This window comes from Rhodococcus sp. Leaf247, from assembly GCF_001426185.1.
In the GTDB taxonomy this organism is placed as follows: domain Bacteria; phylum Actinomycetota; class Actinomycetes; order Mycobacteriales; family Mycobacteriaceae; genus Rhodococcoides.
On sequence record NZ_LMRP01000002.1, the window covers coordinates 1,094,222 to 1,151,892 of the forward strand.

At 67.0% G+C, this 57,671-nt stretch carries 53 protein-coding genes (2 of these 53 running past the window's edge); 34 read left to right on the forward strand and 19 right to left on the reverse strand.

The window, feature by feature from the left end; genetic code table 11:
- From ASG64_RS14510 to ASG64_RS14520, 3 genes are all read left to right on the forward strand, one after another.
- Window positions 1-426, forward strand: partial view of a DUF1707 SHOCT-like domain-containing protein gene (locus ASG64_RS14510; RefSeq protein ID WP_056074190.1) — the 3' portion only. 387 nt of this gene lie to the left of the window's left edge; 426 of the gene's 813 nt are visible here — the last part of the coding sequence; its start codon lies off the left edge, out of view; its stop codon occupies window positions 424-426.
- Window positions 427-559: 133 nt separating this feature from the next.
- Window positions 560-1,198: a PadR family transcriptional regulator gene (locus ASG64_RS14515; protein ID WP_056074191.1), complete on the forward strand. Its 639-nt coding sequence runs from the start codon at window positions 560-562 to the stop codon at window positions 1,196-1,198.
- The gene (locus ASG64_RS14520; protein ID WP_042573429.1) at window positions 1,191-2,282 is read left to right on the forward strand and encodes an inositol-3-phosphate synthase; all 1,092 of its coding nucleotides are present in this window, start codon (window positions 1,191-1,193) and stop codon (window positions 2,280-2,282) included. Before ASG64_RS14515 ends, ASG64_RS14520 begins: the two co-directional genes overlap by 8 nt.
- Before the next feature lie 75 nt (window positions 2,283-2,357).
- On the opposite strand, the gene ASG64_RS14525 is transcribed toward ASG64_RS14520, so the two are convergent.
- Window positions 2,358-2,882 carry a hypothetical protein gene (locus ASG64_RS14525; RefSeq protein WP_042573430.1) on the reverse strand — a complete coding sequence of 175 codons (525 nt, stop codon included), beginning with the start codon at window positions 2,880-2,882 and terminating at the stop codon, window positions 2,358-2,360.
- Window positions 2,883-3,008: 126 nt separating this feature from the next.
- Here ASG64_RS14525 and ASG64_RS14530 point away from each other — a divergent pair, with 126 nt between their 5' ends.
- From ASG64_RS14530 to ASG64_RS14550, 5 genes are all read left to right on the forward strand, one after another.
- The gene (locus ASG64_RS14530) at window positions 3,009-6,452 is read left to right on the forward strand and encodes an ATP-binding protein (RefSeq protein ID WP_056074192.1); all 3,444 of its coding nucleotides are present in this window, start codon (window positions 3,009-3,011) and stop codon (window positions 6,450-6,452) included.
- The gene (locus ASG64_RS14535; protein ID WP_056074193.1) at window positions 6,449-7,264 is read left to right on the forward strand and encodes a DUF2786 domain-containing protein; all 816 of its coding nucleotides are present in this window, start codon (window positions 6,449-6,451) and stop codon (window positions 7,262-7,264) included. Before ASG64_RS14530 ends, ASG64_RS14535 begins: the two co-directional genes overlap by 4 nt.
- Complete coding sequence (locus ASG64_RS14540; RefSeq protein WP_056074194.1) at window positions 7,261-7,779, forward strand: TIGR04338 family metallohydrolase; 519 nt, start codon at window positions 7,261-7,263, stop codon at window positions 7,777-7,779. Before ASG64_RS14535 ends, ASG64_RS14540 begins: the two co-directional genes overlap by 4 nt.
- A gap of 47 nt (window positions 7,780-7,826) precedes the next feature.
- The gene (locus ASG64_RS14545; protein WP_056074195.1) at window positions 7,827-8,711 is read left to right on the forward strand and encodes a LysR family transcriptional regulator; all 885 of its coding nucleotides are present in this window, start codon (window positions 7,827-7,829) and stop codon (window positions 8,709-8,711) included.
- A 66-nt stretch (window positions 8,712-8,777) separates the two neighbouring features.
- Complete coding sequence (locus ASG64_RS14550; protein ID WP_042573551.1) at window positions 8,778-9,545, forward strand: LLM class F420-dependent oxidoreductase; 768 nt, start codon at window positions 8,778-8,780, stop codon at window positions 9,543-9,545.
- 3 nt (window positions 9,546-9,548) lie between these two features.
- Here the strand turns inward: ASG64_RS14550 and ASG64_RS14555 are convergent, their stop codons facing one another.
- Complete coding sequence (locus ASG64_RS14555; RefSeq protein ID WP_056074196.1) at window positions 9,549-10,886, reverse strand: ammonium transporter; 1,338 nt, start codon at window positions 10,884-10,886, stop codon at window positions 9,549-9,551.
- 201 nt (window positions 10,887-11,087) lie between these two features.
- On the opposite strand from ASG64_RS14555, the gene ASG64_RS14560 reads away from it, so the two are divergent.
- From ASG64_RS14560 to ASG64_RS14575, 4 genes are all read left to right on the forward strand, one after another.
- On the forward strand, window positions 11,088-12,902 hold the full coding sequence (locus ASG64_RS14560; RefSeq protein ID WP_056074197.1) for an ABC transporter substrate-binding protein/permease: 1,815 nt from the start codon (window positions 11,088-11,090) through the stop codon (window positions 12,900-12,902).
- Between the two features lie 3 nt (window positions 12,903-12,905).
- Window positions 12,906-13,661, forward strand: coding sequence for an amino acid ABC transporter ATP-binding protein (locus tag ASG64_RS14565; RefSeq protein WP_056074198.1), 756 nt, complete (start codon window positions 12,906-12,908; stop codon window positions 13,659-13,661).
- A gap of 112 nt (window positions 13,662-13,773) precedes the next feature.
- The gene (gene fdhA, locus ASG64_RS14570; RefSeq protein ID WP_027505994.1) at window positions 13,774-14,994 is read left to right on the forward strand and encodes a formaldehyde dehydrogenase, glutathione-independent; all 1,221 of its coding nucleotides are present in this window, start codon (window positions 13,774-13,776) and stop codon (window positions 14,992-14,994) included.
- A 137-nt stretch (window positions 14,995-15,131) separates the two neighbouring features.
- A complete protein-coding gene (locus ASG64_RS14575) occupies window positions 15,132-17,177 on the forward strand; it encodes a PhoX family protein (RefSeq protein WP_442971153.1) in 2,046 nt (681 codons plus the stop codon).
- 3 nt (window positions 17,178-17,180) lie between these two features.
- On the opposite strand, the gene ggh is transcribed toward ASG64_RS14575, so the two are convergent.
- Both ggh and ASG64_RS14585 read right to left on the reverse strand, forming a co-directional pair.
- Window positions 17,181-18,518: a glucosylglycerate hydrolase gene (gene ggh, locus ASG64_RS14580; RefSeq protein WP_042573439.1), complete on the reverse strand. Its 1,338-nt coding sequence runs from the start codon at window positions 18,516-18,518 to the stop codon at window positions 17,181-17,183.
- Between the two features lie 67 nt (window positions 18,519-18,585).
- A complete protein-coding gene (locus ASG64_RS14585; protein WP_056074200.1) occupies window positions 18,586-19,170 on the reverse strand; it encodes a TetR/AcrR family transcriptional regulator in 585 nt (194 codons plus the stop codon).
- 101 nt (window positions 19,171-19,271) lie between these two features.
- Between ASG64_RS14585 and ASG64_RS14590 the strand changes: the two genes are divergently transcribed.
- From ASG64_RS14590 to ASG64_RS14600, 3 genes are all read left to right on the forward strand, one after another.
- On the forward strand, window positions 19,272-19,892 hold the full coding sequence (locus ASG64_RS14590) for an NAD(P)H-dependent oxidoreductase (RefSeq protein ID WP_042573441.1): 621 nt from the start codon (window positions 19,272-19,274) through the stop codon (window positions 19,890-19,892).
- Between the two features lie 80 nt (window positions 19,893-19,972).
- Complete coding sequence (locus ASG64_RS14595) at window positions 19,973-20,911, forward strand: universal stress protein (protein WP_156388382.1); 939 nt, start codon at window positions 19,973-19,975, stop codon at window positions 20,909-20,911.
- A 22-nt stretch (window positions 20,912-20,933) separates the two neighbouring features.
- Complete coding sequence (locus tag ASG64_RS14600) at window positions 20,934-22,349, forward strand: amino acid permease (RefSeq protein ID WP_056074202.1); 1,416 nt, start codon at window positions 20,934-20,936, stop codon at window positions 22,347-22,349.
- Here the strand turns inward: ASG64_RS14600 and ASG64_RS14605 are convergent, their stop codons facing one another.
- The 3 genes from ASG64_RS14605 to ASG64_RS14615 are packed head-to-tail and all read right to left on the reverse strand — an operon-like array spanning window position 22,350 to window position 24,311.
- Window positions 22,350-23,132 (reverse strand): pirin family protein, encoded by a 783-nt coding sequence (locus tag ASG64_RS14605; RefSeq protein WP_056074203.1) that lies wholly within the window; start codon window positions 23,130-23,132, stop codon window positions 22,350-22,352.
- Between the two features lie 30 nt (window positions 23,133-23,162).
- Window positions 23,163-23,762 (reverse strand): NAD(P)H:quinone oxidoreductase, encoded by a 600-nt coding sequence (wrbA, locus tag ASG64_RS14610; RefSeq protein WP_042573444.1) that lies wholly within the window; start codon window positions 23,760-23,762, stop codon window positions 23,163-23,165.
- 36 nt (window positions 23,763-23,798) lie between these two features.
- Window positions 23,799-24,311, reverse strand: coding sequence for a VOC family protein (locus ASG64_RS14615; RefSeq protein ID WP_042573445.1), 513 nt, complete (start codon window positions 24,309-24,311; stop codon window positions 23,799-23,801).
- A 96-nt stretch (window positions 24,312-24,407) separates the two neighbouring features.
- Here ASG64_RS14615 and ASG64_RS14620 point away from each other — a divergent pair, with 96 nt between their 5' ends.
- Window positions 24,408-24,869, forward strand: a complete 462-nt coding sequence (locus ASG64_RS14620; protein WP_056074204.1) for a MarR family winged helix-turn-helix transcriptional regulator — start codon at window positions 24,408-24,410, stop codon at window positions 24,867-24,869.
- A 9-nt stretch (window positions 24,870-24,878) separates the two neighbouring features.
- A complete protein-coding gene (locus ASG64_RS14625) occupies window positions 24,879-25,550 on the forward strand; it encodes an SDR family oxidoreductase (RefSeq protein ID WP_056074205.1) in 672 nt (223 codons plus the stop codon).
- A 24-nt stretch (window positions 25,551-25,574) separates the two neighbouring features.
- Here the strand turns inward: ASG64_RS14625 and ASG64_RS14630 are convergent, their stop codons facing one another.
- The gene (locus ASG64_RS14630; RefSeq protein ID WP_042573553.1) at window positions 25,575-25,961 is read right to left on the reverse strand and encodes a universal stress protein; all 387 of its coding nucleotides are present in this window, start codon (window positions 25,959-25,961) and stop codon (window positions 25,575-25,577) included.
- Between the two features lie 176 nt (window positions 25,962-26,137).
- Between ASG64_RS14630 and ASG64_RS14635 the strand changes: the two genes are divergently transcribed.
- The 4 genes from ASG64_RS14635 (at window position 26,138) to ASG64_RS14650 (ending at window position 30,107) form a co-directional block, all read left to right on the forward strand.
- Window positions 26,138-27,121 (forward strand): Bug family tripartite tricarboxylate transporter substrate binding protein, encoded by a 984-nt coding sequence (locus ASG64_RS14635; protein WP_056074206.1) that lies wholly within the window; start codon window positions 26,138-26,140, stop codon window positions 27,119-27,121.
- Window positions 27,118-27,666, forward strand: a complete 549-nt coding sequence (locus tag ASG64_RS14640; RefSeq protein WP_056074207.1) for a tripartite tricarboxylate transporter TctB family protein — start codon at window positions 27,118-27,120, stop codon at window positions 27,664-27,666. Before ASG64_RS14635 ends, ASG64_RS14640 begins: the two co-directional genes overlap by 4 nt.
- Window positions 27,666-29,171, forward strand: coding sequence for a tripartite tricarboxylate transporter permease (locus ASG64_RS14645; protein WP_042573450.1), 1,506 nt, complete (start codon window positions 27,666-27,668; stop codon window positions 29,169-29,171). The genes ASG64_RS14640 and ASG64_RS14645 overlap by 1 nt, the downstream gene beginning before the upstream one ends.
- Before the next feature lie 141 nt (window positions 29,172-29,312).
- A complete protein-coding gene (locus ASG64_RS14650) occupies window positions 29,313-30,107 on the forward strand; it encodes a DNA/RNA non-specific endonuclease (protein ID WP_056074208.1) in 795 nt (264 codons plus the stop codon).
- A 105-nt stretch (window positions 30,108-30,212) separates the two neighbouring features.
- On the opposite strand, the gene leuS is transcribed toward ASG64_RS14650, so the two are convergent.
- The gene (gene leuS / locus ASG64_RS14655) at window positions 30,213-33,062 is read right to left on the reverse strand and encodes a leucine--tRNA ligase (protein WP_200933476.1); all 2,850 of its coding nucleotides are present in this window, start codon (window positions 33,060-33,062) and stop codon (window positions 30,213-30,215) included.
- A gap of 66 nt (window positions 33,063-33,128) precedes the next feature.
- Between leuS and ASG64_RS14660 the strand changes: the two genes are divergently transcribed.
- Both ASG64_RS14660 and ASG64_RS14665 read left to right on the forward strand, forming a co-directional pair.
- Window positions 33,129-33,542, forward strand: a complete 414-nt coding sequence (locus tag ASG64_RS14660; RefSeq protein WP_042573554.1) for an SdpI family protein — start codon at window positions 33,129-33,131, stop codon at window positions 33,540-33,542.
- A 1-nt stretch (window position 33,543) separates the two neighbouring features.
- On the forward strand, window positions 33,544-34,545 hold the full coding sequence (locus ASG64_RS14665; protein WP_231568601.1) for a bile acid:sodium symporter family protein: 1,002 nt from the start codon (window positions 33,544-33,546) through the stop codon (window positions 34,543-34,545).
- On the opposite strand, the gene ASG64_RS14670 is transcribed toward ASG64_RS14665, so the two are convergent.
- The gene (locus ASG64_RS14670) at window positions 34,517-34,921 is read right to left on the reverse strand and encodes a hypothetical protein (RefSeq protein WP_042573453.1); all 405 of its coding nucleotides are present in this window, start codon (window positions 34,919-34,921) and stop codon (window positions 34,517-34,519) included. The two genes, ASG64_RS14665 and ASG64_RS14670, sit on opposite strands and share 29 nt — an antisense overlap.
- An 82-nt stretch (window positions 34,922-35,003) precedes the next feature.
- On the reverse strand, window positions 35,004-35,897 hold the full coding sequence (locus tag ASG64_RS14675) for a glucose 1-dehydrogenase (RefSeq protein ID WP_056074417.1): 894 nt from the start codon (window positions 35,895-35,897) through the stop codon (window positions 35,004-35,006).
- 82 nt (window positions 35,898-35,979) lie between these two features.
- On the opposite strand from ASG64_RS14675, the gene ASG64_RS14680 reads away from it, so the two are divergent.
- On the forward strand, window positions 35,980-36,609 hold the full coding sequence (locus tag ASG64_RS14680) for a UdgX family uracil-DNA binding protein (protein WP_442971142.1): 630 nt from the start codon (window positions 35,980-35,982) through the stop codon (window positions 36,607-36,609).
- Window positions 36,610-36,656: 47 nt separating this feature from the next.
- On the forward strand, window positions 36,657-38,033 hold the full coding sequence (locus tag ASG64_RS14685) for a glutamate decarboxylase (RefSeq protein ID WP_056074210.1): 1,377 nt from the start codon (window positions 36,657-36,659) through the stop codon (window positions 38,031-38,033).
- 9 nt (window positions 38,034-38,042) lie between these two features.
- Here the strand turns inward: ASG64_RS14685 and ASG64_RS14690 are convergent, their stop codons facing one another.
- Window positions 38,043-38,648, reverse strand: a complete 606-nt coding sequence (locus tag ASG64_RS14690; protein ID WP_056074211.1) for a YqgE/AlgH family protein — start codon at window positions 38,646-38,648, stop codon at window positions 38,043-38,045.
- 82 nt (window positions 38,649-38,730) lie between these two features.
- Here ASG64_RS14690 and ASG64_RS14695 point away from each other — a divergent pair, with 82 nt between their 5' ends.
- Window positions 38,731-40,056, forward strand: coding sequence for an MFS transporter (locus tag ASG64_RS14695; protein ID WP_056074212.1), 1,326 nt, complete (start codon window positions 38,731-38,733; stop codon window positions 40,054-40,056).
- Here ASG64_RS14695 and ASG64_RS14700 read toward each other — a convergent pair.
- Window positions 40,004-41,452 (reverse strand): CCA tRNA nucleotidyltransferase, encoded by a 1,449-nt coding sequence (locus tag ASG64_RS14700; RefSeq protein ID WP_056074213.1) that lies wholly within the window; start codon window positions 41,450-41,452, stop codon window positions 40,004-40,006. The two genes, ASG64_RS14695 and ASG64_RS14700, sit on opposite strands and share 53 nt — an antisense overlap.
- Before the next feature lie 79 nt (window positions 41,453-41,531).
- Here ASG64_RS14700 and ASG64_RS14705 point away from each other — a divergent pair, with 79 nt between their 5' ends.
- The 8 genes from ASG64_RS14705 (at window position 41,532) to ASG64_RS14740 (ending at window position 52,575) form a co-directional block, all read left to right on the forward strand.
- Complete coding sequence (locus tag ASG64_RS14705) at window positions 41,532-42,131, forward strand: NUDIX hydrolase (RefSeq protein WP_056074214.1); 600 nt, start codon at window positions 41,532-41,534, stop codon at window positions 42,129-42,131.
- Window positions 42,128-44,521: a DUF6049 family protein gene (locus tag ASG64_RS14710; protein ID WP_056074215.1), complete on the forward strand. Its 2,394-nt coding sequence runs from the start codon at window positions 42,128-42,130 to the stop codon at window positions 44,519-44,521. The genes ASG64_RS14705 and ASG64_RS14710 overlap by 4 nt, the downstream gene beginning before the upstream one ends.
- A gap of 87 nt (window positions 44,522-44,608) precedes the next feature.
- On the forward strand, window positions 44,609-48,376 hold the full coding sequence (gene murJ / locus ASG64_RS14715; RefSeq protein WP_442971154.1) for a murein biosynthesis integral membrane protein MurJ: 3,768 nt from the start codon (window positions 44,609-44,611) through the stop codon (window positions 48,374-48,376).
- Window positions 48,377-48,452: 76 nt separating this feature from the next.
- Window positions 48,453-49,031 (forward strand): RNA polymerase sigma factor SigM, encoded by a 579-nt coding sequence (sigM, locus tag ASG64_RS14720; RefSeq protein ID WP_042573461.1) that lies wholly within the window; start codon window positions 48,453-48,455, stop codon window positions 49,029-49,031.
- A 95-nt stretch (window positions 49,032-49,126) separates the two neighbouring features.
- Entirely contained in the window at window positions 49,127-49,753 is a 627-nt protein-coding gene (locus ASG64_RS14725) for a hypothetical protein (RefSeq protein ID WP_156388383.1), read from the forward strand.
- A 115-nt stretch (window positions 49,754-49,868) separates the two neighbouring features.
- On the forward strand, window positions 49,869-50,858 hold the full coding sequence (trxB, locus tag ASG64_RS14730) for a thioredoxin-disulfide reductase (RefSeq protein ID WP_056074217.1): 990 nt from the start codon (window positions 49,869-49,871) through the stop codon (window positions 50,856-50,858).
- A gap of 37 nt (window positions 50,859-50,895) precedes the next feature.
- On the forward strand, window positions 50,896-51,228 hold the full coding sequence (gene trxA, locus ASG64_RS14735; protein ID WP_042573463.1) for a thioredoxin: 333 nt from the start codon (window positions 50,896-50,898) through the stop codon (window positions 51,226-51,228).
- Between the two features lie 156 nt (window positions 51,229-51,384).
- Window positions 51,385-52,575 carry an N-acetylmuramoyl-L-alanine amidase gene (locus tag ASG64_RS14740; protein ID WP_056074218.1) on the forward strand — a complete coding sequence of 397 codons (1,191 nt, stop codon included), beginning with the start codon at window positions 51,385-51,387 and terminating at the stop codon, window positions 52,573-52,575.
- Between the two features lie 12 nt (window positions 52,576-52,587).
- On the opposite strand, the gene ASG64_RS14745 is transcribed toward ASG64_RS14740, so the two are convergent.
- From ASG64_RS14745 to yidC, 6 genes are all read right to left on the reverse strand, one after another.
- Window positions 52,588-53,298 carry a hypothetical protein gene (locus tag ASG64_RS14745; RefSeq protein ID WP_042573465.1) on the reverse strand — a complete coding sequence of 237 codons (711 nt, stop codon included), beginning with the start codon at window positions 53,296-53,298 and terminating at the stop codon, window positions 52,588-52,590.
- Between the two features lie 213 nt (window positions 53,299-53,511).
- Window positions 53,512-54,504 carry a ParB/RepB/Spo0J family partition protein gene (locus ASG64_RS14750; protein WP_056074219.1) on the reverse strand — a complete coding sequence of 331 codons (993 nt, stop codon included), beginning with the start codon at window positions 54,502-54,504 and terminating at the stop codon, window positions 53,512-53,514.
- Entirely contained in the window at window positions 54,501-55,397 is an 897-nt protein-coding gene (locus ASG64_RS14755; protein WP_231568602.1) for a ParA family protein, read from the reverse strand. Before ASG64_RS14755 ends, ASG64_RS14750 begins: the two co-directional genes overlap by 4 nt.
- A 142-nt stretch (window positions 55,398-55,539) precedes the next feature.
- Complete coding sequence (gene rsmG, locus ASG64_RS14760) at window positions 55,540-56,241, reverse strand: 16S rRNA (guanine(527)-N(7))-methyltransferase RsmG (protein WP_042573468.1); 702 nt, start codon at window positions 56,239-56,241, stop codon at window positions 55,540-55,542.
- Between the two features lie 167 nt (window positions 56,242-56,408).
- Window positions 56,409-57,011, reverse strand: a complete 603-nt coding sequence (locus ASG64_RS14765; RefSeq protein ID WP_056074220.1) for a Jag family protein — start codon at window positions 57,009-57,011, stop codon at window positions 56,409-56,411.
- 60 nt (window positions 57,012-57,071) lie between these two features.
- Window positions 57,072-57,671, reverse strand: the 3' portion of a protein-coding gene (yidC, locus tag ASG64_RS14770; protein ID WP_042573470.1) for a membrane protein insertase YidC. It continues 495 nt past the right edge of the window; only the last 600 of its 1,095 coding nucleotides appear in the window; its start codon lies beyond the right edge, outside the window; it ends in the stop codon at window positions 57,072-57,074.

The following is a 57,671-nucleotide window of genomic DNA, read 5'->3' on the forward strand; positions in this document are numbered from 1 at the left end:
TTCACGACGGCGGGCGGGCTGGCCGACTTCCGTGACCGCTACCTCGCGCGCTTCGCCGACCCGATGATCACCGATCTGACCATGTTCCCGGCGGAGGGACGTGCGAGCCTGACCCGCGTCGAGGACGGCCGTACCCGCGATGTGAGCGTCGACGGCGGATTCGCGGTGTCCGCGGACACCGATCCGCTGGAAGCCGGGTACCTGCCGTTCGACTTCTCCCTCGTCGATACCGCGCGACTCGCCGAGTCCATGGCCACCGCCGCGGCGGCGGTCGAGCGACCTGGCGCCTCGGTGACACACGTTCTCGCCCGCAACACGGGGACCCCGGAACTGCTGATCTACGCCGCCGACGCCGACGGCCGCGGCGGATATCTGCAGACCGGTCTGGAGGGCGACGTGATCCGGACCGTGCCCTACCGCCCCTGACTCGTCTCGAGGCCGTGTGACTGTGCTCGCGGGTTACGTGTACCCCCATATATCGCGCCGATACATGTGGCGGTTATAGTCGACGAGCGTCATCGTGACGCGGACCAGGGACGGACAGGTAAGGAGGACGCACATGCTCGAACTCGCGATCCTCGGCCTGCTTCTGGAAACACCCATGCACGGCTACGAGCTCCGTAAACGCCTCACCGGCCTTCTCGGTGCCTTCCGGGCCTTCTCGTACGGTTCGCTCTACCCCACCTTGCGTCGTATGCAGGCGGACGGGCTGATCGTGGAGAACCCCGGTGACCAGGGCACCGTCAAACGTCGGGCGCGTCGCGTCTACGAACTCACGCCTGCCGGCCGGACTCGGTTCTCCGAGCTCGTGGTCGACACCGGTCCGCAGAACTACACAGATGATGGATTCGGCGTACACCTGGCCTTTTTCGGGCGCACCCCCGCTGAGGCGCGGATGCGGATTCTCGAAGGCAGGCGACGTCAAGTCGAGGAGCGCCGTGAGGGGCTCCGAGACGCCATCGGCCGAGCAAGTGGGTCGCTGGACAGGTACACGCGCGGATTGCATCAGCTCGGCCTCGAGTCGAGCGAGCGCGAAGTGCGGTGGCTCAACGAACTGATCGCTGCCGAGGCAATGGCGGTCACTTCGGAGAGTCCTCCGCCCGCAACCACGACCGACACCTCGGTCGTGGATCGCCCGGACAGCACGACTGCTCGGGCCACCCGATACGGAAAAGAAGGAGAACCCGACCATGAGTGACAACAGCACTGCGGTGCGCGTGGCCATTGTGGGCGTGGGTAACTGCGCATCGTCCCTGGTTCAGGGCGTGCAGTACTACAAGGACGCCGACGAGAACGTGTCCGTTCCCGGCCTCATGCACGTGAAGTTCGGCAAGTACCACGTCCGCGACGTCGAGTTCGTCGCCGCGTTCGACGTGGACGCCAAGAAGGTCGGCTTCGACCTGTCGGAGGCCATCTTCGCCAGTGAGAACAACACCATCAAGATCGCCGACGTCCCCCCGAGCACCGTCAGCGTGCAGCGCGGACCGACCCTCGACGGCATCGGCAAGTACTACTCGGAGACCATCGAGATCTCCGACGCCGAGCCGGTCGACGTGGCCCAGGCCCTGCGCGACGCGAAGGTCGACGTCCTGGTCTCGTACCTCCCCGTCGGATCGGAAGAAGCCGACAAGTTCTACGCCCAGGCATGCCTCGACGCGAAGGTCGCGTTCGTCAACGCGCTTCCCGTCTTCATCGCCTCGGACCCCGTGTGGGCGAAGAAGTTCACCGATGCCGGTGTCCCGATCGTCGGCGACGACATCAAGAGCCAGGTCGGCGCCACCATCACGCACCGCGTGATGGCGAAGCTGTTCGAGGACCGCGGCGTGCAGCTCGACCGCACGATGCAGCTCAACGTCGGTGGCAACATGGACTTCCTCAACATGCTCGAGCGCACCCGGCTCGAGTCGAAGAAGATCTCCAAGACCCAGGCCGTCACGTCGAACCTGCAGCGCGAGTTCAACGCGAAGGACGTCCACATCGGACCGTCGGACCACGTCGGCTGGCTGGACGACCGCAAGTGGGCGTACGTCCGACTCGAAGGCCGCGCCTTCGGTGACGTGCCGCTGAACCTCGAGTACAAGCTCGAGGTCTGGGACTCGCCCAACTCGGCCGGAGTCATCATCGACGCCGTCCGCGCCGCCAAGATCGCACAGGATCGCGGAATCGGTGGACCCGTGGTCCCCGCGTCGGCGTACCTGATGAAGAGCCCGCCGAAGCAGCTCCCGGACGATGTCGCCCGTCAGCAGCTCGAGGCGTTCATCGTCGGAGCCGACGAGAACTAGCAGGTCTGCACTACTGCCGAAGGGCACCGATCCGGTCGACGGACGGTGCCCTTCGGCATGTGCGGAGCGCGTCGATCACCAGATCAGCGGCGCATCGGACACCCCCAGGACGTACGACGTCCGTTCGCTCACTCCGTCGGAGACGAAGACCTCGAAGGTCTCGTTACTCGGGTCGGCCCCGAACCGGGCGGTGACCCGGTGCCGGCCGTTCAGCGAGCGCAAGTTTCCTGACGGCGGCCGCCGACGCGGAGCCGATGCAGCCACGCGGTCATAGACGTCGGCGGCTCCACCGACGACCACGACGCGCACCGAGGTGATGGGCATCCTGGCGCTCGTCGACAGGAGTGGCCGCACCACGATCTCGGCGAGATCGCGACCGTCGGCCCGGACGACGACGCTGAACTCGTCGGACCCGAACGATGCCGGGTCATCGGCCCACCGGTCGGTCGTCGCGGTGCGCGAATAGGTGAACATGCCGTCGAAGGCGACGTCCACCGAACCGTGCGCGGGGGAGGTCCCCACACGGTAGGTCGATCCCGCGAAGGTCCGGGACGCGACGGAACCGGCCAGAAGACAGACGGTGGTGGAGGTGAATGCCATGTGCGAACTCCCGAGCTCTCGCCGCCGACCGGTCGGTCGGTTGTCGTCTACTCGCTCGAGTGTGTTCGAGGCGTGCACAGGAAGTGCAAAAGTCGCTGACCCGGGCCGTGCGAATAGACTCGAACGGTGACGAACGACCTCCCTGCGACCATTCGCCTGGTCGGGCAGATCAGCGTCGCACGAGGTACCCGCGTGGTGGATCCGCGTATCGTCGGCGGCCCTCGATGCGTCGAGGTCCTCGCATACCTGACAGTCAATCGACACCGGGACGTTCCGCTCGACGAACTCGCACTTCTCCTGTGGCCGGACGCTCGTCCCCGCACGTGGAAATCCGTCCTCCGCGGCGTCATCTCCAAGGTGCGCGACGTTCTCGACGCGGCCGACATCGCCGGAAACTCCGTCACCTCCCGGTCGGGCATGGTGCGTCTCGTCCTCCCCCCCGACACCGACGTGGACCTGGAGACGGCCCGCGCCGCCTGCCACCGCAACGACGCGTCGCCGTCACAGCAGGCTCACGACGCACGTCGCGCCTTGCACATACTCAACGAGCCCGTCCTGGTGGGAGCGACCGGCAACTGGGCCGACGGCATCCGCACCGAATTCGACGTCCTTCGCCTCACCGCGCTCGAACTCGACGCGTCGGCCTCCCTCGAACTCGGCGAGTTCGACAACGCCGTCTCGTCCGCGGAGTCGCTTCTGGCCGCGGATCCGCTGCGCGAGAGCGTGTACCGGGTGGCGATGCGCGGCTACATGGGGCTCGGTGATCGCGCCCAGGCACTCGGTGCGGCCTCCCGGTGTCGAACGGTGTTGGCCGAGCAACTGGGAGTCGATCCGTCCCCCGCCACCCGAGAGCTGTTCCTCGAGGCACTCGACGACGACGCGGCGACCGCTCAGCCCGTCGAGCAGCGCGCGGTCGGTCGGGAATTCGTCGGTCGTGAGCGTGAGATGACCGAGATCGGCTCTGCGTTGGAGTCGGCGGCAGCGGGTCACGGGCGGTTCGTCGTCGTGTCCGGGCCGGCCGGCGTCGGAAAGACGTCTCTGATGCGCGCGGCGAGAGACCTCGGCCGTCGACGCGGGATGAACGTGGTCGCGGGCCGGTGCGGTGAACATGCCGTCATCCCGTACGAGCCGTTCGTCGACGCCGTGAGCCGGGATCTCGATGCGCGAGGCGTCGCCGGAGCGCGAGAGTGGTTGCGGGAGAACGGAACGAGCATCCTCAGCATCGTCCCCGGCGCCGCCCGGCGCTTCGGCGATCTCATTCCCGCTCACGGGCACGACGACCGGGCCGGGGCCGCGGAGGCCGTGACGGAATGGCTCGTCGGACCGGCTCGCCGCGGGGCCACCCTGCTCGTCATCGACGATGTCCAGTGGGCCTCGGGCGCTACCTCCACGCTGATCCGCCACCTGGCGCGCGAGACCGCGGGCACGCGTCTGTGCATCATGGTGGGGGTCCGCGACGAGAACCACAGATCCCCCGAACTGCAGTCGACCCTCGCCGCCGCGCGCCGCACCGAGGGCTACCGCGAGATCAGGCTGGGCGGACTCTCCGTCGCAGCCGTGCGGGACCTCGTACGAGGGCGACAGTCTCCGTTCGACGCCGATGCCCTGGTGGAGCGCACCGGCGGGTCCGCCCTTCTCATCGCCGCCGTGCTGGCGGCTCACGAGCGGGAGCCGGGCGGATCGATACCCGACACCGTCGCCGACGCGGTCAGGATCGCCAGAAGCACGCTCAGCTGCGACGCGGTGACACTGCTGGAACTGTGCTCCGTCCTCGGATCGACCATTCCGCGGCCGGTCCTGCGCGCCGCATCGACGATCCCCGACGACATCCGATTCGCCGAGACCCTGGACGAACTCGCGCGAGTCAACTTCGTCATCGCCGGCGAGACGGACGACGACCTGACGATGCGGCATGCACTGGTACAGAAGGACGTCCACGATTCCATTCCGGGCGCACGACGCGCACAGCTGCACTCCGACGTGGCGCGCGCGCTGATCGCGCTCGGCGCCGACACCACCGCCGACGAGCTGGGACGCATCGCGTATCACTTCGGCCGGTCCCTCGATTCCGACCGATCCGAGGCAGCGCACTATGCACGGCGCGCAGGGGACAGCGCCTACGCGGTCTCCGCCTACGAGGACGCCGTGTCGGGCTACCGGATCGCGCTGCGCAGGATGGTCCCACGCGGGGATTCTGAGGAGCGTTGCCGGTTGCTCGTCGATCTCGGTCGGGCACAACGCAAATGCCTCGATCGCTCGTATCGTTCGACCTTGTTCGACGCCATCGCCATGGCGCGCCGTCTGGGCCTGCACGATCTCCAGATCGACGCGACCCTCGCCGACACCATGGACGGTGCGACGCTGTTCCAGATCTTCGAGCCGCTGCCCGAGCGAGTGCACAGCCTGCAGGAGGCGTTGCACCTTCTCGAGGACACCGGCCGTCAGGACGGTCCCGAGGCCTCGAGGCTGTTGACGCAGTTGGCGACGGAGCTGAGTTGGAACGACGACTGGAAGGAGCGGCGGCGTCTGCTCGAGCGGGCCGCGGCGATCGCGCACTCGGTCGGCGACGGTGCGGCCCTCGAAGGTGCACTCGTCGCGATGCTGCGGTCCCTGCTCGTGCCGCAGTGTTGGGACCTCCGACACGAAGCGCTGACACGGCTCGACGACTTGCGCGCGACGTCGCCCTTGCGTCGTCGGGACCCGTCCGTGGCCGCGGTCCAGGCTCGGTCCCAGGTGGACTTCGGATATCTGGACGGAGCGGCGTCGACACTCGCGGCGGTCACGTCGGCGGACATCGCCGCCGACGACGAGATGTCCTGGGTCATGGCGTGTTCGCGCTTCGGGCTCGACGTCACGGCAGGGCGTCTGGTGCGGGCGGAAGCCGTGCTGGACCGTATCCGGACACCACCCGATGCGCCCGTCGGCAGCCATACCTACGGCCGTGACGGCACGTCGATCCTCGCGCTACGCATGTTCCGCGGCGATCTGTCCTACTTCGTCGGCGTTCGCGACGAGATGGCGACGATGTTCGACCTGATCGCAGCATTCCGCCCGGCGGTGGCCATGGCGCACCTGGACGTAGGGGAGTTGGAGGAGGCCCGACGGTTGACGGACTGGTACGACGCGCAGCGCATCGCCGCCGTTCCCGAGGGTCTCCTGTGGTTGATGACCATGGCCTTCATCGGGCGCGCCGCGGCCGGTACCGGCAACGTCGAGGTCTGCGAGGACGTCCACGCCCGGTTGCTGCCGTTCGCCGAACTGACGGTGTCGATGTCTCCCGCCACGTTCGGCGTCGTCCACCACCATCTCGCCGACATGTCCCTCACTGCCGGCCATCTCGAGCGTGCAGGACGCCACCTCCACGCGGCGCGGCGCCTCCACCTCCAGCGGGGTTACTCAGCCTGGAGTGCGGAGGACGCCTACCTGGGTCTTCGTATCGACCATGCCCGCACCGGCAGGGTGTCCGATCGGGCCGTACGGTCGGCGCGCGAGCGTGCGGATGCGATCGGCGCGACATCGGTGCGCCGACGGATCGACGCGTTCTGCGCATCGGCGGAGGGGCACCGGTGAGTTCGGACAAGATGGTGGCCCGCATCGGAGGACTTCTGCGACAAGCGGAGTCGACGGACAACCCCCATGAGGCCGAAGCGTTCATGGAGGCGGCGCAGCGCCTGGCCACCGCCGCATCGATCGATCTCGCCGTCGCACGCTCGCATACCGCGTCCCGAGAGAAGCGTGCGACGCCGGTACAGCGGATCGTTCCCATCGGTGAGCCCGGCAAGAAGGGACTGCGCACCTACGTTCTGCTGTTCGTGGCCATCGCCCGCGCCAACGACGTCCAGTGCGACGTCGCCCAGTCGTCCACGCAGGTGTTCGCGTACGGGTTCGACACCGACATCGATACCTGCCAGGCTCTGTACGCCAGCCTCCTCGTGCAGATGGTGCGCGCGAGCGACGCCTACATCTCGTCGGGTGCGCATCGCGACGCCACCGTCGACCGAGAAGTGATCGTGGTGCGAGGGCGTCGCCGGTATCGCACCGTCGAGCGCAAGCCCCTGGCCGGTGTCACGGCGCGGCTCGAGTTCCAGACAGCGTTCGCGCACCGCGTCGGAGAACGCCTGGCCGCGGTGCGGAAGGAAGCCGAGGCGGAGGTGGTGGCTCTGGAGGCTCCCGAGGCCGGTACCGCGATGGTGCTGCGCGACAAAGAGATCGAGCTACGCGACTTCTACGCCGCGGAATCCACCGCCAGGGGAACCTGGCGGGGGAGCGCGAGCAACTCGTACTCCGCCGAGGCCCGTCGTGCGGGCGATCACGCCGGCAGGCGCGCCCGGTTGGGGAATCAACCCGAGATCGGCGGCGCCCGAGGGCGTTTGGAGCGATGACCCGGGACGCCCAACGTTCCCGCGTCTACGACGCCGAGCAGCAGGTGCGGACCATGTTCGACCGAGCGGACCAGCGAGGACTGCGGACGATCGAGATCCACGGTTCGACGGTCACCCTTCCCGTCGAACGACGGTTCGCCTCGCTCGACTCCGTCCAGGCGTACGTCGACGCCGTGTGCGCGTTGTCATGGGTCCGGCGCGAATGGCCGCGAGCATCGATTCCCGTTCGCGTTCGGGCTCGTTCCGGAACAGGGGCCGCTCACTACGAGGCCGACTCCGCGACCATCGCCGTGCCCCTGCACGTGCGCGGTCGAGCGTGGGCGCTCCGCGAGATGGTGCTGCTGCACGAGATCGCGCATCATTTCGAACCGGGCGATCCGGACGATCGGCGCGAACCCGCGCACGGTGGCGCCTTCGTCGAGCGCTACCTGACCCTCGTCGCCGAGATCATCGGCGCCGAAGCAGCATTCGTTCTCCGCACGACGATGTATGCGTGCGGCGTGCAGATCGGATGACCCTGCCTGCCACGTCGCAGAGCCCCCGCGTCACATAGCCTCTGCTGGTGCCGACCTTGCGAGCCCTGGAATGCTTCGTCGCCGTGGCCGACGCCGGGTCGATCACCGCCGGTGCCGCGCGGTTGCATCTGTCCCAGCCCGCCTTGTCGCACCAGCTGGCGTCACTGGAGGCGGAGATCGGGACGCCACTGCTGGAGCGGCTCCCGCGCGGGGTGCGTCCGACTCCTACCGGCCGCGCCGTCCTGGTCGATGCGAGGGCGACCCTCGCAGCGGCCGATCGCGTTCTCACGACGGGGCGAGCGCTGGCCGCCGGGACCGAGGGCCGACTCCGACTGGCCTGCGCGGAATCTCTGACCGTTCCGCTGCTCGCGCCGACCCTGCGCGCCTGGACCCGGAAGTACCGCACTGTCGATCTGGACCTGACCGAGTTCGCCAGTGCCGATGCGATGGCGGACGCGGTGACGAACGGTGACGTCGACCTCGCGGTCGGTCCGGCATCCGAGCGCTACGCGGGCACCGTCGTCGACCTCGGTACCGAGGACGTCGTCGCCGTCGTACCGGAAGGCCTCGATCTCGCCGATTCCGACGCCGTCTCGTGGCACGAGCTGGCCGGGAGGCCCATCGTCCACTACCACCCCTCCAACGGTCTACGAGCGTGGTTCGATACCGTCGCCGCGTCTCACGGCGTTCAGCTCGAGGCGATCACCCATACCCGGAACTCCACTACCGCAGCCCAACTCGCGCACGCAGGGCTCGGTACCGCCCTCGTTCCGGTCACAGCGCTGCCGCCCCGGTTCCCGGGCGTCGTCAGGCCGTTGACACCGCCCCTGCAGCGCACCGTCGTCATGATGGTCGGCGCGCCGACCGACGCGTTGGTGCAGCGGTTCGTCGAGGATCTGCGCAGTCGCGGGATGCCCACACGTCGCCCGTGAGCGCAGACGGTTGACATGACGGGCACGATGGAGTGGACACTCAGCGGCCTCACCGAAGGATCACACATGTCCGTTCGTATCGGAGTTCAACTCCAGCCTCAGCACGCCCCCGACTACGGCCTGATCCGCGACGCGGTTCTTCGGTCCGAGGACGCGGGTGTGGACATCGTCTTCAACTGGGATCACTTCTACCCGTTGTACGGCGATCTGGACGGAGCCCACTTCGAGTGCTGGACGATGCTGGGCGCCTGGGCGGAACAGACGTCGAACGTCGAGATCGGTGCCCTGGTGACCGGCGGCGGGTACCGCAATCCCGACCTGCTGGCAGACATGGCCCGCACTGTGGACCACATCAGTGGAGGCCGCCTGATCCTCGGCATCGGAGCCGGCTGGAACCAGAAGGACTACGACAACTTCGGCTACGACTTCGGCACGGCCGGTTCGCGTCTGAAGCTTCTCGACGAGAGCCTGGCCCGCATCACCACTCGTCTCGCCGTCGGCAACCCTGCTCCCACTCGCCACATCCCGATCCTCATCGGCGGCGGTGGTGAGAAGAAGACGCTCAAGATGGTGGCGCAGTACGCGGACGTGTGGCACAGCTTCGCGGATCTGGACGCGCTGAAGCACAAGTCCGAGGTGCTCGCCGGACACGGTGAGACCGTCGGCCGCGACGTGTCGCAGATCGAGCGGTCGGTGGCGTGGCCGGGTGCCGACGACGCCCAGTCGTTCGTCGACGCCGGCGCCACCCTCTTCACCGTCGGCGTCAACGGCCCCGACTACGACCTCACCGAGCTGACCGGTGCGATCTCCTGGGCGCGGTCCCACCAGAGCTGACGGTCAGCCGGACTGCTTCCCGAACAGGCCCGAGCTGCCGTGTCCGCCGTGCGAGGAGGCGAACTCGTACGCGGACTCGGCATGCTCGTGCTCGTCGATGCCGTCCGTCTCGTGCTGCGGATCCGCTCTGATCCCGATGGTCAGCTTCAGCACCGTGGCGATGGCCGCGGTGACCAGGAACGCGTACGCGAGAACGACGACCACGGCGACGGCCTGTCGACCGAGCTGCGTGACGCCACCGCCGTAGAACAGGCCGTCGACACCGGGCGGCATGTCGCTGCTGGCGAGGAGACCGATCATGAGCGTGCCGACGATGCCGCCGACCAGGTGCACTCCGACCACGTCGAGCGAGTCGTCGTACCGGAAGCGGTACTTGAGGCCGATCGCCAGAGCGCAGGCGACACCGGCGGCTGCGCCGACGCCCAGAGCGCCGATCGGCGTGACGGCCGTGCACGACGGCGTGATCGCCACCAGACCGGCGACGACGCCCGACGCCGCGCCGAAGGATGTGGCCTTCCCGTCGCGGATCTTCTCGACCACCAGCCACGCGACCATCGACATCGCGCCCGCGCCCATCGTGTTGACCAGCGCGACCGCGGCGATTCCGTCGGCAGCCAACGACGACCCGGCGTTGAATCCGAACCAGCCGAACCACAGCAGTCCGGCACCCACCATGACGGCGGGCAGGTTGTGCGGCCGCATCGCCTCGCGGGGCCACCCACGGCGCTTGCCGACGACGAGGGCGAGCGCCAGTCCGGCCGCGCCGGCATTGATCTCCACCGCGGTGCCGCCGGCGAAGTCGATGGCCTTCAGCTGATTGGCGATCCAGCCTCCGGTCTCCGCGGTGACACCGTCGAACGCGAACACCCAGTGCGCGACGGGAAAGTAGACGAGTGTCGCCCAAAGACCGGCGAAGATCACCCACGGCATGAAGCGCATCCGGTCGGCGACGGCGCCGGACACGAGCGCCACGGTGACCATCGCAAAGCCTGCTTGGAAGGCGACGAAGGCGAGCGCCGGGACGGTACCCACCAGCGGGATATCGACCGGGCCGCCGCCGGCTCCGAAGCTGCCGCCGATCAACGAGGTGAGGCCGGCGAACTGCGTCGGGTCCCCGATCCACCCACCGACGCTGTCGTCGCCGAACACCATCGAGTATCCGAACAGGACCCACAGCACCCACACGACCCCGATGGCCGAGAGGCTCATCATCATCATGTTCAGCACGCTCTTCACGCGCACCATGCCGCCGTAGAAGAACGCGAGGCCGGGGGTCATCAGCAGCACCATGGCGGCGCTGGCCAACACCCAGGCCGTGTTGCCCGCGTCCGGAACACCCATCGTCGGATACGCAAGAGTGGAGTACACGTAGAACCTTCCGTCCCCCGGCGTACACCCTCCAGATCGCCTGGATGCTCGGTGACGTACGCCCCGACGGAGAGTAGACCCTGCTCGGGGCGTCGCGAACACAGATCACTGAGCACAACCATTGCGTGTTCGACGTTTCGGTGCTGCTCGCGGTCGAGCCCTAGTGTTTGTCACATGCTTGCGCACCGCTCGGGACGATCCCTGATCGCCCTGGTTCTGACACTTCTCCTCGCCGCCCTTCTCGCCGGATGCGGCTCGTCCTCGGACGACGGCGGATCCTCCGCGGCCGCGGCACCGACGGAGCTGTGCGCACCTCCCGGTGTCGACAGCGCCTCGTCGACGCCCACCAACTTCGACGCCGCAGCGGCAGCCGCCACCGAGGATCGCTACACGACTCCGTCGGTCACGCCCCTCGACCGCATCGACACCTCGCAGCTCGGCCTGATCACGCCCGGCCAACTCACTGTCGGCACGCTGTCCGACGCGCCGCCCAGCATCTGCGTCGACGGTGCGGGCGACTACACCGGCTACGACAACGAGCTGCTGAAGGCCGTCGCCGCCAAGCTCGGCCTGCAGATCAACTTCTCGGGCACCGAGTTCTCGGGTCTGCTCGCACAGGTCGCCGGCCGACGCTTCGACGTCGGTTCCTCGTCCATCACGACCACCGACGAGCGCCGCAACACCGTCGGGTTCACCAACGGCTACGACTTCGGATACTTCACCCTCGTCGCGAAGGCCGGCGGCCCGATCACCGCCTTCGAGAACCTCGGACCGGACACGCGCATCGGCGTCGTGCAGGGCACCGTGCAGGACGACTACGTCGTGAACACCCTTGGCCTCGACCCCGTGAAGTTCCCGGACTACAACACGGCCTACGCGAACCTGCGGACCGGGCAGATCGACGCCTGGGTCGCACCGTCGCAGCAGGCGGAGGGTCTGGTGAAGCCGGAGGACGGCACGGCGATCACGCAGAACACGTTCAGCCTCAACAACTTCGTCGGCTGGGCCGTCGCCCGTGACAACCAGCCGCTGATCGACGCCCTGAACTCCGGACTCGACGCGATCATCGCGGACGGCACCTGGGCGCAGCTGTACTCCGACTGGGTTCCGCGCGAACTCCCGGAGGGCTTCAAGCCCGGCAGCAAGGCGGCGCCGCAGCCCGATCTCCCCGACTTCGCCGCCATCGCCGCGCAGAACGACGCGAACGCTCCCGCAGCGCAGGCCGTCGCACCCAAGTCGACGTTCGAGCAGCTCGGGGACACGTTCTTCGACTGGGAGCTCTACAAGAAGGCGCTGCCGGACCTGCTGAAGACCGGCCTGCCGAACACCCTGATCCTGGCGTTGGCGTCGGGCATCATCGGCACCGTCCTCGGCATGCTGCTCGCTCTCGCGGGACTTTCGCGTACTCGGTGGCTGCGCTGGCCCGCCCGCGTGTACACCGACATCTTCCGCGGACTGCCCGCCGTCGTGATCATCCTGGTCATCGGCCTGGGCATCGGACCGGTGGTCAGCGGCATCACCGGCAACAACCCGTACTGGCTCGGCGCGGTGGCGCTGTCGCTGCTCGCGGCCGCGTACATCGGCGAGATCTTCCGCTCCGGCATCCAGAGCGTCGAGAAGGGGCAGATCGAGGCAGCACGTGCGCTCGGGTTCAGCTACCGCCGCTCGATGCGCCTGGTCGTGGTGCCGCAGGGTGTCCGACGCGTGCTGCCGGCCCTGGTCAACCAGTTCATCTCGTTGATCAAGGACTCGTCGCTGATCTACTTCCTGGGTCTGCTGGCCACGCAGCGCGAGCTGTTCGCCGTCGGTCGCGACCTCAACGCCCAGACCGGCAACCTGTCCCCGCTGGTCGCCGCCGGCCTGGTGTATCTCGCCATGACCGTGCCGCTGACCCACCTGGTCAACTACATCGACAAGCGTCTGCGCGTCGGCAAGGCCGAGCAGACTCTCGACCCGGTCGAACAGGCCATCGTCGTGGAAAGAGGCTGACACATGACTACTACTCCTCAGACGGATTCGTTGACCGGCGTCTCGCTCGCCGGGCGAGATCTGCACCTGTCGTTCGGTACCAACAAGGTTCTGCGCGGCGTCGACATCGACGTCGCAGCGGGCGGCACCACGACCGTCATCGGACCGTCGGGCTCCGGCAAGTCCACTCTGCTGCGTGTGCTGAACCGTCTGCACGAGCCGGAACAGGGCGACATCCTTCTCGACGGCCGATCGGTGCTGAAGGACGATCCCGACGCACTGCGCCAGCGCATCGGCATGGTGTTCCAGCAGTTCAACCTGTTCCCGCATCGCACTGTGCTGGACAACGTCGCTCTCGGACCGTGGAAACTCAAGGGACGCAGCAAAGACGAGGCTCACGCCGTCGCCCTCGATCAGTTGGACAAGGTCGGACTGAAGGAGAAGGCAGGCTCACGACCGGGCAACCTGTCCGGTGGTCAGCAGCAGCGCGTCGCCATCGCTCGTGCGCTCGCGATGACTCCGCAGGTCATGTTCTTCGACGAGGCAACCTCCGCGCTCGACCCCGAGCTGGTCAAGGGCGTCCTGGCCCTGATGGCGGACCTCGCGACCGGCGGCATGACGATGGTCGTCGTCACGCACGAGATGGGCTTCGCTCGCTCGGTGTCCGACCGCGTCCTGTTCATGGACCACGGCAGCGCCGTCGAGGTGGGCCCACCCGCTGCGCTGTTCGACGATCCGCAGACCGATCGACTGCAGCGGTTCCTGTCCGAAGTGCTCTGATCTCCGAGCCGCGAATGTGACGCGGCGCACAGCATCCCGCGTACCGTCGAGAGAGATGCCGACATTCGCACTCGAGAATGTCGGCGCTCTACCTCGAACGGGAGCTGAACACATGGCCGACAACAGAGCCGTCGCCTACGCCGGAGCCGGGAAGGTCGAGGTCGTCGACATCGACTTCCCCAGCTTCACCCTGCAGGACGGGCCCGGCGTGAATCCGGCGAGTGTGGGCCGCGAGTGTCCGCACGGCGTGATTCTCAAGGTCGTCTCCACCAACATCTGCGGCAGCGACCAGCACATGGTGCGAGGCCGTACGACGGCCCCCGAGGGCCTGGTCCTCGGCCACGAGATCACCGGCGAGGTCATCGAAGTCGGCCGCGACGTGGAGTTCATCAAACAGGGTGATCTGTGCTCGGTTCCGTTCAACATCGCGTGCGGTCGCTGCAAGAACTGCAAGGAACGCAAGACCGGCATCTGCCTGAACGTCAATCCCGATCGTCCCGGCGCCGCCTACGGTTACGTCGACATGGGCGGCTGGGTCGGAGGCCAGGCCGAGTACGTCATGGTGCCGTACGCGGACTGGAACCTGCTGAAGTTCCCCGACCGCGACCAGGCCATGGAGAAGATCCTCGACCTGACGATGCTGTCGGACATCTTCCCCACCGGCTTCCACGGCTGCGTGACCGCCGGAGTGGGAGTCGGATCCACGGTCTACATCGCCGGCGCCGGTCCGGTCGGGCTCGCCGCGGCGGCCAGCGCGCAACTGCTCGGCGCCGCCGTCGTCATCGTCGGCGACCTCAACGAGAGTCGGCTCGCGCAGGCCCGCAGTTTCGGCTGCGAGACGGTCGATGTCAGCAAGGGCGATCCCAAGGATCAGATCGAACAGCTGCTCGGGGTGCCGGAGGTGGACTGCGGCGTCGACGCCGTCGGGTTCGAGGCTCGTGGCCACGGTGACGGCTCTGCCACGGAAGCGCCTGCGACAGTGCTGAACTCGCTCATGGACATCACCACGGCGGGCGGTTCGCTCGGCATTCCGGGGCTGTACGTCACCGGTGACCCCGGAGCATCCGACGAGGCCGCCAAGGTCGGTGCGTTGTCGCTGAGCCTCGGTACCGGCTGGGCGAAGTCGTTGTCGTTCGCCACCGGCCAATGCCCGACGATGCAGTACCACCGCGGACTGATGATGGCGATCCTGCACGATCGGGTGCAGATCGCGAAGGCCGTCAACGCACGCGCCATCTCGCTCGAGCAGGCTCCGCAGGGCTACGCCGACTTCGACTCCGGTGAGGCCACGAAGTTCGTCCTCGATCCGCACGGATTGCTCGGCGCCGCCTAGTCACGGTCGGTGCGGAGAGCCGCGGTATCCGCGGTTCTCCGCACCGTTCGTCCGCCGTTCATCTCGCAGTACCCGGGGAGTTGCTTACCTTCTCTTTGCCTTTTGCTCGGCATCCCTACGGTCGTGCGGTGACCACGATTCCGCTGCCCCTGATCGTCTCCCATCAGCACGACGGTTCGTCCTCCCGATCGTCGCTGACGTGTAAGTACAAGTGCGGTGACGCCTGCTTCCACGAGGTGCCGAACACGTCGAGCAGCGAATACTTCGGCGACATCGTCAAGACCGCGATGACGCGTCGCGGCATCCTGCGCGGTGGAGCGATGGCCGTGCTGGCCGTCGGTGCCACCAGCGCGCTCGCCGCGTGCGGGACGGGCGATGAGGGAACTGCCACCACGGCGTCGGCCACCCCCACTCCGGAACCGCGCGGCCTCGACTTCACCGCCGTCGCACCGAACACCGAGGACGCGGTCGTCGTCCCGGAGGGCTACGAGCAGGCCGTCGTGATCCGCTGGGGCGATCCGGTAGTCGACGGCGCGCCGGCGTTCGACTTCGACAACCAGACCTCGGCGGCGCAGGAGAAGCAGTTCGGGTTCAACAACGACTTCGCCGGTCTGCTGCCTATCGACGGGTCCTCGACCGAGTACCTCCTGGTGGTCAATCACGAGTACACCACCGAGCCGTTCCTCTTCAAGGGTTACGACGCCGAGAACCCCACCGCCGAGCAGGTCGCCATCGGCATTGCCGCCCATGGCCTTTCGGTCGTACAGGTCGCCGGAGAGAACGGCTCGGGCAAGCTCACTCCGCAGATGGGCCGCTACAACCGTCGCATCACCGGGTCCACCGAGTTCGTCGTCACCGGTCCGGCGGCAGGAAGCAACTTCCTCAAGACGTCTGCGGATCCGACAGGCACCAAGGTCTTCGGCACGTTCAACAACTGCTCGGGTGGTGTGACTCCCTGGGGCACAGTGTTGTCCGGCGAGGAGAACATCAACCAGTACTTCGCCAACGCCGAGAGCGTCACCGATCCGGTGGCCGCCGCTCGCCTGGCGCGTTACGGCGTCGAAGGTGCTGCGTCCGAGCGCAAGTGGGAGCGGTTCGACAAGCGTTTCGATCTGGCGCAGGAGCCGAACGAGGTGAATCGCTTCGGATGGGTCGTCGAGGTCAACCCGTGGGATCCCACCGCCGCGCCCATCAAGCACACCGCACTGGGCCGCTTCAAGCACGAGGCCGCCACCATCCACGTCACCGACGACGGAACCGTCGTGGCCTACAGCGGTGACGACGAGCGGTTCGACTACATGTACAAGTTCGTCTCGTCGCGAAAGATGATGCAGGGCAGTGGTGCTGCCGCGCTGCGGTCCAACGTGACACTTCTCGACGCCGGCACCCTGTATGTCGCGAAGCTCTCCGGCGACGCTCCCGACCAGATCGACGGCAGCGGCAAGCTCCCCACCACGGGGCAGTTCGCCGGCAAGGGTGAGTGGATCCCCCTGCTGCGCACCGGCGAGGACGGGAAGGGCGAGTCGCTCGTCGACGGTATGTCCGCGGAAGAGGTCGCGGTCTTCACGCGACTCGCGGGTGACAAGGTCGGCGCCACCAAGATGGACCGGCCCGAGGACTTCGAGCCCAACCCGGTCACGGGCAAGGTGTACGTCGCCCTGACGAACAACTCGAACCGCGGTACCGAGGGCAAGGCGGGCGCCGACGAGGCCAACCCGCGCGACAAGAACAAGAACGGGCAGGTGCTCGAACTCGACGACGACCACGCCGGCACCAGTTTCACGTGGAACCTTCTGCTGGTCTGTGGTGACCCGTCAGCCGCCGACACCTACTTCGGCGGCTTCGACAAGACTCAGGTAAGCCCCATCTCGTGCCCCGACAACCTGGCCTTCGATCCCGACGGCAACCTGTGGATCTCGACCGACGGCAATGCCCTCGACTCCAACGACGGACTGTTCTCCGTCGTCCTGGACGGCGAGCGGCGCGGGCAGACCAAGCAGTTCCTCACCGTGCCCAAGGGCGCCGAGACGTGCGGTCCCATCGTGCAGGAGCAGCGCGTCGTCGTCAGCGTCCAGCACCCGGGCGAGGAGGACGACGCCAGCGCCGACGCGCCCGCCTCCCACTGGCCGGACGGTGGATCGTCGCAGCCCAGGCCGTCGGTCGTGGCGGTGTGGAAGGTCTGACGCTCAGCCGAGCCAGTCGAGCACGCTGGCAGCTGTCCACGACTGCTGCATGCTGCCCAGCGGCTCGCCGGTGAACGGTTCGTAGTACTCGGCGAAGCTGCCGTCGCCGGCCTGACGAAGGCCTTCCTCGCGCAGCATCGCCGAGCGCTCGGACCATCCGCGTCGGGCGAAGGCCCAGGAGAACAGCCATGTGATGACGGGCCACACCGGCCCGCGCCAGTACTCCCTGGCCCGGAAGTCGCGGGAGATGGGCGACGTGGACGGGGGCACGGCGTACGCGAAATCGGGGTGGCCGCAGAATCGCGGTCCCTCGAACAGCCGGAGCAGGGCGCGCTCGGTGTCGCGAGGCAGCCCGCCGCACAGCAGTGGCGCGAACATCGCCATCGTGTCGGTCTTGATCCACTCGCCCGAACGCACGTCGCGGTCCCGAGCGGCGCCGGATCGAGGGTCCGTCGTCGCGACGACTCCGGCGCGGAAGTGGTCGGCCCACCCACGCAACTCCCGGACGTCGGCATGCGGTCGGGAGTGGTCCTCGCCGATGGTGGCGAGGACATCGCACGCAACGGCGAAGATCGCGCTGACGAAGACGTCCTCCACGGCGAAACTCATACCGGCGTGCATGGCGACGTCGTCGTAGTTCGCCAACTTCATCTCTTCGAGCAACCACAGGTAGCGGTCGTACTCGACATCGCTGGGGCGTTGCGACGAGTCGGTGACGATGGAGGTGTCCTCCCGCAGGTACGGGGGCACGACACCCGGGATGACCTTGGAGTACGCCTTGTCCCACCGAGGTGAGTTGTCCATGCCGGACTCCCACCCGTGGTGCAGCGTGATGCGGCCGGTGCCGTCCTGGTCCCGCGCGTGCGCGAGCCACCGGTGCCAGCGCACCAGGTCCGGCCAGCGGCGATCGAGGAACTCACCGGCGACCTGCCGCGTTGTCCGTCCACGGCGTCGAGCGTGGTCGAGGACTCGTTGCACGGCGATCGCATGCACGGGCGGTTGCGTGATGCCCGACGTGTGGACACCGATCGGGGCGTGTGCGGCCAGGTCGCTGACCTGCCAGCGCGCGGGCCCGGGGAAGTACCCGTCGACACCGCTGGCGAACACGATGTGCGGAATCATCCCGTTCGACCACTGCGCGGACAGCAACGTGTCCAGTTCGACCACTGCACGCTCGACGCTCAACGGAGCCAGGCCGACGGACACGAACGCCGCATCCCAGCTCCACATGTGCGGGTACAGCCGGGGCGCGGCGCTGGTCATGGTGCCCAGATCGTTGCCGCGCAGGAGGTAGGCAGCCCGGGCTGCGAGCTGGGTGGGTGTGAATCCGGGGGCGGCCATGTGAGACATCATCCGTCGGGGGTCGACATCCTGCAGGGTGCGGGTCGGATCGGGTGGTTCGTCCGCCTTACCTCCGCGCGCGCTCCACCACCGACACGACGACCGCGGTCAGTTCGTCGTAGGCGTCCGCGATGTCGACACTGCCGTCCGCGGCGGCCGCCGACACCGCGTCGGCGGCACCCAGCATGGCGATGATCGCAGCAGTCGAGATCGCGCCGCCGGTGACGTGGGGTGCCAGAATCCGTTCACATCGTTCGGCGTACGCGCGGTCCGCGCGCCTCTTGTAGTCCGCCATCTCCGCGGAACCCTCGAGGGCCGCGGCGACGCCCGCGAGTTCTCGGCCGTGCTGGGTGACGCACTCGATGTGTGAGACGGCGAGCGCACGCGCGCACCCGTCCACCGAGTCGGCGCGCACGGCGGCGACCGCTGCGTCGAGGGCGACGCTCTGGCGCGCGTCGTACTCCTCGAACAACGCCACCAGCAGTGCTGACCGTGATGGGAAGTGAGCGTAGACAACAGGTTTGGTCACCCCCGCGGCCTCGGCGAGGTGACCCAGCGTCAAGGCGTCGGCACCTTGTTCGCGCACGATCGCCCAGGCGAGGTCCACCAGCTGGTGCCGCCTGTCCTCCCGAGCCATTCGTGCTCGTGCCATTCCTGTACCCCCGAATCCCTTGCCGACGTGACCTACCGACAGTAACCTACTATTGGTAACCTACTTTTGGTAACTTGTAGACCTCAAGGACAGGACTCCTCGTGCGCACTCTCGTCGTCGTCGCCCACCCGGACGAACATTCACTGACCCGAGCGGTCGCGGACCGTCTCGTCGACGCGCTGTCGGAGGACGGTCACGACGTGGACGTCGCCGATCTGCACGCAGAGGGATTCGATCCGCGATTCACGCTCGCCGACCGGCGACGCTATCGCGCGGAAGGACCTCTTCCCGACGACATCGCGGCCGAACAGCGACGCATCGACCGCGCCGACCACCTCGTCCTGCTGTTTCCCGTCTACTGGTGGTCGATGCCGGCGATGCTCAAAGGATGGGTGGATCGGGTGTTCGTCAACGGCTGGGCGTTCGACGACACGACGACGCCGATGACACGCAAGTTGGGAGGCTTGACGGTCCACCTCCTGATGGTGGGCGGCGAGGATGCCGCCGGATATCGCAAGCGTGGGTACGACTCTGCGATCGACACTCAGATGCGTGTCGGAATCATCGGGTACTGCGGTGCCCGCGCCGGCGCCAGTGAATACGTGTTCGACGCCGAGAGCCGCCCCCGTGCGGAGGTTGCCCGCGATGTCACTGCGGCAGTCGAGGCCGTGTCGACCGCTGTCCGGACGGCACGTCGCGACACCGCGGGTCAGCCTGTGTAGCCGAGTCGGGCTGCGAGAAGTACTGCGTCGGTCTCATACTGAGCCCGAGTATCTTTCCGCGAACGGTCGGGGGTGGTGGTGTGACAACCGCTTTGTCCGCATTGGTCGGGTGGTTACCGGACGACTCCGGCCACGACGCGTTGGCGCTCACCGCTCGAATGGCTGCCACGGCGCGTGCCGCCGGCGCCTCGATGACCGTGCGCGCGTGCACAGTGTTGCCTCGTACCTGGCCGTTTCCGTCGATGGCCCCGGTCGATGCCGAATATCGACGCTGGCTCGTGGAGCAGGGCAACAACTCGGTCCGCAGCGCGAACGCCGCGATGGCCGACGTTCTCACTCCCGCCGACCTCGGATCACCGGCCGCCTTCTTCACCGAGAACGCCGCCGAATCCACCGCGCTCACCGATGCCGCGGCCAAGTACCACGCGGACCTCGTCGCACTGGGGTCGTCGGACGGGCCTGACGGCCGCTTCACGCCGGGCAGTACGAGCGAGGCGCTTCTGCATTCCTCGAACGTCCCGCTCGCCCTCGCGCCGTCGGGGGCCCGTGCGGTGTCCGAGCCGTTCTCGCGCCTGTCGTGCGCCTACACCGGCACCGCCGAGTCCAAGGATGCGCTGTACTCGGCGGCAGCGCTGGCCGTCCGATGGAATGTCGACCTGCACCTGGTCGCCTTCGCGCCCCGCCGGTCGACCACGTACCCGCCGTTCGGCGGCTACGACGCCGAGGACATGGTGACGTCCCAGTGGCGCGAGCAGGCGAGTGGACTGCTCGAGTCCGCTGCCTCCGATGTCACTGCCGCCTACCCGTCCCTGCGACCCACGTGCGCCGTGGGCTCGGGCGGCGACTGGCGGCACGTCATCGACTCGGTCTCACTGGGGTCCGGCGATCTCCTGGTGTTGGGCTCGTCGCGCCTCGGACCTCTCGCGCGTGTCTTCCTGGGGTCTACGGCGTCGAAAATCCTGCGACACAGTCCCGTTCCGGTGCTGGTCGTTCCCCGAGGAAGCCGGCTGGCTCGGTGACCCTGTCTGCGTTGGAGGAAACATGAACGATTCCGGTACCGGCTCGGGCCTGTTGCGGCGCAAATCGATCAGCGACATCACGGCGTTGGAGTCGTCGGGTGAAGGTCGCCTGAAGAGGTCGATCACCACGTTCCAGCTGACCTGCATCGGTGTCGGGTCGACGGTCGGTACCGGCATCTTCTTCATCTTCTCGTCCGCTGTCCCGGTGGCGGGGCCGGCCGTGATCTTCTCGTTCGTCATCGCCGCGATCACCGCGGGTCTGACGGCGTTGTGTTACGCCGAGCTGGCGTCGTCCATTCCTGCCTCGGGATCGACGTACACCTACACGTACACCACCATCGGTGAGTTCGTCGCGATCCTCGTCGGCGCCTGCCTTGTTCTGGAATACGGCGTGTCGACGGCGGCCGTCTCGGTCCTGTGGTCGCAGTATCTCAACGATCTGCTCGATCGCACTGTGGGAGTGCGTATCCCGGACGTGTTGTCGCATGCGCCCGGCGGCGGCGAGGGCTTCGGGGTGAACTTGCCGGCCATCGTGCTGGTCGGCCTGTGCGCCGTTCTGCTCATTCGCGGAACCAGTGAGTCCGCGCGGGCCAACGCGGTCATGGTCGTCATCAAGATCGGCATCCTCGCGATGTTCGCCATTGTCGGCTTCACCGGTTTCAGTGCCGAGAACCTCGCCCCGTTCGCCCCGTTCGGGGTTGCCGGTGTCGGCGCCGCGTCGGGCCTGATCTTCTTCTCGTTCATCGGTCTCGACGCCGTGTCGACCGCCGGTGAGGAAGTGAAGAATCCGAGGCGGACGCTGCCGATCGCACTGATCAGCGCGCTCGTCGTGGTCACGGTGATCTACCTGCTGGTGACGATGTCGGCGATCGGGGCACAGAAGTACACCGAGTTCGAGGGCCAGGAAGCAGGACTGGCGGAAATCCTGCAGTACGTCACCGGTTCCAGCTGGCCGTCCATCGTGCTGTCGGCGGGCGCCGTGGTGTCCATCTTCTCGGTCACCCTGGTCACGCTGTACGGACAGACGCGCATCCTGTTCGCGATGAGTCGGGACGGCTTGATCCCCGGGGTCTTCTCACATGTGAGCCCGCGCAGCCTGGCGCCGGTGAAGAACACGATCATCGTGGCCTTCTTCGTCGCCCTGCTGGCGGGCTTCCTTCCCCTGGACTTCCTGGCGGACCTGGTGTCGATGGGAACGCTCGTGGCCTTCATCGTCGTGTCCGCCGGCGTGATCATCCTGCGTCGACGCGAACCCGACATCGAGCGGGGTTTCACCGTCCCGCTCTATCCGGTACTGCCCATCCTGTCCATCTGCGCGTGCCTCTACCTGATCAGCACACTGCACATCCAGACGTGGATCCTCTTCGCGGTGTGGCTGTCCGCGACGTCGCTCCTCTACTTCACGTACTCGCGGAAGCGATCGGCGCTGCAGACCTGATCAGCGGCCGATGGTCGCGTGCATCTCCCACACGATGACCTCGGCGGCGGACGTCGTCGACAAGCTCTGTCCGCCCCCGCCCTTGATGCGCACGGCGTCTCCCTCGGAGAGCAGCCCGACGCCCTCGAGCGATGCTTCACCGCGCGCGACGAACACGTGCAGGAAGGGAGCGTCGGGCAGCTCCTGCGCGGGCGTGTCCGCACGCAGCCGCGCGACGTGCATCGCGGCGTACTTGTTCTTGATGCGGATCGCCGAGTGGTCCTTGTAGGCATCCATGCCCGACGCCACCGGAACCAGTCCACCGGAGAGCAATTCGTCGTCGATCTCGAGCTGCTCGTACCCCGGGGTGATCCCGGCCTCGTCCGGAACGACCCACATCTGGACGAAGTGGACCGGTTCCCGGTGCTTCGCCGACGGGTTCTCCGTCGACGCCAGCCGCCACGAGTCGTTCTTCTCCGAGTGCAGGATTCCGGTGCCGGCACTCATGCGCTGGGCCAGACCCGGGTAGATCAGGCCGTTGTGGCCGATCGAATCCTGGTGCACGAGAGAGCCTTGCAGGACCCACGTGACGATCTCCATATCGCGGTGCGGATGCGTGTCGAATCCTGTTCCCGCATCGACGATGTCGTCGTTGTTCACCATCAACACGCCGTGGTGGGTGTTGGTGGGATCGTAGTGCTGACCGAACGAGAACGAATGATGCGAATCGAGCCAGCCGATGTTCGTGGCGTCCCGATCCTCCGAGCGACGGACGTCGAGTTCGGGAGCTGTGGAAGTCGTCATGGGAACGGTCCCTTCGAGCGAGTGGGGGTGTTACTGCGCGAGTTTGCCCGCGACGGTGACGACGCGAGTAGCGAGATGACCGAGTGCGGCGCGGGTCGCGTCGTCGAGCTCGTTCTGGTTGTCGGGGCCCGTGACATGGCTGACGCCGTACGGGTTGCCGTCGGCGAACTTCAGGCCGTCGGTGTAGCCGGGGGGAACGAGGACGCCGCCGAAGTGCATCAGCGAGGTGTACAGGTTGACGATCGTCGTTTCCTGGCCGCCGTGTGCGGTCTGGCTCGACGTGAACGCCGCGTACGCCTTGTCGGCGAGCTTGCCCTGCGCCCACAGGCCACCGAGGGTGTCGAAGAACGTCTGGAACGGAGCGGCGACGCTGCCGAAGCGGGTCGGGGATCCGAAGATCACGCCGTCGGCCCACACGATGTCGTCACCGGTCGCGGCCGGAAGATCCTTGGTCGCTTCGTAATTGGCGCTCCATGCCGGGTTCTCGGCGAACGTGGCCGGATCGCGGGTCTCGGCAATGTGGCGCACGCGGACCTCGGCGCCGGCGGCCTGAGCGGCCTTCTCGAGTTCGGCCGCCATGGTCGTGCCGTGGCCGGTGGAGGAGTAGTAGAGGATCGCAAGCTTGGTCATGAGAGTGCCTTTCGTCGTCGGATCTTCGGATCGTGCTCAGAGAACGTGATGGCCGTACATCTCGCCGAGCGGGTCGGCGATCAATTCGAGGCGAGCACCGTCGGGATCGCGGAAGTAGATGGAGACTCCGCTGTGCTCGGTGAGCTCGACGCCGGCGTCGGTGAGCTTGGCGCGCAGGTGGTCCCACCGCTCGGGGTCGACACTGATGGCTACGTGGTGCAGCCCGCCCAGGACCTCCTGGTACGGACCCACGTCGAGTCCTGGGAAGTCGAAGAACGCGAGCAGGTTGCTGTTGCCGATGTCGAAGAAGAAGTGCGACGACCCTGGGTAGTCGCGGTTCTCGATCAGCTCGGTCAGCGGGAACTCCAGGACGCCCTGGTAGAACAGAATGGTCTGCTCGACGTCGCTGCTGATCAGCGCTGTGTGGTGCAGTCCGCGGGCCGAAGAGGTCGGCCGGGACTCGGCGGGCTGGAGGTGCAGGCCGCGCAGGCGCTCACGCTGGGCCTCGAACTCGTCTGATCGCTTCTGCTCGTCCGCTGTGATGCTCATCGTCTCCGCCTTCGATCGGTTGTTCGTTGCGTCGTCAACTATCTGAACACTAGCGCAGATAATTGCGCTGTCAACCAGTTGGAGTAAACTCGTCCCATGACTCGATGGCTTGCGGACGACGAACAGCGCGCATGGCGTTCGTACCTCGATGCGACACGGCTGCTCATGCAGACCCTCGACCGACAGCTCACGCGCGACTCCGGCATCTCGTTCACCGACTTCGAGCTGCTGGTGGTGCTGTCCGAGGCACCCGATCGACAGATGCGCATGCGCGCCCTCGCCGACGCCGTGACCACGACCCGCAGCGGGGTCACCCGTGCCATCACCCGGCTTGTCGACGCCGGGTGGGTCGTCCGTGTGGAATGTGAGGACGATCGCCGAGGAATGTTGGCGGAACTCACAGATGCCGGCATGAGGAAGCTCGAAGAGTCCAGCCCGGGACACGTGGAAGCGGTCCGGACCTCGATGTTCGACGTTCTCACCGATGACGACGTCGACACATTCGTCCGGGTCTACTCCGCCATGCGCACCCACATCCAGCGCGGTGCCGACGCCTAGTCTGGGCTCATGGCACGTACTGCACTCGTCACCGGAGCAAGTCGCGGACTCGGCGCGGGCATCGCCCGACTGCTGTCCACCGATCACGACGTCCTGGTCGGAGGATCGACGCCGGACTCGGTCGCGGGGATCGCGGACGAACTCATCAGCGCCACCGCGTGGCCGGTGGACCTGACCGACGCGGATGCCCTCGCGGCGGCCACCGCCGGCATCACCTCGCTCGACGTCCTCGTCCACAATGCCGGGGTAGCCGACCTGGGCACCGTCGAATCATTGACCGGGAGCGCGTGGCGGCACACCTTCGAGGCCAATGTCTTCGCCGTGGCCGAGTTGACCCGCCTCCTGCTACCGGCGTTGCGCGCGGCGGGCGGTCACGTCGTTCTGATCAACTCGGGCGCCGGCATCAAGGCCAATGCCGGATGGGGCGCCTATGCCGCGAGCAAGTTCGCGTTGCGCGCCTTCGGTGACGCGCTACGTCTCGAGGAACCATCCCTGCGCGTCACGTCCGTGCACCCCGGCCGCATCGATACCGACATGCAGCGCGCGATCGTCGAGACCGAGGGTGGGGAGTACGACGGCTCGAAGTTCCTGGCCGTCGACACGGTCGCTCGGGCGGTACGCCAGGCCGTCGACACCCCCCGCGACGCGCACCCGACGGAGATCGTTCTCCGCCCCTGGTGATCCGAGATCCGGCGTACTCGTGACTCAGTGCTCGGTCGCTTTCACCACCAGCACGGGGACCGGGCTGTCGAGGAGCACCCGCTGAACTGTACTGCCGGTCAAGAACTTTCCGACTGCGCTTCGGCGCCGTGATCCGATGATCACCAGCGTGGCACCGACATCCGAGACCAGATCGACCAGAGCCCCCGCCGGATCGCCGCCGTCGGGTTCGACCCGCACCGTGAACGAGTTCTCTCCCAGCACCTGACGTGCCTGCGCCTCGGCTGCGTCGCGGTGGGCGGTGGTGACCGAGTCGGCATCGATCACCGACAGGACGACGAGATCGGTGCCCCTCAGCGTCGCCTCCGCCTGTCCCTGAGCAAGAGCCTCACGGCCTTCGGGTGTCGAATTCATCGCTACTGCAACGGTCATGACGGTGCCTTTCACCTCGGGAGACTCCAGGTTCACCGAAGTTCCGCCGTCGCGAGGTACGTTTCGCGGTTTATGTCTGTGCACACTATGGCCACAATTCGGATTCCCTGGACTATTCGGACACGCGGACCCTAGCCTCCTGCTGTGACCGAAACCACTCCCAAGTTATTGCGCCCATGCAGATCACAGTGAAACGCGCGGTCGGCGTCGTCGCTGTCGTCGCCGTCGTCGCGCTCGCCGGTATCGACGCGGCCGGGAGCGCCAGTGGATCCGACGCCCGCGCCAAGTTGACCTTGATCGCTCCCGCCGCAGCGGGAGGCGGGTGGGACCTGGTGGCACGTGAGTCGCAGCAAGCACTGCGTTCCGACGGCATCGTGAACAACGCCCAGGTGGTCAATGTCCCCGGAGCCGGCGGGACCATCGGGCTCAGCCAGCTCGAGAACCTCACGGGCCAGTCGACCACGGTCATGGTGACCGGCACCGTCATGCTCGGTGGTATCGCGATCAACGACTCGGACATCACGCTGCAGGACACCGTGCCCATCGCCAAGATGGCCGAGGACTTCGAGGTCTTCGTCGTGCCGCGAGACTCGCCGTACCAGAACCTCGAAGACTTCATCACCGCCTGGCGAGCCAACCCCGGTGGTCTCCCCATCGGCGGCGGGTCTCTCGGCGGTATCGATCACATCGTCTCCGGCCAGTTGGCGCAACAGGTCGACATCGATCCGGCAGCGATCAACTACATCGCATTCTCGGGCGGTGGTGAGGTGCTGACCTCGCTGTTGTCCAACACCGTCGGCATCGCCGTCAGCGGATACAACGACTTCCGTGACCAGATCGAATCCGGGAACGTCCGTGCCCTCGCGGTGGCGGCTCCCGAGCCGGTCGAGGGGATCGACACACCGACCTTCAAGGAGCTCGGGTACGACGTCGACCTCGTCAACTGGCGTGGATTCGTCGCACCTCCCGGGATCTCGGACACCGACAGGCAGACGCTGATCGAGATCGTCACCGAGATGCAGGAGACCGCACAGTGGGATACAGCCATCGAGCGCAACCGATGGAAGCCTTCGTTCGTCACCGGGGACGACTTCGGTGAGTTCCTCGAGGTCGAACAGACCCGCATCACCGACATCCTCCGAGAGTTAGGCCTGGTATGAGCGAGAGTGTTTCGACCACCCGGGTGGAGTCGCCACCCGATGTCGATCGTGGTTTCCTCCACGGTCGAAGTGGACTGGTGGTGTCGGGTCTTCTCGTCGCCCTCGGCCTGTTCCTGGTCTACGGCACCGTCACCATGGACGTGCCCGACACCGCGACATCGCCCGGCCCGCAGGTGTTCCCGGCCATCATTGCGGGACTGTGCTTCGTGATCGCCGTGCTCGTCGCGGTCCAGCTGCTGCGTACTCCGGACGAGGTCGACCTCGGGGTCGACGAGACCGGTGCGCCCAACACCGGCACCTTGTCGAACTGGCGCTCCGTCGGCATCACGGTCGGTTCGATCGTCCTGTTCATCGCCCTGCTGAATCCGCTCGGGTGGGTTCTTGCCGGCGCTCTCCTGTTCTGGGGCGTTTCGATCGGACTCGGCGGCACCCGGTACGTCTTCGACGCCGGCGTGGCGCTCGTCATGTCGTCCGTCGTCCAGCTGGTCTTCTCCGGCGGACTGGGGCTCACACTGCCCGGCGGCATCCTCGCGGCGGTGTTCTGATGGACGCGTTCTCGAATCTCCTCGACGGCTTCGGCACCGCCCTGACGCCCATGAACATCGTGTGGGTCGTCGTCGGCGCCCTGCTCGGCACAGCGGTGGGTGTCCTCCCGGGACTCGGATCGGCCATGGCCGTCGCGCTGCTCCTGCCCGTGACGTTCACCCTCGAGCCCACCTCCGCGTTGATCATGTTCGCCGGCGTCTACTTCGGCGGCCTGTTCGGTGACTCGATCTCCGGCATCCTCATGAACACCCCCGGCAACAGCACTGCGATCGCAGGGACGTTCGAGGGGCACCGCATGGCGAAGAACGGCCGTGCCCCACAAGCGTTGGCCACCTCCGCCATCGGCGCCTTCATCGGCGGCATCATCGCCACCACCCTCGTGGTGTTCTTCGCCCCGACGCTCGCCGACCTGGCCACGAACTTCGGACCCGCGGAGTACTTCGCCCTGGCGGTGTTCGCGTTCATCGCGACGTCGGCGGTGGTGTCCGACTCCGTCCTCAAGGGTCTGAGCGCACTGCTGATCGGCTTGACGCTCGCCGTCATCGGCATCGACGGGCCCTCCGGCGCATCGCGTTTCACCTTCGAGGTGCCGGCATTGTTCGACGGCATCTCCGTGGTGGTCATCACGGTCGCGATGCTCGCCCTCGGTGAGGTCATCTTCATCGCCTCCAAGATCGGCAAGCCCGACGACACCACGTTGATCCCGTCCAAGGGTCGACCCTTCCTGAGCAAGGCGGAGTTCCGCGAAGCGATGCCGGCGTGGTTGCGCGGCACCGCATTCGGTGTCCCCTTCGGCATCATCCCCGCCGGCGGCGCCGAGGTGCCGAGCTTCCTGGCCTACGGCACCGAGCGTCGGTTGGACCGTCGTAGCAAGAACCCGATGTTCGGTAAGGGCGCGATCCGCGGTGTGGCCGGGCCGGAAGCCGCCGGCAACTCCACGGCCGGCACCGCGATGGGTGCGCTTCTCGCTCTCGGACTCCCCACGTCGGCAACGGCAGCGATCCTGCTCGCAGCGTTCCAGCAGTACGGGATCCAACCGGGACCGTTGCTGTTCGAGCGCAACGGTGAGGTCGTCTGGGCACTGCTCGCCAGCCTCTTCGTCGGCATGGTCGTCCTGTTGATCCTGAATCTGCCGTTCGCCCCGCTGTGGGCGCAGCTGCTCAAGATTCCCAAGAACTACCTGTACGCCGGCATCACCGTGTTCGCCTCGCTCGGTGTCTACGCGGTGAGCGCCTCGATCGTGGATCTGATCGCCATGCTCGGACTCGGCATCATCGGATTCATGTTGCGCCGCTTCGGAATCCCACTGGCGCCGGTCCTCATCGCCGTGATCCTCGGGCCACTCGCCGAGGATTCGCTGCGACGAGCTCTGGCCGTCAGCGAAGGCGACGTCTCGATCCTCGTCGGCAGTGGCATCACCGTCGTCCTGTACACGCTGATGGTGATCGCGGTGGTCTTCTCCATCGTGACGAAGGTGCGGTCGCGGGCGAAGGTGGACTTCTAGAGCACTCTGCTTCACCCCTGACCCCCCGCGAGTACGTCGACAATGTCGTGATCCAGGTGTCGATCACGACAGTTCGGACGTACTCGCGGGGGGTTCGTTGGTGTTCACCCCCGTGTCACACAGCCGTGGCTGAATGACGGCATGGGTTACGACGAGGTCTTCCTGTCCGCCACGGCACTGCCGATCCCGACGAGGCCGGCGCTGACCACGCTCACGTACACGCACTTCTCGGTGTCGATGGATATCTCGCGGCGCCTCGCCGCGGTCACCGCGGTGAACATCGACGGCGCAGCCCTGCGTGACGTCGAGCGCGGGGACGACTGGCGGCTCGATCCCCGCCTGCCGACGACGCAGCAGGCGGGCCCGGAGTTGTACGCGAACAACGACATCGACCGCGGGCACCTCGTACGACGACGCGATCCCGTGTGGGGCACGCGCGACGTCGCGGAGCAGGCCAATGAGGACACCTTCCACTACACCGTGTGCGGACCGCAGACGGCGACGCTGAACCAGTCGAAGGAACTGTGGTTGGGCCTCGAGGACTACGTGCTCGAGCACGCGCGAACCTACGGACAGAAGATCTCCGTGTTCAGCGGCTGCATCTTCGCCGACGACGATCCGGTGTACCGCGGCATCGCCATCCCTCGGCGCTTCTTCAAGATCGCGACCTGGTGGCAGGACGACGTGCCGGCCGCGACCGGCTATGTGCTGGATCAGTCGGAGTCGTTGGCGCCCATCCTCGAACGCGGTGTCCTGGCCCGCGACATCCCTCCGCTCGGGGCGTACCGCACGTATCAGGTGCCCGTCGCCGACATCGCCGCCGCAACCGGTCTGGCGATGGCGGATCTGACGGCTGCGGATCGTCTCGCGCTCGTTCCCGGCGTCCGGCCCGTGGAGTGGCGCGAGATCGAGAGGGCCGACGACCTGGTGTGGTGACCCTGTCCCGCCCCCCCCGGCGAGTACGTCCATACTGTCGTGGCGAGCAGCAGAATCACGACACTATCGGCGTACTCGCGGGGACGGGGTGGGGACTTTCCCGAGCTAGAGAACGACGTTCACCATCCGGCCGGGTACGACGATGACCTTCTTCGGGGCCTTGCCGTCCAGAAGCGCCACGATCTTCTCGTCCGCCAGTGCCACGGCCTGCACGTCCTCCCGCGACGCGTCGGCAGCGACGGTGATGCGCGAGCGCACCTTGCCGTTGACCTGGATCGGATAGTCGACCGTGTCGTCGACCAACCACTTCTCGTCGACGGTCGGGAACGGGCCGTGCGCCAGCGACTCGGTGTGGCCCAACATGTTCCACAGCTCCTCCGCGATGTGCGGCGCGAGCGGTGCGAGCATCAGAACCAGCGGCTCGACGGCCGAACGAGGAGCACCGGCGGGGTACTCCTTGGTCAGATGGTTGGTGAACTCGATGAGTTTGGCACCGGCCGTATTGTCCCGCAGCGCAGCGTAATCCGCGTCGACACCCTCGGCGGTACGGTTCATCGCCTTGAGAGTCGCATCGCTGGGCGCCCCGTCGGTGACACGGACCGCGCCGGTCTCCTCGTCGACCACCAGGCGCCACACCCGCTGCAGGAATCGCTGCGCGCCGACGACGTCCTTCGTCGCCCAGGGGCGCGAGGTGTCCAGCGGACCCATCGACATCTCGTACATGCGCAGGGTGTCGGCGCCGTACTCGGCGAAGATCTCGTCCGGCGAGACCGAGTTCTTGAGCGACTTGCCCATCTTGCCGTACTCGCGGTTCACCTCGGCGCCCTGGAAGAAGTACTTCCCGCCCTCTTCCGTCACCTCGTCCGCCGGGACGTAGACGCCGCGTGCATCGGTGAAGGCGTAGGCCTGGATGTACCCCTGGTTGTACAGGCGGCGGTACGGCTCCTTCGAGCTGACGTGTCCCAGATCGAACAGCACCTTGTGCCAGAACCTCGCGTACAGCAGGTGCAGCACAGCATGTTCGACACCGCCGACGTACAGGTCCAGGCCGCCGGGATCGTTCTCGCCGTGGATGTCCGGGCGCGGGCCCATCCAGTACGCCTCGTTCTCCGGCGCGCACATCTGCTCGGAGTTGGTGGGGTCGATGTAGCGCAGCTGGTACCACGAGCTGCCGGCCCACTGCGGCATGACATTGGTGTCACGCGTGTAGGTCTGCAGACCGTCACCCAGGTCGAGCTCGACGTTCACCCAGTCGGTCGCCTTCGCCAGCGGGGGAGACGGTTCACTGTTCGCGTCGTCGGGGTCGAACGAGACGGGAGCGTAGTCCTCGACCTCCGGGAGTTCGACGGGCAGAATCGATTCCGGCAACGGGTGCGCCTTACCGTTCGCGTCGTACACGATCGGGAACGGCTCACCCCAGTAGCGCTGACGCGCGAACAGCCAGTCACGCAACTTGTACTGGATGGTGCCCTTGCCGTGGCCGTCCTTCTCCAGGTGCTCGATGACACGCGTCTTCGCGGCGTCCACGTCGAGTCCGTCGAGGAAGCCGGAGTTCACCAGCTCACCGTCGCCGGTCCACGCGGACTCGTCCACGTCCCCACCCGAGATGACCTGCACGACAGGCAGTCCGAACTTGGTGGCGAACTCCCAGTCGCGCTGGTCGTGACCCGGAACGGCCATGATCGCGCCGGTTCCGTAGCCCGTCAGCACGTAGTCCGCGATGAAGACCGGCACCGACGCGCCGTTCACCGGGTTCACGGCGAAAGCCCCGGTGAACACACCGGTCTTCTCCTTGTTCTCCTGGCGCTCGAGGTCCGACTTGGCTGCGATCGCACGACGGTATGCACCGACTGCGAGGACGGGAGTTCCCTCACCGTGCGTCCACCGCTCGTCCGTGTCCACCGGCCAGGCGGCAGCCGTGATGTCGTCGACCAAGGGGTGTTCCGGGGCCAGCACGACGTAGGTCGCACCGAACAGGGTGTCGGGCCGTGTGGTGAACACGTCGATGTTCGCGGTACCCGACCCGTGGGGCAGACCCGCTTCGAAGGTGACCTCGGCGCCGCGGGACCGTCCGATCCAGTTGCGCTGCATCGTCTTGACCTTGTCCGGCCAGTCGAGCAGATCCAGATCGTCGATCAGACGATCGGAGTAGGCGGTGATGCGCATCATCCACTGGCGCAGGTTCTTCCGGAACACGGGGAAATTTCCACGGTCACTGCGACCGTCGGCCGTGACCTCCTCGTTGGCCAGCACGGTTCCGAGGCCCGGGCACCAGTTGACCAGCGAGTTGGACTCGTAGACCAGCCGATGACCGTCCAGGACGTCGCGGCGCTCGGACACCGACAGGGACTCCCACGACCGTCCGTCGTCGAGAACCCGCTCACCGGACGCGAATTCGGCCTCCAGCTCGGCGATCGGACGTGCCGTGCCTGCCTCGGTGTCGTACCAGGAGTCGAAGATCTGCAGGAAGATCCACTGCGTCCAGTGGTAGAAGTCGACGTCCGTCGTCGCGAGCGAGCGACGCGTGTCGTGACCGAGGCCCAGCCGCCCGAGCTGTCGGCGCATGTTCGCGATGTTCGCCTCGGTGGTGGTGCGAGGATGTGTGCCCGTCTGCACGGCGTACTGCTCGGCGGGTAGACCGAACGCGTCGTACCCGAGGGTGTGCAGCACATTGCGGCCCTGCATGCGGTGGTAGCGCGCGAACACGTCCGTCGCGATGTAGCCGAGCGGGTGGCCGACGTGCAGACCGCTGCCCGAGGGATACGGGAACATGTCCTGGACGAACAGCTTGTCCGACGGCACCTCGCCGGCCAGGTCGCCCACCGGATTGGGCGCGTCGAACGTGCCCTCGGCGGCCCACCGCTCCTGCCACCGCGACTCGAGGGAACCCGCCAGGTCCGCGGTGTAGCGGTATCCGGGGGTCGTGTCGGGGGAGGCGTCGCCGTGTTCACTCACCCGACCAGCGTAAAGCGTGACCATGCGCACGCGAACGCCCGGCCACGAGGCCGTAAAGTGGTGTACGTGATTGTCGTGTCCGTGATCCTTCTGCTCGTACTCCTCGTGGGCGCTGTCGCGCTGGGCACGGTGGCGTTCCTCGGCCTGGGTGGCCGGCTGAAGCGCAACTCCGTCGCCGGAGTGCGCACCGAAGCCAGCATGCGGTCCGACGAGACGTTCGCCGTCGCCAACAAGGTGGCAGGCCCGACGACCGCTGCTGCAGCCGTCCTGCTGCTGATCGGAGCGGTGGCGACCATGGCCCCCGGTGGCGTGTTCGGTGTCGTGGCCGCCGTCCTGACCACCGTCGCCGCCCTGGTGACCGCTGCCTACGGCGGCGCCATGGGCACCCGTGCTGCTGCGGCCGTCCCCGTCGAGGAGACCGGCGGATGCGGACACAGCTGCATCTCGTGCAGTCTCAAGGACGCGTGCCAGCCGTCCTGACGTGGCGTTCTCCCTGACCGGCACCGTCAAGGCGCTCGACGGCTTCGTCCTTGCGATCTTCGCTGCTGCCATCGCGGCGACTGTGTTCCCGGTCTCGGGCACCGCAGCCGACGTGCTGTCGTGGGTCACCACTGTCGGTATCGCGCTGCTGTTCTTCCTCTACGGAGTTCGACTGTCCCCCCGCGACGCCATGGACGGCGTTCGGCACTGGCGGCTGCACGGAGTGGTTCTCGCCTGCACGTACCTGCTGTTCCCGCTCCTCGGGCTCGGCCTACGGGTGCTCGCGCCGGGACTGCTGACCGACGATCTGTACACCGGGATGCTGTACCTCTGCCTGGTGCCGTCCACGATCCAGTCGTCGATCGCCTTCACTTCGATCGCCCGCGGCAACGTCGCCGGTGCCGTCGTCAGCGCGTCGCTGTCCAACATCGTCGGAGTGTTCGCGACGCCGCTGCTGGTGGTCCTTCTGATGAGCACGACAGGCGGAGCGAGCATCGACGCCGGGTCGATCGTCGACATCATGCTGCAGCTCCTGCTGCCCTTCGTGGCCGGACAGTTCGCCAGGCGATGGCTTGTCGGATGGGTGGCCCGGCATCGGTCCACCACCCTGCTCGTCGACCGCGGATCGATCCTCCTGATCGTCTACGCCGCGTTCAGCGCGTCGCGCGTCGACGGAGTCTGGGCTGCCACCACGCCGTGGCAGATCGTGGCGGTGGTGCTCCTGTGCAGTGCCCTGCTCGCTGTCGTCCTCGCCGCGACTGCCGGGATCGCGCGCGCGGCGCGTATGTCCCGCGCCGACCGCATCGTCGTGGTGTTCTGCGGGTCGAAGAAGAGCCTGGCCAGCGGCATCGCGATCGCGTCGGTGCTCTTCGTCGGGCAACCCGTCGGAGTGATCGTTCTACCCCTGCTGGTCTTCCACCAGATCCAATTGGTGGTGTGCGCTGTCCTCGCCGGTCGCTACGAACGCCAGGCGATCACGGACGCTGCTGCATCGACTTCCTGATCTCGTCGAGGCGAGCCTTACCGGCGCGCTCCCGCTCGGCGAACTTCTCCGCCTCGGTTCGACCGATCGCGCTCTCGGCATCCAGCTCGGTAGACCCCACCGCGCGCCCCGAACGCCCGTCGATTCGCTCTCGCACCGCGTCGAACGTGGGGACACCGGCGTCGGTGAAGCCCGGGTCTGTCGGAACCTGCGGGATGTCCGTCACCGACGGCGTGCGCGGCACGATGTCGGGGTCGACCGACGCCTCGGGAGTCAGAGCCACGGCAGCGTCGTGCACCGCGCGCAGCGCCGGTCGAGCACTCGTGAGGGCGACCACGAGGTCCAGGACCTCGGCATCCGGCAACGACGCGGCCTGGTCTGACGAGAAGTCGGTCATGTCATCAGGGTAGGCCGGGGCGCCACGGTGATCGTGGACTTCCGACCCCGGAAAGCGGGGCGAGGAGTCCACGATCCCGCCGTCACGGCGTCGGCATGCCGCCGTTGACGTTCAGCGTGTCGCCGGTGACGTACCCCGACTCGGCCGACGAGAGGTAGACGTAGGCACCGGCCAGCTCGGCGGGCTGACCCGCGCGACCGAGGGGTGTCTCCTGCCCGAATTCCGGCAGAGCCGAGGTGGGCTGGCCTCCGGACGCCTGCAACGGTGTCCAGAACGGTCCGGGCGCAACGACGTTGACCCGAATTCCGCGGGGAGCCAGCTGCTGAGCCAACGCCTTGCTCATCGTGTTGATCGCCATCTTCGTCGTCGCGTAGTCGACGAGTCCCGGCGACGGCGTGTACGCCTGGATAGAACTGGTGTTGACGATGGTCGATCCTGCCGGCATGTGCGGAACCGCTTCCTGGATGATCCAGAACAGCGCGTACACGTTGGTCTTGAACGTGGCGTCGAACTGCTCCGGGCTCAGATCCTGGAGCTTCTCGACGAACTGCTGCTTGCCGGCGACGTTGACCAGCAGATCGATACCACCGAACTTCTCGACGGTGGTCCGCACGATGCCACGCGCCGCCTGCTCGTCGGTCAGGTCCGCAGGAGCCAGCACTGCGGTCCTCCCGGCGGTACGCACGAGTTCGGCGACCTCCTGCGCGTCCTTCTCCTCCGACGGCAGGTAGTTGAGCACCACGTCCGCGCCCTCGCGGGCAAGTGCGATCGCAACCGCACGACCGATGCCGCTGTCCGCTCCCGTGACCAGCGCCTTGCGACCTGTGAGGCGCCCTGTTCCCCGGTACGTGCGCTCACCGTGGTCGGCCTTCGGTTCCAGATCGGAGGCCAGGCCCGGCGGATCCTGATGCTGCTCGGGGTATCCGTCCTGGCGGTACTGGCTGACGGGATCTGTGAACGTGTACTGGTCTGTCATGGCTGCCGAGTGCCCGCGCACGACGGGGTGCCAAACCGCGCAGCCGGGTGTCGTCCGAGACATCGCCGGGTAGTCGATGTGCATGGCACCGAAGTTTCCCGGCGCAGGCACGTTCGTCCCGCCCTCGACCGACCTCTCGGCACTGGCACTCGCCGCCCGAGGCTGTCGTGGATGTGATCTGTGGGAGCCTGCCGAGCAGACCGTGTTCGGCGCCGGAACCGCGTCGGCACGCATGATGTTGATCGGCGAACAGCCCGGTGATCAGGAGGATCGACGCGGACAGCCGTTCGTCGGGCCGGCCGGCGCGTTGCTGAACCGGGCACTCGACGAGGCCGACATCGATCGTGAGCTGACGTACGTGACCAACGCCGTCAAGCACTTCAAGTTCGCCCGAGCGGACAGGGGTCCGCGGCGCATCCACAAGAAGCCGCTCAGGTCCGAGGTGGTGGCGTGCCACCCATGGTTGGAAGCGGAGATCCGAGCCGTCGATCCGTCGGTCGTCGTCCTGCTCGGAGCCACCGCCGCACAGGCCATGATGGGCACTGCCTTCCGCATCGGCACGGATCGGGGCCGTGTCCTCGAGCTCGGTGACGCGAAAGCCGTTGCGACGGCTCACCCTTCCGCCGTTCTCCGGACACCTGACGACGAGCGCGAGGCGGCGTTCGCGGCGCTGGTCGACGACCTCCGGGTGGCCGCTCGGCTGCTTGTCTGACCGGCCGATCCGAGTCGCTGCTCGCCACTGCCGCGTAGCGTGACTGCGTGACGACTTTCGAGAACGACGGAACGATCGCGCCTGCGTACACCGGCCGAATCGCGAACGACCCTGTTCCCGCGCTCCGACTTCCCGACGGCCGCATGGACCCCGCCGCGGCGTACCGATTCATCCACGACGAGCTGATGCTCGACGGGAGTTCACGACTCAACCTGGCCACGTTCGTCACCACGTGGATGGAACCCGAAGCCGAGAGGCTGATGGCCGAGACGTTCGACAAGAACATGATCGACAAGGACGAGTACCCCGCCACCGCGGCCATCGAGGAGCGATGCGTCAACATGGTGGCCGACCTGTGGAACGCCCCGTCCCTCGTGCACACCGATCCGGCGTCCGCCACGGGCGTATCGACCGTCGGCTCGTCCGAGGCGGTCATGCTGGCCGGTCTCGCGTTGAAATGGCGGTGGCGTGCACGACGCTCCGCGGCGGGCGCAGACACCTCGACGCCCAATCTCGTTCTGGGAACCAATGTCCAGGTGGTCTGGGAGAAGTTCTGCCGGTACTTCGACGTCGAGCCGAAGTATCTCGACATGGAGCCCGGCAGGTACGTCATCACAGCGGAGCAGGTGCGTGGTGCCGTCGACGAGAACACCATCGGCGTCCTCGCCGTCCTGGGCACCACGTTCACCGGTGAACTCGAGCCGGTGGAGGAGATCGCCGCCGTTCTCGACCGGGTAGCGGCCGACGGCGGCCCGGACGTTCCCCTCCACGTCGATGCGGCCAGTGGTGGATTCGTCGTCCCGTTCCTCGACCCCGACCTGCTGTGGGACTTCCGGATCCCGCGGGTGAAGTCGATCAACGCGAGCGGCCACAAGTACGGCCTCACCTACCCCGGCCTGGGCTTCGTCGTGTGGCGGGAGAAGGAGGATCTGCCGGACGATCTGGTCTTCCGCGTCAACTACCTGGGCGGCGACATGCCTACCTTCACTCTCAACTTCTCCCGGCCCGGCAACCAGGTCATCGGCCAGTACTACAACTTTCTACGCCTGGGCCGCTCCGGTTACACGGACGTGATGGCCTCGTTGCGCAGCACCGCGACCCGCGTCGCCGATCATCTCGGTACCCATGACGTGGTGGAGGTCATCTCCGACGGATCCGACATTCCGGTGATCGCGTTCGCACTTCGGGAAGACTGCGAGTTCACGGTCTTCGACGTCTCTCACGAACTCCGGGCGCGTGGTTGGCAGGTGCCGGCCTACACGATGCCGGCACGGGCGGAGACCGTCGCCGTCCTCAGAGTCGTTGTGCGTGAGGGGTTCTCGGCAGATCTCGGCAGGATGTTCTGTGACGCCGTCGACGCCGTTCTGTCCGAACTGTCGTCGAAGGGCGACGGGCATTCGCACGCCCGCCACTTCGCACACTGACTCCCGTCATCAGTTGGTGTCGACGTCGAGCGGATGCGTCGCCAGCATGGCCAGCGGCAGCGGTTGCCGACGCAGGACCCGCGCCCACATGTCGACCCCGGGTGGCCCGACCACATCGGATGGCAACGCGGACACCACCATCCAGTCGTCGCGCTCCAGCTCGCCGTCCAGCTGACCCAGGCTCCATCCCGAGTATCCGGCGAACACCCGCATACCTTCCACGAGCGGCGCGACGGTCGCCGGATCCGAGTCCAGATCGATCATGACGACGCGGCCGTCGACGCGTCGGATACCGCGAATGTCGTCGATGACGACGCCTCGCCGCAGAGTCGCGAGGCACAACGCGGAGTCGCGCTTGACCGGGCCACCGACATACAGCGCCTTGGGCGTCGTCGTGAGATCGGACCACTGCGGCAACACCGTGTGCACGGCCGTGTCGCTGGGGCGGTTGATCACCACACCGAGGCTGCCGGCGTCGTTGTGCTCGATGATGTACACGACGGTGCGGCGGAAGGTGGGTTCGACCAGCTCCGTCGACGAGACCAGCAAACTGCCCGGCCGCACCACCTGATCGGCCGACGCGGTCCGGTCCTCCGGTTCTTCTGCGTGTGCCACCTCCTCATCATCGCACCGGCACGGGCACACGTGCGAGAGATGGCGCGGGAGAGTTGCGGCCGGGCAGGGATAGTGTCGGGTCGTGAGTCGAACCGAACGGCCCGGTGCGGTCCACGCGCTGAGAGCGGTCGCTCATTCCCCGGGTGCGCTGAGACTGGTGCTCCTCCGGTTCGCGTCGCAGTTCGGCGACGGGATGTTCCAGGCAGCACTCGGCGGCGCCATCCTCTTCGACCCGCAACGCGGCGCGGATCCGGCGGCTGTCGCAGCCGGTTTCGCGGTGCTGCTCCTGCCGTACTCCCTGCTCGGACCGTTCGCCGCGCGAATCCTCGACCGAGTGGACCGTGCCGTCGTCCTCGGCGTGGCGAGCACGCTGAAGGTCTTGCTCATCGCCGGTGCCACCTGGCTGCTCCTGGCGGGGGCATCCAACACGGTCGTGCTGACGACTGCGCTCGCGACGGTGGGGGCGAGCCGGTTCGTTCTCGCCGGGCTGTCCGCGTCGCTTCCGCACGTGGTGCCGACGTCGGCGCTGGTCACGACGAACGCCGCACTGGTCACCCTGGGATCCGTCGTCTCGGCGGTCGGCGCGCTCGCGGCGGTCACCGTCCTGGGACTCGTCGGCCCGTCCGATCGGTCCACGGCCATCGCGACGGGCATCTCCGCGATCGGCGCACTTCTCGCCGCCATCGCCGCACGAGGATTCGTACGGGGCCGCCTCGGACCCGACGGAACTGCCACGCGTCGTGAGGACGACGGTGGCTGGACGTCCGGCTTCGCTGCGGTTCGCCGAACACGTTCTGTCGCTGCGCCTCTGGTGGGCGTCGGTGCCCACAGGATCGCGTTCGGCGTGGACACGCTGATCATGATCCTGCTGTTGCGTGACACCGCTCGGTCGTCGATCCTCCCCGGTGGGGTCGCAGGTTTCGGCCTCACGATCGGAGCGGCTGCCGCCGGGATGTTCGTCGCCGCGGTCGCTACTCCCGTGCTGCTTCCTCGGCTCGGATCTACGCGCACCGTCGTGGCCGCGCTGTCCCTCGCGGCGTTGGCGCAGACCGCGCTGGTGGCAACGTTGATTCCGGACCTGCTGATCCTCGGCGCCTTCCTGCTCGGCGCGGCCGGACAGACGGTCAAACTGACAGCCGATGCGGCGATGCAGACCGACATCCCCGACGATCGGCGTGGGCGAGTCTTCGCGATCCAGGACACCACGTTCAACGTGGCGTTCGTCGGTGCCATCGCCGTCGCGGCCCTCGTCATCGGTCCGCAGTCCACAGGCGTCGACTCCACCCTCGCGACCGCCTGCGTCCTCGTCGGAGCCGGCATCTACGCGCTGGCGGCCGTCGTGGCCCTGCGACTGGTCAGCGAGCGGACCACCACGACAGGAGTTCCTTCTCCGCGTCCTCCCGACTGAGGGGACCCCGGTCGAGTCGCAACTCCTTCAGATACGCCCAGGCCTGGCCCACCTGCGGACCCGCCGGGATCCCGAGCAACTCCATGATGGCGTTGCCGTCGAGGTCCGGCCGAACGCGTGCGAGGTCTTCCTGTTCTGCCAGGCGCGCGATGCGGTTCTCGAGGTCGTCGTACGTGGCCTGCAGCGACGCTGCCCGACGCTTGTTGCGCGTCGTGCAGTCCGCCCGCACCAACTTGTGCAGACGGGGAAGCAGATCGCCGGCGTCCGTCACATAGCGTCGAACGGCCGAATCGGTCCACTGACCTTTCCCGTACCCGTGGAATCGCAGGTGGAGGAACACCAGCTGAGCGATGTCGTCGGTCATCTTCTTGGGGAACTTCAGCGCCCGCAGTCGACGTCGAGTCATCTTCGCGCCGACGACCTCGTGGTGGTGGAAGCTCACTCCGCCGGCAGGCTCGTTGCGCTTGGTATCGGGCTTGCCGATGTCGTGGAGCAGAGCCGCCCACCGAAGCACCAGGTCGGGGTCGCCGTCCTCCAGATCGATCGCCTGCTGCAGCACCGTCAACGAATGCTGGTAGACGTCCTTGTGCTGGTGGTGCTCGTCGATCTCGAGCTTCATCGCAGGGACCTCGGGCAGTATCCGAGCAGCGATGCCCGTCTCGCACAGCGCGTCGATCCCGTCGACCGCATGCTCGCCGAGGATCAGCTTGTCCAACTCCGCCGTCACGCGCTCGACGGTGATCCGGTCGATGCGATCCGTCATGTTCTCGATGGCGGTACGCACGCGCGGAAGCATCGTGAAGCCCAGCTGCGCGACGAATCGTGCAGCCCGCAGCATCCGCAGCGGGTCGTCGTCGAACGACTCCTCGGGCAGGCTCGGCGTGTCCAGAACACCCTCGAGCAGCGCGTCGAGTCCGCCGAGGGGGTCGATGAAGTCCCCCGCGCCGTCGGCGCCGATCCGCACCGCCATCGCGTTGATCGTGAAATCGCGTCGGACGAGGTCGTCCTGCAGCGTCGAGCCGTACTGCACCACCGGATTGCGGGTCACGCGGTCGTACTTGTCGCTGCGGAACGTCGTGATCTCGATCTGTCGACCGTTCTTCACGGCGCTGACCGTTCCGAATTCGATTCCGGTGTCCCACTGATGGTCGACCCAACCGGCCAGGATCGCCTGCACCTGGTCGGGGAGAGCGTTCGTCGTGAAGTCCAGGTCACTGCTCAAACGACCCAGCAGCGCATCGCGAACACTGCCGCCGACCAGATACAGCTCCGAGCCCGTCGCCGCGAACAACGACCCCAGCGGCGCCAGGATGTCGTCGTGAACGCGCAGGGCCACGGCGCCGGACGCGAGCAGACGTGCGCGTCGGTCCGGTTCGGTGACAGGCGGGGGAGGCACGACGCCATACCCTACCGAGGCGACTCCCTCGTGGTGCGTCCCACCGGGAGCAGGCCCTACGACAACTAGTATCGGTCGGGTGTCCGGTCCCGAGCGAGCCAAGAGAACCCGTCGCGGTGTGCGACGGCGTCCTCGTGCCGCCGCCGACCCCGCCGGCAAGCCGACCGAGAAACCGGCACTCCGCACCGTTCGGGAGACATCGGCGGGCGGATTGGTCGTCGACGGACTCGATGGACCCCGGGACAAGCTCTGCGCCGCCCTGATCGGACGGACCGACCGGCGCGGGCGCCTCCTGTGGTCGCTGCCGAAGGGTCACATCGAGCGCGGCGAGACACCCGAGCAGACCGCCGAACGCGAAGTCCACGAGGAGACCGGCATCTCCGGAACCGTCCTCGCACCGCTCGGCAGCATCGACTACTGGTTCGTCACCGAGGGCCGACGCGTCCACAAGACCGTGCACCACTACCTCCTTCGATCCCTCGGCGGCGAACTGTCGGACGAGGACGTCGAGGTCACCGAGGTTGCCTGGGTGCCGCTCACGGAGCTCCGAACGCGCCTGGCCTACGCCGACGAGCGCAAACTCGCCGAGCGCGCCGGGGAAATGATCGACCAGATGGCGCACGACGCCGCTTCACCCGACGCCCCACTTCGACCGGTCTCCGACCTCCCCGCCGAATGACCCGCTCTGCTCCGCCGACCCGGCGTCTCGCCGCGGTCCTGGCCACTGTCGGCATGTTCGCCTTCTCGACAGTTCCCGCCGCGGCGCAGCCCGTCGCGACCGATCCGGACTCGGCCGACACGACACAGACGGAACTGCCCCCCGCCGACACGTCGGTGGACGGAACGTTCCTGGCCCTGTCGGTGGACGAGGTCACGCCGACCACCGTCTCGACCAGCAGTCCGCCCGTCCTGACGGTCCGCGGGACCGTCGAGAACGTGGGCGACCGCGCGGTGTCCGAAATCTCGGTGCGCCTGCAGCGCGCTCCCGAAGTCCGCACGTCGGCCGAACTCAGAACGTCGCTGACCGAGGATCAGGACCGATACGACACGGTCGGACCGTTCGAGTCGCTGACCGACGACCTGCCGGAGATGTCCCTCGGCCGCGGTGATTCGCTGCCGTTCGAGTTGTCCTTGCCCCTCCGGTCCACCACCGGCGCGTCGCTCGGTCTCACCGAGCCGGGTGTCTATCCGGTGATGGTCAACGTCAACGGCAGCCCGGCCTACGGGCAGGAAGCTCGACTCGACGACGCGTCGTTCCTCCTTCCCGTGTCGGGCCTGCCGCGGGACATCAGCGTCGCCGACCCGGCAGCACCCCCAGCGGCGCCTCTTCCGCCCGACATTTCCCGTCCGGTGGCGACGACGGTGCTCTGGCCGTTGGCGGATCGACCGCACCTCGCCGCCGGTCTTCCGGGGACGGTCGGCGAGGAGGTGCGTCTGGAAGACGACCAGCTCGCGGGGTCGCTGTCCGCAGGCGGCCGCCTCGAGGGGCTCGTCTCGGCACTCGAATTCGCGACCGGACCCACCGTCGACACGGAGGGGGCGTTGTCGTCGTCGACCTGCCTCGCCATCGACCCCGATCTGCTCGTCACCGTCTCGAGCATGACGCGTGGCTACCTCGTCGTGGACGACCCGGCCGATCCCACCGGACCTGCGAGCGAGGGCAGCGGTGCGGCTGCTGCAGCATCGTGGCTCGAGCGCGTCCGCGCCCTGGCATCGAGCATGTGTGTCACCGCGGTGCCCTTCGCTCAGACGGATCTGGCCGCCGTGTCCGCCATCGCGGACGCAGCCTTGACGACGGCCGCGCTGACGACTCCCTCCGATGTCGTCGACACGCTCCTGGGTGTGACATCGCGACGGGACGTGGTGTGGCCGGACTCCGGCGCCGTCGACGACGCCACCGCCGCCACGATCGCGTCGGCAGGTCGCACCACGACCCTGATCGCGCAGGATGCGGTCGACGTAGTGGGAGAGCCCGACACCGTCACGCTGACCGGCGGTGACTCCGCGACACCTCTTCGGGCAGCCCTGTACGACACCTCCGTGTCGACATCCCTGGCAGCGGTGGGGGAGATTCCGAGCACGCCGTCGACCACGCCACGTGACCAGGTGTTCGACGTCGCGGCCGATTCGCGGATCGCACGGTTGCAGGACGCGCTCGGTGCGCTGCACTTCGAAGCCCTGCAGGCCGCATCAGCTCCGGGCGCACCCGCCCTTCCGCGATCCCTCACCATCGCGCCGCCCCAGACCTGGACGCCGGACCGCGACGAGGCCTCCGCGGTGCTGGGGACGATCGCCGGACTCATGCGCAGCGGCCTGGCCACCCCCCGGACCTTGTCCGACCTGCTGTCGGTGCCGCCGCCCCTCGAGCCGGCCACGCTCGCCTATCCCGAGGCCGCGATCGACGACGGCGCCCCGTCCGATGTCCGGGACGCTGCCGGCACCCAGAACGCCCGCGTCGCCGAACTGACATCGGCCCTGATCGACGACTCCCGGGCAGCCATCTCCCCGGCCCTGTTCATGGCACCGCTTCGCGAGGACCTGCTGCGAGCGATGACGACGTCGGATCGCCGAGGGGAGCTGCATCAGGAGTCCGACGGCGCCGCCCGCCGACGCGCCGCGAACGTCACGGCCGGGCTCGACCGACTGTTCGGATCGGTCACCATCCTCGCCCCCGGCGGTGTGTTCACGCTCGCCTCGGAGGCCAGCCCCCTGCTCCTGGTGGCGCGGAACGATCTTCCGATCGGCATCACCGTCGACCTGTCCGTCGACGCGCCGGACGCGATGCAGATCGAGAACATCGGCCCGCAGCAACTCCCACCGCGCGGCAGCAGGTCCTTGCAGATTCCGGCGAGGGTCAGCGATTCCCGCAAGATGGTGGTGGAGTTCTCCCTGAGTACCGGCGACGGGGCGCTGCTCGGGCAGGCGGCGACAGTCAACGTGCGGTCCAATGCGTACGGTCGTGCTTTGGCGATCATCACAGCGGGTGCAGGCGCGCTGCTCCTTCTCCTCGCGGGCCGACGGTTGTGGCACCGCTTCCGTGGGCAGCCCGATCCAGCCGACGAGCAGTAAGGACCTTCGATGACGGGGAGCATTCCTCACGGGCACCGGGACGGTGCGCCGCAGGCACCGCGTGCGCCCTGGGAGCGGGACCCCACCATGGTGGTTCCGACCAGCACTGCGCCTCCGGTCCGACGTCCGGCGGGCCCGACCCGCATACCGCCCACTCGCGGTGCCGAGGCTGCTACGCCCTCGCCGAAGTCGAGTTCGTCCCGTTTGCTGTCCGCCACGGGCGCCATCGCCTTCGCAACGCTGATCAGCCGCATCACGGGCTTCGTCAAGCAGTTGCTGCTGGTGACGGTCCTGGGTACGACAGTCGCCGCGTCGTACACGGTGGCCAGCCTGATCCCCAACATGATCGCAGAGCTGGTGCTCGGCGCTGTCCTGACCGCCATCGTCGTTCCGGTGCTGGTGCGCGCTGAGAGCGAGGATGCCGACGGCGGACGTGCCTTCGTCCGGCGTCTCTTCACCGCAGCGCTGACCATGCTGATCGTCGCGGCAGTTCTCGCGACGGCGGCGGCGCCCATCCTGACGCGGTACGTCTTCCTGTCCGACGACGGTCAGGTGAACACCGGCCTGACCACAGCATTGCTGTTCCTTCTGCTTCCCGCGATCCTGTTCTACGGACTGTCGGCGCTGTTCACCGCGGTGTTGAACACCCGCCAGAACTTCAAGCCCGGCGCGTGGGCGCCGGTGCTCAACAACCTCGTCGTGCTGACCGTGCTCGTCCTGTACATGGTGGTCCCGGGTGAGATCTCGCTGGACCCGGTCCGGATCAGCGATCCGAAGCTGCTGGTGCTCGGAATCGGCATCACGCTCGGCGTCGTGGTCCAGGCGGCGAGCCTCGTTCCCGCTCTGCGGCGCAACAACATCGATCTCCGGCCTCTGTGGGGTCTGGACGATCGTCTGCGGCAGTTCGGCGGCATGGCCGTCGCGATCGTGCTGTACGTCGTGATCAGCCAGGCCGGAATGGTCTTCGCGACGCGTATCTCCTCGCACGTCGACCCGGCCGGCCCCCTGATCTACAACCAGGCGTGGATCCTTCTGCAGCTGCCGTACGGCGTCCTGGGTGTCACGGTCCTGACGGCGATCATGCCAAGGCTCAGCCGCAACGCGGCGATGAAGGACACCCCGGCCGTGGTGGACGACCTCTCGGTCGCCACGCGGTTGACGATGCTGGCGCTGATCCCGGTCATCGGCTTCCTGACCGTCGCCGGCCCGCAGGTGGGCGAGGCGCTCTACGGCTACGGCAACTTCGGCTCGGCCGATGCTGCCCGACTGGGCGAGGCCGTCAGCTGGTCCGCCTTCACCCTGGTTCCGTACTCGCTCGTTCTGATCCACCTCCGCGTGTTCTACGCACGCGAGCAGGCGTGGACACCGACCTGGATCGTCCTCGGCATCACCGGCGTCAAGATCGCGCTGTCCGCGTTGACCCCGCTGATCGCCACCTCCGACCGCGAGGTGGTGTTGCTGCTCGGCGCGGCGAACGGCCTCGGCTACATCACCGGCGCCGTCATCGGCTGGATGCTCCTGCGTCGGACGCTCGGCGATCTCCGTCTCGCGGGGGTGCGCAGAACCGTCGCGCTGACGCTCGCCGCGACAGCCGTCGGAATGGTGGCAGTCTTCGCCGCGGATCGCCTCCTCGGGCTCGACCGCCTGACCGGCCCCAGCGCCCTGCTCCGCGTCGCCTTCGACGGCTCCGTCATGCTTCTGGTCACCGGGCTCTGCCTGTACCGAGCCAGGATCCCGGAAATACAGTCCATATCGGTCGCAGTGGCCAGACGCCTCGGCCGTAAGTCCCCGGACCTGCCCGGACCTGTAACGATCGAGCCCTCTGCCACCGATCCGATGTACGCGGAGACCGAGATGATTCCGGCCGTCACCGGTTCGGACATGCCCCCGATGGGCCCGTCGACCGGGGAATTCGGTCGCGCCACCGGCACGGGACGGCTCCCGTACCCTGACAGGCGAGTGGACCCGCGGGCGCGGATCGTTCCCCGATCGTCGAGGTACGACGGTGACGAGTCGGAAACGACGATCATCCCCGCCTACACGGATCCGTTCACGACGAGAAGTGACGAAGGAGTGGCAGTGACCGACGACGAGGGTGCACGGGGGCGTACGCCGTCCGAGGCCGACGACGCCACCGGGACCGGCGGCGTGTCCACCGAGAACCGCGGCACTCCTACAGCCGACACGTCCGCTGCCGCCGAGTCGACGAGCGAGGCTCCCGAGTCGGCCGAGGAACGCGTCGAGGACGCCGAATCGGGCGTGCTCGACACCGGCGTCGTTCCTGTCGGGTCACCTACTCTTCCGCCCGCCGTACCGGCCACCGAGTCGCCTCGGACGCCGGTGCGTGGCCCCAAGTTGATCCCCGGTGCATCCGTCGCCGGCGGTCGGTACCGGCTACTGGCTCCGCACGGCGGCGCCCGCGGTCTGAAGTTCTGGCAGGCACACGACGTCAAGCTCGACCGTGAAGTGGCACTGACGTTCGTCGACGCCGATCAGCAGGCCACCGGTGAGGGAGACGAGCGGACTGACGGTCCCCAGGCCGTGCTGTCCCGCACCCTGCGTCTCGGTCGGATCAACTCTCCGGGTCTGGCCCGTGTCCTCGATGTCGTGCGAGGCAGCTCGGGCGGCATCGTGGTCGCCGAATGGACCCGTGGCCGCTCGCTCCGAGAGATGGCCGAGACGGAACCGTCTCCGTTCGGCGCCGCCAACGCCATCAAGTCGCTCGCCGCCGCAGCCGAAGCCGCTCATCGGGGTGGTGGGGCACTGTCGATCGATCACCCCGACCGCGTCCGCATCAGCATCAAGGGCGACGCCGTACTCGCGTTCCCGGCCACATTCGGCGACGCCGATCCCGGCTCCGACGTCCGCGGCCTGGGCGCCATGCTCTACGCCCTGATCACCGCGCGCTGGCCCCTGGGCGACTCGTCCGGCCCGGCCACCGTGGGCGGGATGCGGATCGCCGACCGCACCGCGTCCGGTGCCGCAGTCGAGCCACGCGAGTTGCGTCCGGACGTGCCGTTCGAGATCTCCGCGGTCGCCGTCCGGGCTCTCGAACAGAACAGCGGCATCCGCACCGCGGCCACCGTTCAGCACATTCTCGGTCAAGCAGCCGTCGTCAACGAGAAGACGGAAATGATTCCGGCGTTGCGACTCGGTCAGAGGCCTCCGGGCGCGAGCGGTCACGCGTTGGCGGACCCGGACGATCAGCAGCCGGCCCAGCGATCGAATCTGATGGTCGCTGCGCTCGTCGGACTGGCCGTGCTCACGGTCGTCGTCCTCGGACTCGTCGGGTGGTGGCTCGCGAACCTGCTCTCGGGTGGCGGCACGGACGAACCGCTCACGGAGCAGAACTTCGGTCTGACCACGTCGGCGTCCGCTCCTGCAGCACCGGGCGAGCCTGCCCCCGCGCCGACCACCGTGCCCGCGGCGATCTCGTCGGTCGACGTCTACTCGCCCCAGGGCACTGCCGACAATCCGGGTCAGGTCGACAACGTGCTCGACAACGATCCGGGGACTGTGTGGGACACGGACTCGTACTTCAACCCGTTCCCCTCCCTCAAGCCCGGCGTCGGCATCATGGCGACGCTGGCACAGCCGACCACGCTGTCGAGCGTCTACGTCAACTCGCCGTCACCGGGAACGGTCGTCGAGATCCGTTCTGCGACAAGCGCATCGCCGGACATCGACGACACGCAGCTCATCGGGTCGGCGACACTGGGCAACGGTCTGACGGACATCACCGTCACGCCCGACGGTCCTACCGAGTACCTGCTGTTCTGGATCACGGACCTCAGCAACACCGGTGGTGGGAACCAGAGCACCATCGCCGACATCGGAGCATCGACAGCCTCCTGACCGACACCATTGGTGCACGGTCACAACAGAATCCGCTGTCGGCTCGGACGGTCCGTTTCTGAGTTAGCATCCGCGCGTGCGACTAATCGGGGGAGTCGCGAGCAGTGACGCCACGGACGGCGAACTGCTCTCGGCGCACATAGCGGGGGACACAGCGGCTTTCGCCGTGCTCTTCCGGCGCCACCAGGATCATCTGTGGCTCACCGCCAGGCGAGCCAGTTACTCCGCCGAGGACGCCGCGGACTCGCTCCAGGAAGCCATGCTGTCGGCACATCGGACCGCCGGCGCGTTCCGTGCCGACGCGGCCGTCCGTAGCTGGCTCCACCGCATCGTCGTCAATGCCTGCCTCGACCGCATCCGGCGGAACAAGGTGCGCCCCACCGTTCCTCTCGGTGAAGAGGCTCGTGAACCACGGGATCCCACCGACAGATACGCCGACATCGATTTGTCCATCGTCGTCGAGAAGGCACTGTTCTCCCTGCCTCCGGAGCAGCGCGCTGCGATCGTCGCCGTCGACATGGAGGGATACTCGGTCGCCGACGCCGCGGCGGCTCTCGGGGTTCCCACCGGCACGATCAAGAGTCGATGCGCGCGTGGTCGACAGAAGCTCGCCCTCGTCCTGCAGTCGGTCCGTGCGGACGACACAGATCTCTGACGCGGTGTGGCGTTCATGATGGAACCGAGCGCACGTCGTCCGCGTCTTATCAGTCGTAGCAACCATTCGCGCTCGAGCATCCGTGGGAGGTGACCGTGAACGACCCTGCCGACGTCGATGACTTCGCCGACCCCGATGACCTTGCCGACTCCGATGCGTCCACGTATCCGGCCCACCTGGACGCCACTGTCGAGGCTCTGCGAGCCCACGGTGCCGACCACGACGCCCGCGCGGACATTCCGCTCGATGTCAGCGACCGCATCGTCGCCGCGCTGAACGCAGCACCGCTCGTCGCGACGGATCAGCTCGCGGCCCGCCGATCGCGGTCACGGCGTCACGTCACGGCGTTCGCCGCCGCTGTCGCCGTCGTGGCCCTGGGCAGTGGTGTCGGCCTCGCCGTGGCAGCACAGTCGAACCCTGGATCGAACGACACCGTCGTCTCGGCTGCGCCACCGCTCGACGACGCTACGGTCTTCTCCTTGGTCGGCTCGACGGACCGCGGACGGCTGTCGGATCCCGAACTCCTCGCCGGGTGCCTGGAAGCCAACGGCCTACCGGAAACCACGTCGCTCGTGGGATCGGGAACGGTCTCCGTGGACGGCACCGACGCGACGCTGCTGATCGTGGGGGGCGGGAGACCCGGGTCGTTGATCGCCCTGGCCGTCGGCCCGTCCTGCGGGCCGGGTAATGCCGACACCGTCTCACGTGCGCGGATCGGGTAGATCACGTCGGACGCCGTCAGGGAACAACGCTTCCTGACCTAGTGTTGTGCGCACTGTAGGGCTCAGGCCCGCCAGATCCAGAGATTCACAGACGCACATACCTCGGAAGGCGAAGATGACTACTTCGGACATCCACGACCTGATCATCGTCGGGTCCGGCCCCGCCGGCTACACCGCTGCGGTGTACGCCGCGCGAGCAGAACTGAAGCCACTCGTGTTCGAGGGCACCCAGTTCGGCGGCGCCCTGATGACCACGACCGAGGTGGAGAACTTCCCCGGCTTCCGCGACGGCATCATGGGCCCCGAACTCATGGAGCAGATGCGCGAGCAGGCCATGCGGTTCGGCGCCGACATCCGCACGGAGGACGTCGAGGAGATGTCGCTGACCGGTGACGTCAAGACCGTCACTGTCGACGGCACCGTATACCGCGGCCGCGCTGTCATCCTCGCCATGGGCGCTGCAGCCCGGTACCTCGGCGTTCCCGGTGAGCAGACCCTGCTCGGCCGCGGCGTGTCCGCGTGCGCCACCTGTGACGGCTTCTTCTTCCGCGACCAGGACATCGCCGTCATCGGCGGCGGCGACTCGGCCATGGAGGAAGCCACCTTCCTCACCCGTTTCGCGCGATCGGTGACCATCGTTCACCGCCGCGAGGAGTTCCGGGCGTCGCGCATCATGCTCGAGCGCGCCAAGGAGAACGAGAAGATCACGTTCGTCACCAACGCCGATGTCGTCGAGGTGCAGGGCGAGTCCGGTGTGACGGGTCTGAAGATCCGCGATACCCGCTCCGGTGAAGAACGCGTCCTCGATGTCACCGGCGTGTTCGTCGCCATCGGCCACGATCCCCGCTCCGAGCTGGTCCGCGGACAGGTGGACCTCGACGAGGCCGGCTACGTCCGCGTGCAGAACCCCACCACGTCGACTTCCATCGACGGTGTCTTCGCCGCCGGTGACCTGGTGGACCACGTCTACCAGCAGGCCATCACGGCTGCCGGCACCGGATGTTCGGCCTCGATCGACGCCGAGCGCTGGCTCGCCGATCAGGGCGACATCACCGAGAACACCCTCGAGAACGCCGATCGAGACGTGGACGCCGTCAGCGTCTGATCCGCATCCGAAGTCCTTACCACCGAAGGAGCATCACATGTCCGACAAGAACACCGTCACCATCAGCGACGACACGTTCGCGGCCGAGGTCCTGCAGAGTGAGAAGCCCGTTCTCGTGGACTTCTGGGCCACCTGGTGCGGCCCGTGCAAGATGGTCGCCCCCGTCCTCGAAGAGATCGCCGGCGAGCACGCCGACAAGCTCACCATCGCCAAGCTGGACATCGACGCGAACCCGCAGGCGGCTCGTGACTTCAAGGTGATGTCCATCCCGACCATGATCCTGTTCCAGAACGGTGAACCGGTGAAGACCATCGTCGGCGCGAAGGGTAAGGCCGCCCTGCTCCGCGATCTCGACGGTGTCATCGCCTGACCTGCACCCGAGTACATCAGCCGCGCCCGGCCTGTCCATGACACGCCGGGCGCGGCCGCGTTCGGACCCGGCTCGATTGTCGGAGGAGCATGATCTTCTGAAAGAATCCTCTACTGAACTACCACCGAGACGCGTTCACGAAAGGTCGACGAGAGAATGAAACCACTCCGCCACGGCGATCGCGGTCCAGCCGTCGCGGAGATCCGGGACATCCTCTCGGGCCTCGGATACCTCACACCCACCGACGGCTCCGACCAACGCCCGCCGTCCACATGGACGGACACGGACGTCCTGTTCGACCTCCCGCTCGGCGACGCCGTCCGTGCGTTCCAGCAGCATCGAGGCCTCCTCGTCACCGGTGAGGTCGATTCGGCGACGTACCGGTCGGTGAAAGAGGCGTCGTTCCGACTCGGTACACGAACGCTCATCTACCAGCTGTCCGCTCCGCTGTACGGCGACGATGTGGCGACGCTCCAGCGGCGCCTGCAGGAACTCGGCTTCTACAACGAGCGTGTCGACGGCTTCTTCGGCGGACGCACCCACGAGGGCTTGTCCTCGTTCCAGAGCGAAATCGGCCTGTCTCCGGACGGCATCTGCGGTCCGGCCACACTCCGCGCCCTCGACCTGCTGGGTACTCGGGTCACCGGCGGTTCGCCCCATGCCATTTCCGAGGAAGAACTCGTCCGCCGTTCCGGTCCGCAACTGACCGGTAAGCGGATCGTCATCGACCCGGGTCTCGGCGGTGACCACACCGGCGCGACCGTCGACACTCCTCACGGACCGATCACCGAGGAGTCCATCCTCTGGGACCTGGCCGGCCGTCTCGAGGGCCGTATGGCCGCCACGGGCATGGAGACGTACTTCTCACGGTCCCGCGCCGTCGATCCGACGACTGCCGAGCGAGCCGACACGGCGAACGGCATCGGCGCCGACCTGATGATCTCTCTGCGCTGCAGCACACACAGCAGCCCGGAGGCCCACGGTGTGGCCAGCTTCCACTTCGGCAACTCGCACGGATCGGCGTCGCTGATCGGCCAGGTGCTCACCAGTTACATCCAGCGGGAGATCGTCGCGCGGACCCCCCTGCAGGACTGCAGGAGCCACGGCAGGACGTGGGACATCCTGCGACTGACCAACATGCCCACCGTCCAGCTGGATCTGGGCTACCTCACCAACTCGGAGGACGTCGCCGTGTTGGCGGATCCTCGGATGCGCGACATCCTCGCGGAAGCAATCCTTGTCGCGGTGAAGCGGCTGTACCTTCTGGGCCAGGACGATCAGCCCACCGGAACCTTCACGTTCGCCGAACTCCTGGCGTACGAGTTGTCGGTCGCCGAGCGCGCGTAGGCCGCACTCGCCTCAGCGCGCTCCCACGGGGACGCGTGCATCTGCTTCGACCACCGTCAGCGCAGCTGCTTCCAGAAGGCGCTCGAGGGCTGCCTCGACGTCTTCCTTCCACCCGTGGTCTCGATCGAGCTCGAGGCGCAGGCGCGGGAATCGATGGTGCGGTGCAATGACCTCGAATCCGTACTTCTCCAGGAAGTCCGCATCGATCATGCACGTGAGTTCGCCGCAAGGCCGCTCACCGATGCCGAGGTAGCGGCTCTCCTTCTCGTCGTCGTCGAGCCGGATTCCGAAGACCTCGAGAGCGCGCACTCCTCGGTTGATCAGATCGCGCACTGTCGCGTGCATGAGTGCTTCACGGATGTCGTCACCGTCTTCTGCAGCCAACGGTGAGTACAGCGACGTCAGCAGAACCGCGTCGGGACTGACGGGCGCGGTAGGGAAGTGTGCGGCGCGGGGTACCGCTCGTGGAGGGGCGTACAGAGCGCACCCGACAGCATCTGCCGCGACCGGCACATCCGAGCGTGCGGCTCCGGTGGCCACCTGACCACACGGACCCCATTCGAGCATGACCATCGACAGCCATGCTTCCTTCTCGAATTCGGAATCCACCAGAGCGGCAGTCGACGCCGCCGCGGGATCCATCGTCCAGAAGACGCAACTGCGGTCATGTGCCGGCAGCGAATCGAACCCGCCGAGCGTGAGTGTGGAGACGACGATGGACACGCGTGTTCTCAGCCTCCGTACCCCGACTCACAGCAACCTTCGGCCGCCGCGACTGTGTAGATCTCTCCCAGGATAAGCGATGGAGCCGATGCGAGCGACGCCCCGACGGCGGAATTCGTAATCACTTGCCGCACAGCATGATTCGGCCAGACAGTCGTATTAACGTCACAGTGACGAATCGTCCCGGTGTGGTCGTACAGGCGAACGACGACGTCAGGACGACTTCTGGCGTTCCATCATCTCGACGATCCGTTCCAGGTCGTCCACCGACCCGAATTCGACCACGATCTTCCCTTTTCGCTTACCCAGGCTCACGGTCACGCGGGTATCGAACGACTCCGACAGGCGCTCGGCGACGTCTTGCAGCCCGGGCATCTGGATCGGCTTGCGCCGCGGTGCCGGACCGGGAGCGCTCGGCTCCTGGCGGTTGGCCAGGGTCACCGCTTCTTCGGTCGCCCGTACCGACAGACCCTCGGCCACGATGCGCTTGGCCAGTTCCTCCTGCGCGTCGGCGCCTGCGTCGAGGGACAGCAGTGCTCGGGCATGTCCCGCCGACAACACACCGGCAGCGACCCGTCGTTGGACCGGAATCGGCAGTCGGAGGAGTCGGATCATGTTGGTGATGACGGGCCTCGAGCGACCCAATCGAGTGGCCAACTGCTCGTGGGTGACGTCGAATTCTTCGAGCAACTGCTGATACGCCGCGGCCTCTTCGAGAGGGTTCAGTTGCACACGATGGATGTTCTCCAGCAGCGCGTCGCGCAGAAGGGTGTCGTCCGCCGTCTCGCGAACGATGGCAGGGATTGCCTCGAGGCCGGCCTCCTGGCTCGCTCGCCATCGGCGCTCACCCATGACCAACTGATAGCGATCGGGCCCGACTTCCCGCACCACGATGGGTTGCATGAGCCCGAACTCGCGAATCGAGTGGACGAGTTCGTCGAGAGCTTCCTGCTCGAAGACCGTCCGAGGTTGCTTCGGATTCGGCTCGATCTTGCTGGGTGCGATCTCGCGATACACCGCACCGGCAGGGGTGAGATCGTCCGCGGTCAACTCGGGTGCAGTCGGTGTGGGCGCTGTGGCGACACTCGGATCACCACCGATCACGACGTCAGCAGCCGCTGATCCCAGACCCGATCCCTGTCCCGGAGAGGTGGGAATGAGAGCTGCGAGGCCTCGTCCCAACCCACCCTTGCGTGTCTGGCTCATGCCTGTCCATCCTTCGCAGCGTTCATGTCGGCACTCCGTGCGGCCATCTCACGGCCGGCATCGAGGTACGACATCGCTCCACGTGAGCCCGGGTCATAGTCGATCACCGTCATTCCGAAGCCGGGTGCTTCCGACACCTTGACGCTGCGAGGAATCACCGACTTCAGCACTGCACCACCGAAGTGGCGCCGAACCTCGTCGGCCACCTGATCCGCGAGCTTCGTACGACCGTCGTACATCGTCAGGATCACCGTGGAGACATGGAGCAGGGGATTGAGATGTGCCTGCACCAGCTCGATGTTCCGGAGCAGTTGGCCCACGCCCTCGAGCGCGTAGTACTCGCACTGGATCGGAATCAGAACTTCCGTTGCCGCGACCATGGCGTTGACGGTCAGCAGGCCGAGGGACGGCGGGCAGTCGATGAGGACGAAGTCGATCTGCAAGTCGTCGAGTGCAGCACTGGACAGCGCTGTCTTCAGCCGTCCTTCCCGAGCCACCATCGACACGAGCTCGATCTCGGCACCCGCAAGGTCGATCGTTGCCGGGATACACATCAAGCGGTCGTTCTTCGGACTGCGTTGGATGGCGTCGACGGCCGTGATCTCGCCCAGGAGCAGTTCGTAACTCGAGGGGGTGCCCGACGTGTGCACCGCACCGAGCGCCGTCGATGCATTGCCCTGAGGATCCAGATCCACGACGAGGACAGACAATCCCTGGATGGCCAGAGCAGCCGCCAGGTTCACCGCGGTGGTCGTCTTGCCGACGCCACCCTTCTGGTTCGCGATGGTGAGCACTCGTCGAACGGGCGGCTTCGGCAGCGCGACCCCGCCCGGGTGCAGGACCTGACTGGCGCGTTGAGCCGCGGCGCCGATCGGTGTGTCATCGGACGTCATGGGGGAGTACCCGTACGAGTCCGATGCGCTCGGTGTTTCACGTGAAACGCCGGCCGATCCTGTTTCACGTGAAACAGAGGATCCGGATTCACCCGACATGTACTACTCCTTCAAGAATGGACGAGCCGCGACGCACGGACGCTCAGCGTGATCCGGCAGCGAACTTGGGGACTCGCGCACCACGCACGGCTCGCTCCGCGCGCACAACGATAGTCGGTGTCGGAACAACGTCCTGACCGCACTGCAGGACCTCGAGATTCTTCGCACCGATGCGCGTCAAGGTTCCCTTGTCTCTGTCGATCTCCTCCTGGGCGGTACTGCCCTTCAGAGCGAGCATCACACCGCGTTCGTGGACGAGGGGCAGGGACCAACGGGCCAACTTCTCCAACGGCGCCACAGCGCGCGAGGTCACCACATCGCAGCCGCCGGCTTCCTTGATCACACCGGGTTGCTCGGCGCGGCCACGAACAACGGTCACGCTCAGACCGAGCGCCTCGACGATCTCTGCCAGGTACACCGTCCGGCGAAGGAGTGGTTCCACCAAGAAGATCGTCAGATCAGGCCGGGCAATCGCGAGCGGGATTCCGGGAAGTCCGGCACCGCTACCGACGTCGACAACACTTGCCCCGTCGGGAATCAACTCACCTACGACGGCACAGTTGAGAAGGTGTCGTTCCCACAGCCGGGGGACCTCGCGCGGCCCGATCAGTCCACGTTCGACGCCGTCCGTGCTCAACGATGCGTGATAGCGCTGTGCCAACTCGACACGGTCGCCGAACACCCGAACGAGGGCACCGTCGATCCACGAGGAGTCCGGCTGGGTTTCGTGTTCCACGTGAAACATCCTCTCGCGACGCCCGAGGACGCCATAAACCACACTGGTGTAATTCACGTGCGGCACCGATACGGTGCGACCAGAAGTCTAGTGATTCGCTCGGACATCGCAGTCCACACATGACAAAGGGACGCGATCATCGATCGCGTCCCTTGTGTCGTGCGGATGTACGAAGGTCACTCCTTGACGACGACCACGTGTCGGTTCGGCTCGACGCCTTCGCTCTCACTCGTCACGCCGGCCACAGCCGCAACGGCGTCGTGGACGATCTTGCGCTCGAACGGAGTCATCGGGTCGAGCGGCTCACGCTCACCTGTCTCCGCTACCCGAGCGGCGGCCTGGATACCGAGCCGAGTCAGTTCCTCGCGACGTCCGGCACGCCACCCCGCAACGTCGAGCATCAGCTTGCTCCGCTCACCGGTGGACTGCTGTACGGCCAGCCGAGTCAACTCCTGCAAAGCGTCGAGAACCTCGCCCTGTCGCCCGACGAGCTTGTTGAGATCCTTGCCTCCGTCGATGCTGACGACAGCGCGGTCACCCTCGACGTCCAGATCGATGTCGCCGTCGAAGTCGAGGACGTCGAGAAGCTGCTCGAGGTAATCGCCGGCGATCTCGCCCTCTTCGACGAGGTAGTCGGTGTCGTCCTCGTCATCGAGAGGAGCAACCGTCTCGGAGTCGACCGAGTCACCGGCATCCGCCGTCGTCACCGCTTCGTCGGATTCCACCGCCGGAACGTCCTTGTCGTCTGTCTTCGAATCGATGGTCACGTTGTCGTCCATTTCCGTCCGCACTTCGGTCGCTTCAGATGTTCGAGAGTATCGCCGAGCGTGATCCGGAGATCACCGGCGTCGCTGCTGCTTGGGTCGGACCTTGCCGGGAGGTGCCTTCTTCTTCCGCGGCTTGGCCACGCCGTTCGACGTGCTGTCCCCGACCGTCGGCTGGGCGTCCGAATCGGCCGTCGACTCCACGGGCGACTCGGCGCCGGCCGTACGCGTCGGCTTGGCTCCGGGCGCCGGCTTCTTCTTCAGCGCGTCAGGACGAGCGCCGGGCTTGGGTGCATTGTCGTTGCGACGCTCGAGGGCAGCTTCCTTCTTCGCCGCCTCTTCCTTGTCGATCTTGCCGAAGACGAGGTGCTGCTGGCCGTACGTCCACATGTTGTTGCTCACCCAGTACAGAAGGATGGCCACGGGGAGGAACGGGCCACCGACGAGCACACCGAGGGGGAAGACGTACAGCGCGAGCTTGTTCATGATCGCGGACTGAGGGTTGGCTGCGGCCGCCTCGCTCTGTCGAGCGACGGATGCACGCGAGTTCAGGTGCGTCGCGATGCTGGCGATGATCATCAGCGGAACGGAGACCGCGATGATGGGCCCGATCGACGGGATGCCACCGAACGGCTCGAACGCGCGCAGCTGTGACTCGGGTGACGTGATGGCCGC

Coding starts and splice junctions, on each gene's coding strand:
- trxA (WP_042573463.1), top strand. CDS start 50,896: ATGTCCGACAAGAACACCGTCACCATCAGCGACGACACGTTCGCGGCC.
- ASG64_RS14680 (WP_442971142.1), top strand. CDS start 35,980: ATGGCACCGAAGTTTCCCGGCGCAGGCACGTTCGTCCCGCCCTCGACC.
- ASG64_RS14585 (WP_056074200.1), bottom strand. CDS start 19,170: ATGGCACGAGCACGAATGGCTCGGGAGGACAGGCGGCACCAGCTGGTG.
- ASG64_RS14550 (WP_042573551.1), top strand. CDS start 8,778: ATGTCCGTTCGTATCGGAGTTCAACTCCAGCCTCAGCACGCCCCCGAC.
- ASG64_RS14600 (WP_056074202.1), top strand. CDS start 20,934: ATGAACGATTCCGGTACCGGCTCGGGCCTGTTGCGGCGCAAATCGATC.
- murJ (WP_442971154.1), top strand. CDS start 44,609: ATGGTGGTTCCGACCAGCACTGCGCCTCCGGTCCGACGTCCGGCGGGC.
- ASG64_RS14675 (WP_056074417.1), bottom strand. CDS start 35,897: ATGACAGACCAGTACACGTTCACAGATCCCGTCAGCCAGTACCGCCAG.
- ASG64_RS14520 (WP_042573429.1), top strand. CDS start 1,191: ATGAGTGACAACAGCACTGCGGTGCGCGTGGCCATTGTGGGCGTGGGT.
- wrbA (WP_042573444.1), bottom strand. CDS start 23,762: ATGACCAAGCTTGCGATCCTCTACTACTCCTCCACCGGCCACGGCACG.
- ASG64_RS14630 (WP_042573553.1), bottom strand. CDS start 25,961: ATGACCGTTGCAGTAGCGATGAATTCGACACCCGAAGGCCGTGAGGCT.
- ASG64_RS14765 (WP_056074220.1), bottom strand. CDS start 57,011: ATGGACGACAACGTGACCATCGATTCGAAGACAGACGACAAGGACGTT.
- ASG64_RS14670 (WP_042573453.1), bottom strand. CDS start 34,921: ATGACCGACTTCTCGTCAGACCAGGCCGCGTCGTTGCCGGATGCCGAG.
- ASG64_RS14615 (WP_042573445.1), bottom strand. CDS start 24,311: ATGAGCATCACAGCGGACGAGCAGAAGCGATCAGACGAGTTCGAGGCC.
- rsmG (WP_042573468.1), bottom strand. CDS start 56,241: ATGTTTCACGTGGAACACGAAACCCAGCCGGACTCCTCGTGGATCGAC.
- ASG64_RS14560 (WP_056074197.1), top strand. CDS start 11,088: ATGCTTGCGCACCGCTCGGGACGATCCCTGATCGCCCTGGTTCTGACA.
- ASG64_RS14515 (WP_056074191.1), top strand. CDS start 560: ATGCTCGAACTCGCGATCCTCGGCCTGCTTCTGGAAACACCCATGCAC.
- ASG64_RS14710 (WP_056074215.1), top strand. CDS start 42,128: ATGACCCGCTCTGCTCCGCCGACCCGGCGTCTCGCCGCGGTCCTGGCC.
- ASG64_RS14635 (WP_056074206.1), top strand. CDS start 26,138: ATGCAGATCACAGTGAAACGCGCGGTCGGCGTCGTCGCTGTCGTCGCC.
- ASG64_RS14640 (WP_056074207.1), top strand. CDS start 27,118: ATGAGCGAGAGTGTTTCGACCACCCGGGTGGAGTCGCCACCCGATGTC.
- ASG64_RS14750 (WP_056074219.1), bottom strand. CDS start 54,504: ATGAGCCAGACACGCAAGGGTGGGTTGGGACGAGGCCTCGCAGCTCTC.
- ASG64_RS14565 (WP_056074198.1), top strand. CDS start 12,906: ATGACTACTACTCCTCAGACGGATTCGTTGACCGGCGTCTCGCTCGCC.
- ASG64_RS14645 (WP_042573450.1), top strand. CDS start 27,666: ATGGACGCGTTCTCGAATCTCCTCGACGGCTTCGGCACCGCCCTGACG.
- ASG64_RS14755 (WP_231568602.1), bottom strand. CDS start 55,397: ATGACGTCCGATGACACACCGATCGGCGCCGCGGCTCAACGCGCCAGT.
- ASG64_RS14605 (WP_056074203.1), bottom strand. CDS start 23,132: ATGACGACTTCCACAGCTCCCGAACTCGACGTCCGTCGCTCGGAGGAT.
- ASG64_RS14540 (WP_056074194.1), top strand. CDS start 7,261: ATGACCCGGGACGCCCAACGTTCCCGCGTCTACGACGCCGAGCAGCAG.
- ggh (WP_042573439.1), bottom strand. CDS start 18,518: ATGGCCGCCCCCGGATTCACACCCACCCAGCTCGCAGCCCGGGCTGCC.
- fdhA (WP_027505994.1), top strand. CDS start 13,774: ATGGCCGACAACAGAGCCGTCGCCTACGCCGGAGCCGGGAAGGTCGAG.
- ASG64_RS14555 (WP_056074196.1), bottom strand. CDS start 10,886: ATGGGTGTTCCGGACGCGGGCAACACGGCCTGGGTGTTGGCCAGCGCC.
- ASG64_RS14525 (WP_042573430.1), bottom strand. CDS start 2,882: ATGGCATTCACCTCCACCACCGTCTGTCTTCTGGCCGGTTCCGTCGCG.
- ASG64_RS14740 (WP_056074218.1), top strand. CDS start 51,385: ATGAAACCACTCCGCCACGGCGATCGCGGTCCAGCCGTCGCGGAGATC.
- ASG64_RS14625 (WP_056074205.1), top strand. CDS start 24,879: ATGGCACGTACTGCACTCGTCACCGGAGCAAGTCGCGGACTCGGCGCG.
- trxB (WP_056074217.1), top strand. CDS start 49,869: ATGACTACTTCGGACATCCACGACCTGATCATCGTCGGGTCCGGCCCC.
- ASG64_RS14620 (WP_056074204.1), top strand. CDS start 24,408: ATGACTCGATGGCTTGCGGACGACGAACAGCGCGCATGGCGTTCGTAC.
- ASG64_RS14650 (WP_056074208.1), top strand. CDS start 29,313: ATGGGTTACGACGAGGTCTTCCTGTCCGCCACGGCACTGCCGATCCCG.